45 protein-coding genes and 1 pseudogene (1 of these 46 only partly in view) are annotated in these 57,478 nt (G+C 70.5%); 20 read left to right on the top strand and 26 right to left on the bottom strand.

Features of this window, described 5'->3' with window-relative positions:
* The 5 genes from AB1578_00405 to AB1578_00385 form a co-directional block, all read left to right on the top strand.
* Positions 1-571, top strand: part of the annotated coding region (locus tag AB1578_00405) for an NAD(P)/FAD-dependent oxidoreductase (protein MEW6486361.1) (this coding region is incomplete at its 5' end). 335 nt of the annotated region lie to the left of the window's left edge; 571 of its 906 annotated nt are in view.
* Complete coding sequence (locus AB1578_00400) at positions 568-1,761, top strand: FAD-dependent oxidoreductase (GenBank protein MEW6486360.1); 1,194 nt, start codon at positions 568-570, stop codon at positions 1,759-1,761. The genes AB1578_00405 and AB1578_00400, both read left to right, overlap by 4 nt.
* Positions 1,758-3,236, top strand: a complete 1,479-nt coding sequence (locus AB1578_00395; protein ID MEW6486359.1) for a deoxyribodipyrimidine photolyase — start codon at positions 1,758-1,760, stop codon at positions 3,234-3,236. Before AB1578_00400 ends, AB1578_00395 begins: the two co-directional genes overlap by 4 nt.
* Positions 3,237-3,303: 67 nt before the next feature.
* Positions 3,304-3,543, top strand: a complete 240-nt coding sequence (locus AB1578_00390; protein MEW6486358.1) for a ribbon-helix-helix protein, CopG family — start codon at positions 3,304-3,306, stop codon at positions 3,541-3,543.
* Positions 3,540-3,953 carry a pilus assembly protein gene (locus AB1578_00385; GenBank protein ID MEW6486357.1) on the top strand — a complete coding sequence of 138 codons (414 nt, stop codon included), beginning with the start codon at positions 3,540-3,542 and terminating at the stop codon, positions 3,951-3,953. Before AB1578_00390 ends, AB1578_00385 begins: the two co-directional genes overlap by 4 nt.
* 117 nt (positions 3,954-4,070) lie before the next feature.
* Here the strand turns inward: AB1578_00385 and AB1578_00380 are convergent, their stop codons facing one another.
* The 6 genes from AB1578_00380 to AB1578_00355 form a co-directional block, all read right to left on the bottom strand.
* Complete coding sequence (locus AB1578_00380) at positions 4,071-7,559, bottom strand: type VI secretion protein IcmF/TssM N-terminal domain-containing protein (protein ID MEW6486356.1); 3,489 nt, start codon at positions 7,557-7,559, stop codon at positions 4,071-4,073.
* A 5-nt stretch (positions 7,560-7,564) separates the two neighbouring features.
* Positions 7,565-8,266, bottom strand: coding sequence for a DotU family type IV/VI secretion system protein (locus AB1578_00375; GenBank protein MEW6486355.1), 702 nt, complete (start codon positions 8,264-8,266; stop codon positions 7,565-7,567).
* On the bottom strand, positions 8,256-9,644 hold the full coding sequence (gene tssK / locus AB1578_00370; GenBank protein ID MEW6486354.1) for a type VI secretion system baseplate subunit TssK: 1,389 nt from the start codon (positions 9,642-9,644) through the stop codon (positions 8,256-8,258). Before tssK ends, AB1578_00375 begins: the two co-directional genes overlap by 11 nt.
* A 61-nt stretch (positions 9,645-9,705) precedes the next feature.
* Complete coding sequence (gene tssJ / locus AB1578_00365; GenBank protein MEW6486353.1) at positions 9,706-10,290, bottom strand: type VI secretion system lipoprotein TssJ; 585 nt, start codon at positions 10,288-10,290, stop codon at positions 9,706-9,708.
* Positions 10,291-10,299: 9 nt separating this feature from the next.
* Positions 10,300-11,022 carry a hypothetical protein gene (locus AB1578_00360; GenBank protein MEW6486352.1) on the bottom strand — a complete coding sequence of 241 codons (723 nt, stop codon included), beginning with the start codon at positions 11,020-11,022 and terminating at the stop codon, positions 10,300-10,302.
* 6 nt (positions 11,023-11,028) lie between these two features.
* Positions 11,029-13,524: a hypothetical protein gene (locus AB1578_00355; GenBank protein MEW6486351.1), complete on the bottom strand. Its 2,496-nt coding sequence runs from the start codon at positions 13,522-13,524 to the stop codon at positions 11,029-11,031.
* Positions 13,525-13,864: 340 nt separating this feature from the next.
* On the opposite strand from AB1578_00355, the gene AB1578_00350 reads away from it, so the two are divergent.
* Both AB1578_00350 and AB1578_00345 read left to right on the top strand, forming a co-directional pair.
* The gene (locus AB1578_00350) at positions 13,865-14,827 is read left to right on the top strand and encodes a protein phosphatase 2C domain-containing protein (protein MEW6486350.1); all 963 of its coding nucleotides are present in this window, start codon (positions 13,865-13,867) and stop codon (positions 14,825-14,827) included.
* A pseudogene (locus AB1578_00345) lies at positions 14,749-15,717 on the top strand (FHA domain-containing protein). The gene AB1578_00350 and the pseudogene AB1578_00345 overlap by 79 nt, the downstream one beginning before the upstream one ends.
* Positions 15,718-16,173: 456 nt before the next feature.
* On the opposite strand, the gene AB1578_00340 reads toward AB1578_00345, so the two are convergent.
* From AB1578_00340 to AB1578_00320, 5 genes are all read right to left on the bottom strand, one after another.
* On the bottom strand, positions 16,174-17,760 hold the full coding sequence (locus AB1578_00340) for an MFS transporter (GenBank protein ID MEW6486349.1): 1,587 nt from the start codon (positions 17,758-17,760) through the stop codon (positions 16,174-16,176).
* Complete coding sequence (locus AB1578_00335; protein ID MEW6486348.1) at positions 17,757-18,179, bottom strand: TM2 domain-containing protein; 423 nt, start codon at positions 18,177-18,179, stop codon at positions 17,757-17,759. The genes AB1578_00340 and AB1578_00335 overlap by 4 nt, the downstream gene beginning before the upstream one ends.
* A 27-nt stretch (positions 18,180-18,206) precedes the next feature.
* Positions 18,207-19,040: an ATP-binding protein gene (locus AB1578_00330; GenBank protein ID MEW6486347.1), complete on the bottom strand. Its 834-nt coding sequence runs from the start codon at positions 19,038-19,040 to the stop codon at positions 18,207-18,209.
* 156 nt (positions 19,041-19,196) lie between these two features.
* Positions 19,197-19,997, bottom strand: coding sequence for a GAF domain-containing protein (locus AB1578_00325; GenBank protein MEW6486346.1), 801 nt, complete (start codon positions 19,995-19,997; stop codon positions 19,197-19,199).
* A gap of 164 nt (positions 19,998-20,161) precedes the next feature.
* On the bottom strand, positions 20,162-22,522 hold the full coding sequence (locus AB1578_00320) for a PAS domain S-box protein (GenBank protein ID MEW6486345.1): 2,361 nt from the start codon (positions 22,520-22,522) through the stop codon (positions 20,162-20,164).
* Between the two features lie 332 nt (positions 22,523-22,854).
* Here AB1578_00320 and AB1578_00315 point away from each other — a divergent pair, with 332 nt between their 5' ends.
* The 4 genes from AB1578_00315 to AB1578_00300 all read left to right on the top strand — a co-directional run bounded on the left by AB1578_00315 (position 22,855) and on the right by AB1578_00300 (position 28,311).
* Positions 22,855-23,499 carry a DUF2284 domain-containing protein gene (locus AB1578_00315; protein MEW6486344.1) on the top strand — a complete coding sequence of 215 codons (645 nt, stop codon included), beginning with the start codon at positions 22,855-22,857 and terminating at the stop codon, positions 23,497-23,499.
* A 79-nt stretch (positions 23,500-23,578) separates the two neighbouring features.
* The gene (locus AB1578_00310) at positions 23,579-23,872 is read left to right on the top strand and encodes a putative quinol monooxygenase (protein MEW6486343.1); all 294 of its coding nucleotides are present in this window, start codon (positions 23,579-23,581) and stop codon (positions 23,870-23,872) included.
* A 69-nt stretch (positions 23,873-23,941) separates the two neighbouring features.
* Positions 23,942-26,080, top strand: coding sequence for a molybdopterin-dependent oxidoreductase (locus AB1578_00305; GenBank protein ID MEW6486342.1), 2,139 nt, complete (start codon positions 23,942-23,944; stop codon positions 26,078-26,080).
* A gap of 125 nt (positions 26,081-26,205) precedes the next feature.
* Entirely contained in the window at positions 26,206-28,311 is a 2,106-nt protein-coding gene (locus AB1578_00300; GenBank protein ID MEW6486341.1) for an acetate--CoA ligase family protein, read from the top strand.
* 263 nt (positions 28,312-28,574) lie between these two features.
* On the opposite strand, the gene AB1578_00295 is transcribed toward AB1578_00300, so the two are convergent.
* Together AB1578_00295 and AB1578_00290 are read right to left on the bottom strand one after the other, a co-directional pair.
* Positions 28,575-30,593, bottom strand: coding sequence for a methyl-accepting chemotaxis protein (locus tag AB1578_00295; GenBank protein MEW6486340.1), 2,019 nt, complete (start codon positions 30,591-30,593; stop codon positions 28,575-28,577).
* 5 nt (positions 30,594-30,598) lie between these two features.
* Positions 30,599-30,967 (bottom strand): cytochrome C, encoded by a 369-nt coding sequence (locus AB1578_00290; GenBank protein ID MEW6486339.1) that lies wholly within the window; start codon positions 30,965-30,967, stop codon positions 30,599-30,601.
* Positions 30,968-31,387: 420 nt separating this feature from the next.
* Between AB1578_00290 and AB1578_00285 the strand changes: the two genes are divergently transcribed.
* The 3 genes from AB1578_00285 to glpK all read left to right on the top strand — a co-directional run bounded on the left by AB1578_00285 (position 31,388) and on the right by glpK (position 37,122).
* Positions 31,388-34,090, top strand: a complete 2,703-nt coding sequence (locus AB1578_00285) for a cytochrome c3 family protein (protein ID MEW6486338.1) — start codon at positions 31,388-31,390, stop codon at positions 34,088-34,090.
* 13 nt (positions 34,091-34,103) lie between these two features.
* Positions 34,104-35,339, top strand: a complete 1,236-nt coding sequence (locus AB1578_00280) for a hypothetical protein (GenBank protein MEW6486337.1) — start codon at positions 34,104-34,106, stop codon at positions 35,337-35,339.
* Positions 35,340-35,640: 301 nt separating this feature from the next.
* The gene (gene glpK, locus AB1578_00275) at positions 35,641-37,122 is read left to right on the top strand and encodes a glycerol kinase GlpK (protein MEW6486336.1); all 1,482 of its coding nucleotides are present in this window, start codon (positions 35,641-35,643) and stop codon (positions 37,120-37,122) included.
* Between the two features lie 34 nt (positions 37,123-37,156).
* Here glpK and AB1578_00270 read toward each other — a convergent pair whose 3' ends face one another.
* Both AB1578_00270 and rpsA read right to left on the bottom strand, forming a co-directional pair.
* Complete coding sequence (locus AB1578_00270) at positions 37,157-38,122, bottom strand: MBL fold metallo-hydrolase (GenBank protein ID MEW6486335.1); 966 nt, start codon at positions 38,120-38,122, stop codon at positions 37,157-37,159.
* 224 nt (positions 38,123-38,346) lie between these two features.
* Complete coding sequence (gene rpsA / locus AB1578_00265) at positions 38,347-39,885, bottom strand: 30S ribosomal protein S1 (protein ID MEW6486334.1); 1,539 nt, start codon at positions 39,883-39,885, stop codon at positions 38,347-38,349.
* A gap of 302 nt (positions 39,886-40,187) precedes the next feature.
* On the opposite strand from rpsA, the gene AB1578_00260 reads away from it, so the two are divergent.
* Entirely contained in the window at positions 40,188-40,817 is a 630-nt protein-coding gene (locus tag AB1578_00260; GenBank protein ID MEW6486333.1) for an L-threonylcarbamoyladenylate synthase, read from the top strand.
* A gap of 172 nt (positions 40,818-40,989) precedes the next feature.
* Here the strand turns inward: AB1578_00260 and AB1578_00255 are convergent, their stop codons facing one another.
* Positions 40,990-41,463: a hypothetical protein gene (locus AB1578_00255; protein MEW6486332.1), complete on the bottom strand. Its 474-nt coding sequence runs from the start codon at positions 41,461-41,463 to the stop codon at positions 40,990-40,992.
* A gap of 496 nt (positions 41,464-41,959) precedes the next feature.
* On the opposite strand from AB1578_00255, the gene AB1578_00250 reads away from it, so the two are divergent.
* The 3 genes from AB1578_00250 to AB1578_00240 are packed head-to-tail and all read left to right on the top strand — an operon-like array spanning position 41,960 to position 45,587.
* On the top strand, positions 41,960-42,769 hold the full coding sequence (locus tag AB1578_00250) for an EI24 domain-containing protein (GenBank protein ID MEW6486331.1): 810 nt from the start codon (positions 41,960-41,962) through the stop codon (positions 42,767-42,769).
* A gap of 1 nt (position 42,770) precedes the next feature.
* A complete protein-coding gene (locus tag AB1578_00245) occupies positions 42,771-44,645 on the top strand; it encodes a GNAT family N-acetyltransferase (GenBank protein ID MEW6486330.1) in 1,875 nt (624 codons plus the stop codon).
* 15 nt (positions 44,646-44,660) lie between these two features.
* Positions 44,661-45,587, top strand: a complete 927-nt coding sequence (locus tag AB1578_00240; GenBank protein ID MEW6486329.1) for a rhomboid family intramembrane serine protease — start codon at positions 44,661-44,663, stop codon at positions 45,585-45,587.
* A gap of 33 nt (positions 45,588-45,620) precedes the next feature.
* Here AB1578_00240 and AB1578_00235 read toward each other — a convergent pair whose 3' ends face one another.
* Complete coding sequence (locus tag AB1578_00235; GenBank protein MEW6486328.1) at positions 45,621-46,184, bottom strand: hypothetical protein; 564 nt, start codon at positions 46,182-46,184, stop codon at positions 45,621-45,623.
* A gap of 346 nt (positions 46,185-46,530) precedes the next feature.
* On the opposite strand from AB1578_00235, the gene AB1578_00230 reads away from it, so the two are divergent.
* The gene (locus AB1578_00230; protein ID MEW6486327.1) at positions 46,531-47,559 is read left to right on the top strand and encodes a hypothetical protein; all 1,029 of its coding nucleotides are present in this window, start codon (positions 46,531-46,533) and stop codon (positions 47,557-47,559) included.
* A gap of 105 nt (positions 47,560-47,664) precedes the next feature.
* Positions 47,665-47,895 (top strand): hypothetical protein, encoded by a 231-nt coding sequence (locus AB1578_00225; GenBank protein ID MEW6486326.1) that lies wholly within the window; start codon positions 47,665-47,667, stop codon positions 47,893-47,895.
* Between the two features lie 129 nt (positions 47,896-48,024).
* On the opposite strand, the gene AB1578_00220 is transcribed toward AB1578_00225, so the two are convergent.
* The 9 genes from AB1578_00220 to hisB form a co-directional block, all read right to left on the bottom strand.
* On the bottom strand, positions 48,025-50,364 hold the full coding sequence (locus tag AB1578_00220; GenBank protein MEW6486325.1) for an FAD-dependent oxidoreductase: 2,340 nt from the start codon (positions 50,362-50,364) through the stop codon (positions 48,025-48,027).
* A 75-nt stretch (positions 50,365-50,439) separates the two neighbouring features.
* Positions 50,440-52,095: a glutamate synthase-related protein gene (locus AB1578_00215; protein MEW6486324.1), complete on the bottom strand. Its 1,656-nt coding sequence runs from the start codon at positions 52,093-52,095 to the stop codon at positions 50,440-50,442.
* The gene (locus AB1578_00210; protein MEW6486323.1) at positions 52,050-53,189 is read right to left on the bottom strand and encodes a glutamate synthase; all 1,140 of its coding nucleotides are present in this window, start codon (positions 53,187-53,189) and stop codon (positions 52,050-52,052) included. The genes AB1578_00215 and AB1578_00210 overlap by 46 nt, the downstream gene beginning before the upstream one ends.
* Positions 53,190-53,462: 273 nt before the next feature.
* Entirely contained in the window at positions 53,463-53,765 is a 303-nt protein-coding gene (locus tag AB1578_00205) for a cupin domain-containing protein (GenBank protein MEW6486322.1), read from the bottom strand.
* Between the two features lie 132 nt (positions 53,766-53,897).
* Positions 53,898-54,245 (bottom strand): phosphoribosyl-ATP diphosphatase, encoded by a 348-nt coding sequence (locus AB1578_00200; GenBank protein MEW6486321.1) that lies wholly within the window; start codon positions 54,243-54,245, stop codon positions 53,898-53,900.
* Positions 54,246-54,325: 80 nt separating this feature from the next.
* Complete coding sequence (gene hisF / locus AB1578_00195; protein ID MEW6486320.1) at positions 54,326-55,093, bottom strand: imidazole glycerol phosphate synthase subunit HisF; 768 nt, start codon at positions 55,091-55,093, stop codon at positions 54,326-54,328.
* A gap of 121 nt (positions 55,094-55,214) precedes the next feature.
* Positions 55,215-55,952, bottom strand: a complete 738-nt coding sequence (gene hisA / locus AB1578_00190; GenBank protein ID MEW6486319.1) for a 1-(5-phosphoribosyl)-5-[(5-phosphoribosylamino)methylideneamino]imidazole-4-carboxamide isomerase — start codon at positions 55,950-55,952, stop codon at positions 55,215-55,217.
* Positions 55,943-56,590, bottom strand: a complete 648-nt coding sequence (gene hisH, locus AB1578_00185; protein ID MEW6486318.1) for an imidazole glycerol phosphate synthase subunit HisH — start codon at positions 56,588-56,590, stop codon at positions 55,943-55,945. The genes hisA and hisH overlap by 10 nt, the downstream gene beginning before the upstream one ends.
* Before the next feature lie 163 nt (positions 56,591-56,753).
* Positions 56,754-57,341 carry an imidazoleglycerol-phosphate dehydratase HisB gene (gene hisB, locus AB1578_00180; GenBank protein ID MEW6486317.1) on the bottom strand — a complete coding sequence of 196 codons (588 nt, stop codon included), beginning with the start codon at positions 57,339-57,341 and terminating at the stop codon, positions 56,754-56,756.
* Positions 57,342-57,478: the final 137 nt, after the last annotated feature.

Below are 57,478 nucleotides of genomic sequence, written 5' to 3'. Positions count from 1 at the left end.
CTGGGCGCTCTCCGAGCCCATCCCCTGGGCGGCAACCGAGTGCCGGCGGGCCGCCACGGTCCACCTGGGGGGCACCCTCGAGGAGATCGCCGCCTCCGAGCGCGCCCCCTGGCGAGGCCGGATCTCGGAGCGCCCCTACGTCATCCTCGTCCAGCCCACCCTGTTTGACCCGACCCGGGCCCCCGCGGGCCGGCACACCGCCTGGGCCTACTGCCACGTCCCCAGCGATTGGGCCCGGGACGAGACGCACCGGATCGAGGCCCAGGTGGAGCGCTTCGCCCCGGGGTTCCGGGAATGCGTGCTCGCCCGCAGCGCCCTGGGCCCCCGGGAGATGGAGGCCTACAACCCCAACTACGTGGGGGGCGACATCGGGGGGGGCGTCCAGGACCTGCGGCAGACCTTCGCCCGCCCCGCGCCGTCGCTCCACCCCTACCGGGCCGGGGTGCCGGGCTGGTACCTGTGCTCGGCCTCGACCCCGCCGGGGGGTGGGGTGCACGGGATGTGCGGGTACCACGCGGCCCGGGCGTCCCTGGCAGACCTGGGGGGGCGAGCAAAGGGGCAAGGGACATGACCGAAGGTCCGCTCCTCGTCCTGGGCGGAGGGTACGCCGGCCTCGCCGCCCTGCGGGCGCTGGCCCGCCTTCCCGGCCGCCGGCACCGCCGGGTGGTCCTGCTGGACGCCTCGGCCCACCACACCATCAAGACCCGCTTCCACGAGCGGGCCGTCATGGGAAGCCGGGAGTTCCTGGTGCGGCTGCCCCTGGCCCCCCTGGCGGCGGCCTCGGGGGCGGAGTACGTGCAGGAGGAGATCCGCGCGCTCGACCTGGAGCGCCGGGTCGTCGTCGGGAACTCCGGCGAGCACCTCTACGACCGGCTCCTCCTGGCCCTGGGGGGCCGGACCACGTACCTGGGGGTAGAGGGGGCCGACCGCTACACCGAGTCCCTCCAGACCTACGAGGCCGCCGACCGTTGCGCCCGTAGGATCGCCGCCCTCGGCCTGGGCCGAAAGGGAGTGCGCCGTCGGGCCGTGGTGTGCGGGGCCGGTATCGAGGGCCTCGAAGTGGCGGCCATGCTCCGGCAGCTCGCCCCCCGGGAGACCTGCGAGATCTCCGTGGTCGAGCAGAGCCCCGAGGTCATGGCCCGCTCCCAATGCCGGGAGAGGGAGCGCCGCTACGTGGCCCGGTACCTGGCGGACCGGGGGGTCGCCCTCCTCCTGGGCGCAGGGGTCGCCCGGGTGGAGGAGGGCGCGGTGGTCCTGGAGGACGGCCGGCGCCTGGAGGCGGACCTCACGGTCTGGTGCAGCGGGGTGCGCCGGGTGGAGCTCGAGGGCCTGGAAGCCGAAGGTCCTTTCACGGTCAACCGATACCTTCAGAGCTCCCGCTACCCCGAGGTCTTCGCGGCAGGCGACTTCGCCACCGTGGACAGCCGGGACTCCTTCGCCAACCTGGGGAGCGCCCAGCGGGCCGTCTACCACGGGGCCCTGGCCGCCGAGAACCTGTGGCGCTACGAGACCCTGCGCCCCCTGCGCCCCTCCCGCTACCGCCCCATCGGGGAGATGATCGGCTTCGGCGACTTCGACGGGGTCGGCGTGCTCTACGGCTTCGGCCTGCACGGGGCGGCCGCGGCGGCGGCCAAGAAGGCCAACGAACTCAAGTACCTGGCGGAGCTCTACCGGGACCTCCCCCGGGCCCTGGCCCGCCGCCTCTTCGGCGGGAGCAGCGGGGAAAGCCCTGGGGGGAACGCCGGGGGAAGCGTCCCGTGAGCTCGGGAGCCGTAGGCGCCGTCCCGGCGCACCGGGTGCGGGCGGCCAACCGGCAGGGCATCCGGCGGCAGGGGGAGTACGTCCTCTACTGGATGACCGCCTTTCGCCGGGCGTCGTGGAACTTCGCCCTCCAGCAGGCCGGCGAGCGCGCCCGGGAGCTCGGAAGGCCGCTCCTCGTCCTCGAGGCCCTGCGGTGCGCCTATCCCCACGCCAGCGACCGGCTCCACCGGTTCGTCCTCGACGGGATGGGGGACAACCGGGAGCGTTTCCGCGAGGCCGGCATCGCCTACCGCCCCTACGCCGAGCCCTTCCCAGGCGAGGGCACGAGGCTCCTGGCCGCCCTGGCCGAGCGGGCATGCCTGGTGGTGGCCGACGACTCCCCGGCCTTCTTCCTCCCCCGCATGGTGGCCGCCGCCGCAGCCCGGCTCCCGGTCCTCGTGGAGGCCGTGGACGCCAACGGCCTCCTCCCCCTGGGGGCTGCCGACCGGCCCTTCGGCCGGGCCGTGGACTTTCGCCGGTTCCTCCAGCGCACCCTGCGGGAGCACCTCGCCCTGCCCGTCCCGAACCCCCTGGGGGACCTCCCCGGCCGGGCCGAGGTCCCGGAAGACGTGCAGAAGCGCTGGCCCGAAGCCCCCCCCTCCCTCCTGCGCCCCGGCGCGAGTCTGGCCGCCTTCCCCATCGACCACCGGGTCGCCCCCGCCCCATGCACCGGCGGGGAGCGGGCAGGCCGCGAGCGGCTTCGGGAGTTCATCGCCGCGCGCCTCCCCCGCTACGCCGAGGACCGAAACCACCCCGACCGGGACGCCACGAGCGGGCTCTCCCCCTACCTCCACTTCGGCCACCTCTGCCCCCACCAGGTCTTCGCGGCGGTCATGGAGCACGAGGGCTGGTCCGAGGACCTCCTGGGCCCCAAGGCCACGGGCAAGCGCACCGGCTGGTGGGGCGTGGGGGAGTCCGCCGAGGCGTTCCTGGACCAGCTCGTGGTCTGGCGCGAGCTCGGCTTCAACGGCTGCGCCCGGGGCGCGGCCTGGGACCGCTACGAGAGCCTTCCCCCCTGGGCCCGGGCCGCCCTGGAGCGCCACGCCGCCGACCGGCGCCCGTACCGGTATTCCCGGGACGAGCTCGAGGCCGCCGCCACCCACGACCCCCTGTGGAACGCCGCCCAGACCCAGCTCCTGCGGGAGGGCCGGATCCACACCTACCTGCGCATGCTCTGGGGCAAGAAGATCCTGGAGTGGACCCCGAGCCCCCGGGAGGCCTGGGACACCCTGCTGCACCTCAACGACCGCTACGCCCTGGACGGCCGCGACCCCAACTCGCTCACCGGCATCGCCTGGTGCCTGGGCCGCTACGACCGCCCCTGGCCCCCCGACCGCCCCGTCTTCGGCACCGTACGCACCATGAGCTCGGAGAACACCGCCCGCAAGGTGGAGGTCAAGGAGTACCGCGAGAGGTATGCCCCGCCGTCGGGCTAAGGGGCTTGCCGCCCAGGCGGCCGTGCGGTATTATCCAGAACGCAAACCAGTAATACAGGAGTTCCCGATGAAGACCCTGTCCCTCAAGATTCCAGACGACCTCGACGCGAAACTCGATACTGCCGTGTCTCGGCGGGGCGGCACCAAGTCGGCCCTGACCCGGCAGGCGCTGGAGGCGTTCTTGCGCGAAGGGGAGCGCGCGGCCCAGGGATCGGTGCTGGACCTGGCAGCGGATCTGGCGGGCAGTCTCGAAGGCCCTCCGGACCTGTCCTGCAACGAAGACCACCTGGAAGGCTACGGACGGTGAACGCCCCGACGATACTGGACACCGGCCCCCTTGTGGCCTTCCTCAACCGCCGCGACGTGCACCACGGGTGGGCGCGGACCCGACTGGCCGAGCTCCGTCCCCCTCTTCTCACCTGTGAGGCCGTGCTTTCCGAGGCCTGTTTCCTGCTCCGGGGGCTGCCCTCCGGCCCGGACGCCGCGCTGGAACTGGTGGCCCGGGGAATCGTGGAGCTCTCATACCGCCTCGCGGGCGAAGTGCCTCGGCTTCGCGATCTCATGGCGCGGTACGCGGACCAGCCCATGTCCCTCGCAGATGCCTGCCTGGTGCGGATGGCCGAGCTCAATCCGGCAAGCGCCGTGCTGACCACGGACGGCCACTTCCGCGTATACCGCAAGAAGGGCCGCCTGGCCATTCCCATCATCGCCCCCTGAGGCCGCCCCCCGGGGGGCCGGTCGATCGTCGAGGAGAGAACTGCGACGACCCCGGGGAGCTTCTTGTCAAACGCCGCTCCCCCGTCCGGGAGAGAGAAAGTTGGGGAGAAGCGGTCCCTACTCGAAGAGGGCGGCGGGCACGGCGTTGGGATCGTAGACGGCCAGGCGCAGGGCTTCGGCGTGGCCCTTGAAGGTGTAGCCCACGGTGAGGTTTCGCACCTGGTAGCCGGCCAGGGGGCGGCTCTGCTCCGGGGGAAACTCCTCGGCGCGGAAGGTTCTCGTGCCGGCCTGGAAGTCCTTGAGGAAGGCGATAAAGCCGTCGTGGCCCGAGTACCGCTTGAGCAGGACGGCGTCGCCCACGGCGATCTCCAGCACCGTGTCGGAGCACTCCCCGGGGGTCCAGGAAAAGGTCTTCTCGATGGGGTAGTTGAGGTTGACGAGCTCCTGGTTCTCGGCGGCGCACTGGAGCACCAGGCGGGTGCGGTGGGGCTGCACGGTGGCGCCGGGGTTGGCCGAGGTGGGCACGGCGGCGATCTGCACCCGGTAGCTGCGCTCGAAGGCCTTGCCGCCGAGCTTGCCCAGGTTCGACACCCCCAGGAAGCCCCCGGAGAAGGTCAGCGAGTCGTTGTGCAGGCGTTTGGGCACGAAGCCCCGCCGGGGGTCCTTGGCGACAAAGGTGTCCACATACTGGCTCTGGAAGGCCCACACCTTGCCGCCCTCCCCCAGGAGGGCGCCCACCTGCTCCCAGCCGGTGAAGGTCTTCGCCTCGGCCAGGACCTCGGCCTCCCACCGCTGCTGCAGGTGGACCTGGGCCTCGTCGAGCATGACCCCCCAGACCTGGGACGTCGGCTCGGCCAGGAGCTGCCAGAACACCGCCTCCCGGGGCCTGCCCTGGGACAGCAGCGAGGAGAGCCGGGCCTGGGCCCAGGCGTTTCGCGAGACGGGCTGCTGGGGCTCGCCCACCCGGGTCTCGGCCTCCACATAGGCCTCCCGCGCCGCCTGGTAGGCGGCGGCGGGGGCCTGGACCGCGGCGGCCATCTGCCGCAGGCTCTCCTGGTACGCCGCCACCAAGGCCACGCCCCGGGTGTCCTGCTCCACCACCCGGGCCTCGTCGGCCTGCCCGGAAAAGCGCGCCCGCAGGTCGGCCAGCACCTTGCCTCCCCGGCTCACCAGGCGCCCCATCACCCCCTCGGCCCCCTTGAGGGCCTTCTGGTACTCGGGGTTCCCCAGGCGCTCCCAGCGGTAGAGGAGCGAGACCCACTCGGGCACGTCGTCCAGGGTCTTGGCCAGGCCCACCGCGGGGGCGAGGCCCTCGGCGGCGTCGGCCATGACCCGCTGGTAGGGAGACTCGGGACCGGCCAGGCGGCCCGCGAGCTCGATCCTCTTCTGGCGCCCGGTCCAGCCTCCGGCCCCCTGCCTGAACTCCCGCAGGAAGCGCTCCCACTGGGCCAGGTACTGGGTGCGGTAGGAGGTCTCGAAGGCATTCAGCGCCGCCCCCAGCCCCTCGCCCCCGGCCACCGAACGGGAAATGGTGGAGATGAACCCGCTGATCTCCTGCCAGCCCGGGGGCGTGTAGGCCGGCTCGACCAGGACCGGTCTTCCTCCGCCGGCGGCTGGGGGAGGCTCGGCCCCCCAGTACACGGCCAGGGTGACGGGGCGCAGGGACTCTTGCAGGTTGGCCCACTCCACGAGCCAGGCAAACCCCACGGCCTTCTGGGCGAGGAGGTTTGCCAGGCGGGCCTGCTCGGCCTCCAGATCCTTGGCCGCTCCCCCCGGGTCGGTACGCCACGCCAGGTAGGCGCCGTAGCCACGCTCCACCGGCTCGGCCAGGGCGGGCGCCGCGGCGCCCCCGGGCAGCGCCAGGACCAGCCCGAAGTCGGGCTGCTCGGCGGCAGCCAGAGCCTCCTCGGAGCGCTCCCCCTCCGCGGCGAGCCGCAGGAGCTTGGTGCGCTTGGAGAGGTAGTCCACGTAGCGGGCCACCCGCGAGGGGTCCTTGCCGTCGCTCACGGCCAGGAGGCCCCGGTCGAGCTCCCGGTCCAGGGGGTCGAGGACGCCGGCCCGGTAGCGTTCCACGAACACCGCCGCGAGGCGGTCGGCCAGATCCTCCCCCTGGGTCAGTCCCAGGCGGGGGAGCACGCCGGCCCGCCCGCTCTCCCGGGCTTCCCGCACGGTGGCGCGCAGCTGGTCGGCCAGCTCCACGTTCGGCCCGAACTCCGCCCCCAGGTAGGGGCGGGGCGGGATCTCCCGGTCCACCTTGCGCACGGTGGAGAGGTTGCGGCCAAAGGAGAGGCTCAAGAGCACCCCCACGGCCACGCAGGCGAGCACCCACCCGGCCAGGGCGGCGTTCTGGGTGAGCCGCCGCCAGCTCAGCGCCCGGGAGGTAGGGGCCGCCAGCGCGCGGTCTCCGGGCAGCACGCGCCCGAAGAAGTCCTTGAGAAAGAGGCTTCGGCTCTCCCCGGCCAGGGGCAGGATCTCGTCCTGGAGCCCCAGGCGGGTGAGGCACGCCGAGGCGGGGGTGCCCGCCTGCCGGGCGCTGGTGAAGTAGAGCCCCCGAAAGAAGGGCGGCTCCCGGTAGGGGTTCTTCTCGAAGACCCCCTCGAGGAACCGCCCCAGAGGGGCCTTGAGCTCCAGGAACTCCTCGGGGAAGAGCACGGCCTGGGGGTGGACCTCGTCGGGGGGCACGTCGCCCAACAGCGTGAGGCGAAGCTGGCGCAGGTCCCGGTAGAGCCGGCCGAACACCTGCTCGGGGAAGGCTTCCTGGGGGCGCTCCAGGGCGCGGTCGTCGTTGAGGCCGCCCATGGCCCCGGCAAAGGCGTTCTCGGGCAGGTTCCCGAAGAACCTGGCCATGCCCCCTACGAGATCACACTGGGTGACGAGCACGTAGACCGGCGCCACCGCCCCCAGGGTGCGGGTGAGTTCGTCCAGGCGCTTGCCCAGGGCGGCCCCCTGGCGCCTGAGCTCGTCGTCGCCCCGGCTCAGGAGCGCCCCCGCAGGTACGGCCAGGAGCACGCCGTTGAGGGGCTCCTCCTTGCGGGTGCGCACGAGCAGCGAGCACAGTTCCGCCCACTCGGCCTCGTCCAGTGGATCGCGGGGAAAGGCATAGCGGCCCGGGGCGTCGAGGACGATGCCTTCCTCCAGGACCCTCCAGCCGAAGCTGCCCCCCGCCTGGGGCTCTTCCCGGGGAGGCTGCCCTCCGGACACCGCGAGCAGGCTGTTCTCGACGGCCGTGGTCTTGCCGGCGCCGTCCTCCCCCAGGAAGAGGTACCAGGGGAGGGCGTAGACGGGGTCGCCCCGTCCCTTTACCTTGGCGCGGCGAAGCTGGCCCACGAAGGTCTTCCACCGGGCGTCCAGGGCCTTTCGCCGCTCGGCCGCCTCCTTGCCCCGGGGGCCGGCGTCGGCAGCCGATGGAGCCTCGGGGAGGGCCGCCTTGCGCCGGGCGCGCAGAAGGCGCATGAGCACCACTCCCGCGGCCCCCAGCACCGCCACCGCCCCGAAGAGGAGGCCGGCCTGGACGGGCGTCCACCCCAAGACGTAGGCGGCCAGGGCGGCCGAGCCCCCCGCCAGGGTCACCCCGCCCACCAGCACTCCCTTGAGCAGCGCCTTCATGGCACTCACCCCTGCACCCGGGTCAGGAGATTTTCAACCACACCGTCGAGCACGAAGTGGTAGACGACGAAGAGGAGGACCAGGAAGACCGGAGGGGCCGCCGCCAGGGCGATCCGGGGCAGGGTCCAGAACCTCCCCGCGGGCCTGCGGCCCGCGCCCCCGAGACCGGTATCCCCGGAGCCCGGGAAGGCCGGCTCGGCGGCATAGGTGTTGAGCTCGCGGCTCGCGCCGAGGATCGATTTCAAGTTTGATTTTCGCAGCTGCTCCAGCAGGAACTCGTCGCCGTCGTCGTGGTAGCGCCCGCGGAACCCCAGGCTCAGGCACAGGTAGTAGACCTCGCGCACGCTCTTTTCGTCGGACCGCAGGCGGTTGAGCCGCTCGAAGAACTCCTCTCCCGCGTTGGTGGTGTTGTAGTAGCGCACCTGGAGGAGCGAGCGGGTCCACTGCTCCCGCTGGCCCCAGGGCATGTTGAGGATGGTCTCGTCCACCCAGGCGAGAACGGCAAACCGCGCGTCGTCGTAGTCGCGGGGGTCGATGCCGGCTGCGCGCATGCGGCGCGCGCTGTCGTCGATGAGCTGGTCGACGCGGGTCTTTACGGCGGCGAACTCGGGCTGCTTGCGCGCGCAGATCCAGCGCAGGAAGAAGACGTAGGCGAGCAGGTCGACGAAACAGCCCGCCACGTCGCCGGACGCTTCGCTACTTTTCATAGATCACCATCAGCTCGATCTCGATCTCCCCGGGGGGAGTCTCGAAGTAGATGGCCGCGTTGGCGTTTTCCTTCACGGCGTCCCAGGCGGGGCCGTGGCTCTCGACGGCGAAGTATAGGCTGCCCGGACGCCGGGGCAACTCGTTGGGGGGGGTGGGGAGCTCCTGGAGCGCCACCCCGGGCAGGGCCCGGGCGATGAGCAGCGGCAGGTACTCCCGGGAGCCGAGCTTGGCGATGGCCTGGAGGGTGCCGACCACCTGCTCCCGCTCCAGCTCGCTGCGCACGCACAGGTAGTAACGGTTGCGGCCCTGGAAGATCCGGTCGGGCACGTCGGCGGCGTAGTAGGTCCCGTCGAAGAGCAGCGGGGCCACGAAGTCGGGTCCGGCGGTGAGCTCCTCCAGGAGCCGGGCCACGACCCCGCACGCCTCGCCGAAGCACCGGCCGAGATCCGTGTGCCGGTAAGGGGGCAGGCCCTCGTCGCCGGGGGTGTCGGCGAGCGCCCCGAAGGCGTCGTAACGGCTCGAGAAGGTGGAGAGCTCGCCCACGAGCTGGCGCAGCAGGGCGTAGAACTCCCAGGGGGAGACCTCGCCGGTTTCCAGGTACTGGCGCACCCGGGGCACCCACCGGTTGAGCGCCGCCAGCGCGAGCAGGTACAGGAGATCCCGGGAGCCCAGGTCGGGGGCCTCCACGCCGCGGCCGTGCTTGTACTGGGCCAGCTCGTGGGCGTGGGCGGTGAGCTGCTCCCCCAGATCCCGGAGCTCGCGCACCAGGTGGGCCGACCCGGCCACGTGCACCAGGGGGGGCACCCACCCGGGCACCAGGCGCACGTCATTGCCGAAGCGCTGAACCTCGGCGATCTTGAGCAGGTGGTAGTCGGTGGCCTCGGCGGCCTCGTCCTCCACGAAGAGGCGCAGGCGGTACTCCAGATAGAGGATCGGCTGGCCCTCCCCCCGGGCGTAGAGGTCGCGGGTGGAGGTGTCGCCGTTGGAGGCCGCGTACCGGCGTTCCTCCCGCTCGCCCCCCTCCTCCTCGGCCACGTTGACCCCCTCGGGGGCGAGCTTGTGCAGGCCCACGTACATCGAGAGGGGCTTTCCCGAGGCGTCCCAAAGGCCTTCGAGGGACCGGGGCTTGAGGCGGGCGTTTCCCGGCAGGCGCACCAGGGCCCCGTCGGGGAAGAGAAGCTCGCCCGAGGCTACCTCGAACACCTGGCTCTTGAGGGCGGGCTCCGCCACCGCCAGCGTCCGCACCCCCCAGGGGTAGGGCCGGCCCGCGCCGGCCAGCGCCCAGAGCTTGGCGTCGTGGAAGTCGTCCTGCTGCTGAAAGTGCTGGGGGCGCAAGAAGACCCCCTCGTGCCAGTAGATCGGCCGGCCCTGGTTCATCGGGGGCTCCTCCCGGGGGCGGCGTCGGCACTCCCGTGCGAGGCGCGGGGACCGAAGGGGCTCACGGCCTGGCCTCCCCCGGGCCCACGAACCCGTCGCTCCCCAGCTCCAGGTCCACCGCGAGGGGCTCGGTCACGCACGCCTTCTCCTTCCCGAAGAGCGTCGTGAGCTTTTTCGTGGGCACCGTGTAGAGTCGGCTGAAGCTCTGGGCCTGCTGGTTGTAGAACCCGCCCACCACCCCCACGTAGCGGGTGCCCTGGACCCGGTCCATGACGAGTTCCTTGGTCTCCCCCGGCTGGACCACGATCTGCCGAGGGGAGAGCGCGCTCGCGTCGAAGCGCTTGCCCTCCAGGAGCCTGCCGATGCCGTCGGAGGACTCCAGGAGCTGGTTGAAGGAGTTGGGATCGGAGAGGGCATAGAAGACCAGCACCACCGTGTGGGGCTGGTTGTTGTAGAGGTTCAGGTCCGGGGACGCCGCGAGCCGAAACGAGAGGGCGTCCTTGGCGTACCCGTAGTCGCAGTCGACCCGCACGGCGGCGCCGCCCCCGCAGCCCGTCACCGCCATCCCCAGGACCAGGAGGGCCAGGGCGACCCATTGCCGCCCCCCCCCGACCTTTCGGCCTTCCCTCGTCTCGCGCGTCGTCATCTCGTCACCTCACGGCGTGGGATCGTGTCGTTTCAAGTGGTTCTTGAAGGTAGCGCGAAAATCCCGCACCAGCCGGCCCCGGCGGTGGTACTCCCGGAGCTGGGCGAACTTCTCGCACAGGGCATCGTACACCGAGGCCTTGTAGAACGCCGAGGGCTTGAGGCCCTTTTGGCCCACGTAGGCCTTGGCCGCGTCGGGGTCGAAGGCGTCCAGGAGGCGGTCCAGGAACTCCTGGGCGGTCTGTTCCAGCGCCCGATCGACCCCCGCCAGGCGGTCCTGGAGCTCCCCCACCCGCTCACCCAGCGGGGCCCCGGCCGGAGCCCGGGGCTTGGCCCGGGCAAGTTGCTCCTCCACCCGCGCCAGCTCCTCGGCGACCCGGGCGAAGGCTTCGGGGCCCTCCCGGTCCGGAGACCCGGCCTCCCCCAGCACCCGCCCCAGGAGCTCCCGCAGCACGCCCGGGGGTGCGAGGGGAGGCCCGCCGGCCCCCCGGTGCCCGGGGCGCGGGGCCCGGGGCCGTTCCCCGGCTCCGAGGACCTGGGCGGCCCCTTCCAGGAGCGCCCTGGCGCCGTCCCGACCGAGTCCCCGCAAGCGGTACGCGAGGCAGAGCTCCACCGCCCGGCGCCGCTCCCCCGCAGGCAGGCCGGCACTGCGCCGGTGCGCCGCGCGCAAAAAGCCGGCCAGGTCCCGGGCGGAATCGGGTTGGACGAAAGGGGCCTGCGCCGGGGCGTCCATGGGGCCCTACTTCTCCTTCGGCCGCGCCGCGGGCCGCAGGATGATCGTCTTCTCCAGGTCTTCGCCGGCTTCCTCGCCCGGCGCCTCTTCGTCCGGGGCCTCCTGGGGCGGCCGCACGCCCCTCCCCCCCAGGATCACCGTCGACTCCAGGTCCTCCCCTGCTCCAGCACCCGGGATCTCTGGTTTCCGGGGTGCGGCGGCCGCTCGGGGCGCAGGGGGCGCCTGGGCCGGAGCGCCCGGTTTGCGCAGGATCACCGTGGCATCCAGGTCCGGCGGCTCCGCCGCCGGGGGCTCGGGGGCCGCGGGCGGGACCTCCGGCACGGGCGCGGACGCAACCTCGGGTGCCGCAGCCGGTTCGGGCAGCGGCGGTGGTGGAGGTCCCCCGCCGCCCAGCGCGGCGTCGAGCCACGAAGGGTCGGCAATGAGCTCGCCCAGGATTTCCCGAAGCTCCCCTTCTCCCGGGGCGGGCCCCTGGAAGAGGGCCTCTTCCACCCTGGCTCGCAGGCCCTCGAGCTCCTCCAGGAGCGAGGCCAGCGACGCACCGCGAGGCGGCGCGACCAAACGAGAGCCCAGGGACAGGACGTCCTCCCACAGCTCCCGGGGCACGCCGTCCTCCGGGTCGAACCGTAGATCCTCGAGCACTTCGCGAAACACCTCGGCCCTGGTATCCGCCGCCTCGCCCCCGGGGCTGGAGGGGCCGCCCACAGCCTGGGCAAACCGCGCCGCCGCCTCGCGGCACCGCTCCAACACCCCCTCGCCGCCAGGGCCCGCGGCCGGGGTCGCCGAGAGCCCCCGCAACAGGAGCATCCCGAGGCTGTAGAGGTCGCACTCGGGGCCGAAGCCGCGCTCCACCGAGCAGGCTGCTTCCACCTGGGGAACCGACCGGAGCAGCTCCCACTGGGCCAGGTCTTCCGTGGAGGGGGCGAAAGGCTCGCAAGCGAGCCGCACCCCGTCGCGCACCCGAGCCTCCTGGAAGAACGAAAGGGAGAAGTCGCCCCCGAAGCCCTGGGCCCGCCCGAAGCCCACCCGAAGACGGTCCCCCGGTCCCCAATCCTCCAGCCCCCGGGTTGCCCCGGCCAGGAGCGCCCGGACCACCCGCGCGTCGGAGCCCCCCGACGGCTCCACCGAGAGCACGGTCAGCCTGCCGGGAAAGGGCCCCCCGGGCCCCCGGCGGGCGATGCCGGGGTGGGCGTACTCCGGATCCGGGTCGGGGGGCGGGCGGCAGGAAAATCGGTCGGGCTCGGCCCCGGCGGGAGCGTCCTCCCCATCGGCGCCGCCCGCGCACCGCGCCGCGTCCACCCCCCCCAGGCGCAGCTCGAAGCTCCAGTAGGCCGGCGCGTACGGGCCGCAGGCCCCCAGGCCCACCCAAGCGCCGTCGGGCCCCAGGTCCAGGTGGGGGCGGCCGAGGACCCGGTGAACCGCGTGGACGCCCCGGCACAGCTCTCGAAACGCGGAGAGCTTCAGCGCCAGCGCCTCCAGTGCCCGCCGCCCGGTCGCCTCGCCCGAAAGGAACAGGCGCCGGCCGGCGGTACCGTTTCCGGCGTCCCCGACGGGAGCTTCGGGCAGGGCCGCCAGCCGGTCGAACGCCCGCCGCTCGGCGAGCCCGGAGCGCAGTGCCTCCCACGACTGGCCCCCGAGGAGGTCGCAGAACTCCCCGTAGGTGAGGGGAAGGTACTCCAGGGCAAAGACCCGGAACCCGTGGAAGGAGAAGGGCACGAGCAGGCGAAACGCCTCCCCTTCGCCGGATCCGGCCGGGTAACAGCCGCCCGCGTGGGCACACCCGGGGCACGGGAAGGAGGGGTCGGAGCCGGCTGCCTCGCCCACGAGGCGCCCCCAGGCGCCCACCAGATCCCAGCGGTTCCCGGCCGGTCCCCCGTTGGTCCCCTCACCGCACCCGAAAAGCGCCGGCCCTGCCGCCGCCCCCGCCGCGCACGTCGGACAGTACACATAACGCCGCGCCGAGCCGGAGTAGGTGGCGAGCCCCGTCTCCGCCAGGAGGGCGTCGTCCCGGCAGTCTGCCAGGGGCCGCCCGCACCGGGGGCAGGGGGGTGTGAAGAAGAGGCGGCGGCGCTTGCAGAAGGTCAGGGGAGGCGAGGACGGCAACGCGGGCGGCTCCCCCGTGGACGCTCCCAAGGCAAGCGGGCGCAGCACCGGGGCGCCGGCCTCCTGGCCCAGGCGCAGGAGCTCCCGGTAGTGGCGCTCGAAGGCCTGGTCGCGGGCGGGGTTTGGCAAGGGTTCGGCGGCGGCGCAGGCGTCCCGCTCCAGAAAGAGGGCGACGGGGCGGTTGCCGGCGTTCCCCAGGCCCTCCACCGTCACCCGCCCGAGCACGATCGTCCCGAGTCCCTCCCGGCCGCCGATCCGGGCAAAGGGGTCCGGCAGCGCCTCGAACGCCGCACCCTGGGGGGACTCCCGCAGGCCCACGGACAGTCGCACCGGCGGGGGAAGCCCGAAGACGGCCGCCCCGAACTCCTCGGGGGCGAACGCCGCACCCTTTCGCTCCATGCTGTGGACCCCTCTCCTTGGTGGAAGGCGCGTTTGGTGGCATCCGGTCCCCCCAGGGGGTCCGGTCCTTTGACGGCCCCGGCCCCGGGGGGTAGGCTCCGCCAACATTTCGGGGCGGCGGTGATCCCAGGACGGGGACAATATACGCCGGAAGCCGCCTGTCAAGAACCCCGACTTCCTGGGGGCACCGCTTCGAGACCCCCGTGTTCGCTGTGAGTTTGCCCATGACCTTCGGTCACCCCGGGGGATGAAAGACGGCCCGTTCACCCTCATTCCAGGCCCCTCTCCCATCGAGGGATAGGGGAGTCAAGGAGAGGGGTCTTCTCTATAGGCGCACGCGATGCCCCAGCCCTGCGACGCCGCGTTCCATACCGCGACCGGTCCGCGCCGGAACAACCAGGACGCGGCCCGTGTCGACGCCCGGCTGGGGTACGCCCTGGTGGCCGACGGGATGGGGGGCGCGGCGGGGGGCGAAGTGGCGAGCCGGGAAGCCGTGGAGACGGCCGGTGAGCTCCTGGCCCGCGGCCTCGGAGAAGCCGGCTCCCCCGAAGCCGAGGAGGCCCTCCTGGTTCGGCTCTTCGAGGAGGCCAACCGCCGCATCTACGCCCGGGCCCAGACCACCTCGGACCTGCTGGGGATGGGCACCACGATGGTCCTGGTGCTGGTCCGCGGCGGCCGTTTCTGGTCGGTCAACGTGGGCGATTCCCGGGCCTACCTGCTGCGCGGCCGGACCCTGGCCCAACTGAGCCGGGACCACTCCCTCGTCCAGGCTCGGGTCGAGGCGGGGCTCATCACCCCCGAGGAAGCCCCCCTGCAACCGGACCGCAACGTGCTGACCCAGGCGGTGGGCACGATGCCGGAGGTGGAGCCCGAGGTGGTGCGGGGACAAGCGCGCCCGGGCGACGTCTTCGTCCTCACCTCCGACGGCGTGCACGGGGTGCTCTCCCCCGGCCAGATCCTGAAGGCCGCGGCAGGGCCCGACCCCGAGGCCGCCGCCGTGGGGTTGGTGGAGGCAGCGCTGGCCGCCGGCACCAGGGACAACGCCACCGCCGCAGTCCTCCAGGTGACCGGGGAACCCGCGGCCCCGGCCCCGTTCGCCGCCGAGTCGGGCAGACCGGCGGACTCTCCGGCCCGGACCGAGCCGGCCGAAGGAGAGACCTCCCTGGAGAGCATCCTGCGCGGGCCCATCATTCCCCCGGCGACCCCTGCCCGACGGGGCACCTGGTGGTGGCTGGCGGGCCTCGCGGCGCTCGCCGGCGCCGTGGGAGCGGTCCTCTGGGCGGCATTCCAGTTCGGGCCGTAACGCGGCCGGGGAAACGCCGGGGGCCAACCCGCGAGGCGCCGGATCGCGGGATCATCCGAGAGGGAGGAGCCCACGCCGTGTGGCGGCTTCGCGCAGCCGGGGCGATCGAACGAGACCCCCAACTCCTGCCCGAGGGGGAGCACCTCTTGGGTCGTGCGCCGGAGTGCGGCGTCCACCTGGACAACCCCCGCATCTCGCGGCGCCACGCCCGCCTGCGGGTCTGCGCGGAGGGAGTTCGGGTGTGGGACCTGGGGAGCCGAAACGGGGTCTTCCTCAACGGGCACCGGATCTCCGAAGCAGACGCGCGGGCGGGCGACCGGCTCGGCTTCGGCCCCCTGGAGCTCACCCTGGAATGGGAAGGGGAGAGTCCGTCCGTGGGCGTCCCCCAGGCCGGGGAGCTCCCTTCCCAGATCCTGGAGCGGGGACGCCTCGCCGCCGCCCCGCCCCCGGATACCCGCCGCCTCCAGGTGCTCTACGCGGTCATCGAGACCCTGGTGGGAAACCTGCGCCTGGAAGAGATCCTCCCTTCGGTCCTGGGCACCCTCCGGGACCTCTTCGCCTACGACCGCTGCGCCGTGGCCGGGCGGGACCCCTACGGGAAGCTCGTCACCTGGGCGAGCCACCCGCCGGGGGCGACCCCGCTGAGCCGCAGTGTCGCCGACCGGGTGTTGGAGACCGCCGAGGCCCTGCTCTGCGACGACGTACAGGGGCAGACCCCCTTCTCGCTCAGCGAGAGCATCATCGGGCTCAACATCCGCTCGGTGCTGTGCGCACCCCTGGTCTCCCGGGGTCAGGTGCGCGGCGTCATCTACCTGGACCGCAGCGTGGCTGCCGCCTACACCCTGGAGGACCTGGCGCTGCTCCATACCGTGAGCCACCTGGTGGCCATCGCCCTGGAGAACGCCCGCCTCTACGCGGACCTGCAGGTTCGGTTCCAGCACAGCACCGAGCGCCTGCGCGAAGTGCAGGGTCGGCTCATCGAGTCGGAGCGGGTCGCAGCCCTGGGAAGGCTTACCCAGGCCCTGGCCCACGAGGTGCGAAACCCCGTGGCGGTCATCGGCGGCATGAGCCGCCGGCTCCTCAAGGCCTGCGGCGACCCGGCCGTGGAGCACGACGCGTCCGCCATCGTGCAGGAGGCCGAACGCCTGGAGTGCGCGGTGCGCAAGGTGGAGGAAGTGATCGCCCTGCCCGTGGCGGCGTTTCGCCTGGCGCCCCTGGAGGACACCGTCGCAGGGGCCCTGGGGGAGCTCGCCCCCCTTCTCGCCGCGCAAGGGGTGGCGTCGGCAGTTTCCTCCCGCCTCGGGAAGCGGACGGTCCCCCACGACCCGGCCCTGACCGGGGCCGCCCTACGGGCGGTCCTGGAGAAGGCTGCCGCCGCTTCGGCCCCCGGCGCCGCCCTGCGCGTCGCGCTGGAGGAGGCGCCGGGGGGCTGGGCGGTGCGGGTGGGAAGCGCCGGCTCCGGCGTCGAGGCGGGCGAGCGCCGGGACTTCTTCGACCCCTTCTTCCGCACCCACCCCTGGGCCGACGACCTGGGCCTCACCCTGGCCGCCGCCGCCCTGGCGCGCCAGGGCGGCGCCCTGCACCTGGGAACCGAACCGGACCGGGGCCCGGACTTCGCACTCCTTCTCTCCGCCAGCGCCCCCCAGGAGGTGGGGTGAAGGGTGAAGGGGCCCCCGCCGGCGGGCAACGGCGTACCACGCCAGCCCCGCGACCTGGCACGCCAGCAGCGCGCCGAACCCGACCCGGTACCCCTGCGGAGCGTACCCGTCCCCGGGGCCCACAGGCCAGAGACCCACCACCGCTCCCAGGCCCCACTGGGCGGCAAACGCCGCCACGAATACCAGGAGATTGAGCGCCGTATTCACCCGGCCCGCCAGGTGGGCGGGGAAGACCTGGGTGAGGGCGGCGTAGGACACCACCCCCGCCGTGCCCAGGAACCCGTACGCGGCCCAGAAGAATCCGGGCGCCCCCCCGAGCCCCCCCAGCAGGAACGCCTGCAAGACCATGAACGCCGCCATGCCCCCGGCGGCAAAAGTCCCCGTGGGGATGCCCCGGCGTCCGGCCCGCTCGGCCCCCGCCCCGAGCGCGAGATAACCCGCCGTCATCCCCGCCGCGGTGCCGAGCAGTACCACCGATGCCGGCCCCCGCTCCAGCCCCGCCACGTCCCGCAGCCACGGGCCCGCCCACAGCCCCTGCACCGCCAGGTACGTGGCCTGGGATGCCACCGCCAGGGGCGCGAGTCCCCAGAAGCGCGGGCTCCCGAACACCTCCACCAGCCCCCGCAGCTGCGCTCTGAGCCCCACCCCCGCCGCCGCCACGGGCCGGCGGGGCACCAGGAGGAGCAGGGCCGCCGCAGCCACCGTGAGCACCGACACCGCCTGGAACACCCCCCGCCAGTCCGTGAACCGCAGCGCCGCCTCCACGGGGGCCGTCGCCGCCAGGGCGCCCAGGCCCCCCGCGGCGAGCTGGACGCCGTTGACCAGCGCGAGCTTCTCCCGGGGAAACCACTGCACGAAGGCCCGGAAAGCCGCCATCAGGCAGGCCGAGACCCCCAGGCCGATGAGGGCCCGGCCGGCGGCGAGCCCCGCCGGGGTCCGGGCGAGCGAGAAGACCAGGCCCCCGGCCGCAGCCACCAGCAGCAGGCACGCCTCCACCTTGCGCGGCTCGAATCGGTCCAGCAGCACCCCAAGGGGCAGTTGCAGGGCCGCGAAGGCCAGGAGGTAGGCCGCGGTCAGGAGCCCCAGATCCCCCGCGGTGAGCCCCAGCTCCGCCGCGAGCTCCGGCCCGATGACCGCGTTGACAACCCGAAAGAGGTACGACAGGAAATACCCGAAGGCAAACGGGGCCACCACCCGCAGGGCCGTCGCCGCCGGCAGGCGCACCGGGCCCGGCCCGGTCGCGCCCCTTGCTGATCCCGGCTCCTGCTCCCTCACCTGCCGGGCTCCGGGCGGGGCCCGGCTGGCCCGCTGCGGGCGTTCACCACGGTGATCTGGTCGTTCAGGGTGAGGAAATCATACACCCAGCCCAGGCCCAGGAGGCCGCCCGTGAGGAGCCACAGGATCCCGGTGCCCCACTTGCCCAGGTACATCCGGTGCACGCCCAGGGGCCCCAGGAACGTCAGGAGGATCCACGCGACGTTGTAGTCCACGGGACCCGGCCGAAAGCGCAGATCCGCCTCCCGGTCCATGGAGGGGATGAGGAAGAGGTCCACCAGCCACCCCACCCCCAGGAGCCCCAGGGTGAGGAACCAGATCACCCCCGAGACGGGCTTCCCGTAGTAGAAGCGGTGGGCCCCGGTAAACCCGAAGAGCCACACGATGTAGCCGATGGACTTGCGATGCGTGTCGGGCAAAGGTGCCTCCCCGCCGGCGAAACCTGGCTATACGGTAAAGAAGAACGTCGCCCCCTCGCCTGGCACCGACTCGGCCCACACCTGCCCTCCGTGACGGTGGATGATGCGCTGTACCGTGGCCAGGCCGATGCCGGTGCCTGGAAACTCAGCTTCCCCGTGAAGCCGCTGGAACGCCCCGAAGAGCTTGCCGGCGTAAGCCGCGTCGAATCCGACCCCGTTGTCCCGCACGAAGTAGACCGGTCGGTCCGCAGCCCAGGGCGCCTCCCCTTCCGAGCCCTCCAGGCTGTCGAACTCGATGGCCGCGCCGGAGCGCTTCGAGGTAAATTTCCAAGCGTTCCCCAGGAGGTTCTCCAGAGCGATGCGCAGCAGGGCCGGGTCGACCTCGGCCACGAGCCCAGTAGCGATCCGAACGCTCACCACCCGCGAAGGCTCCGCGGCGCGCAACCCCTCGACGACCTCCTGCGCGATGCGGCTCAAGTCCACGGGAACCCGGTGCATTTCCTGCTGCGTCAGACGAGAGAGCCGCAAGAGGGCATCGATCAGCTGCCCCATGCGCAGGGTGGCTCCTCGAATCCGGCGCAGATAGTCCCGACCAAGGTCGTCGAGCCGCTCGGCGTAATCCTCCTCGAGAGCGCGACCAAAATCATGGATCCTTTCCAGGGGGGCACGCAGGTCGTGGGAGACAGAGTAGGCAAACGCCTCGAGTTCCCGATTGGTCGCCTCGACCTGGAGCGTGCGTTCGATCACCTGCCGCTGCAGTTCGGACACGGACCGGGCGTATGCTTCCAGTTGCCGAGTGCTGGATTCCACGAGGTCCGCGGTCCCCTCCATGGCGCTCTGGTCCCGCTCCTCCAAGCCCATGCGGAGCTCTTTCTCCGCCCGCCTGCGCGCCGCCATCGCTCGCCGGAGCGCAACACCGAGCGCAACCGCCGTCAACCCCCACACAGTCCCCAACACGATGGTCAGCGCGTCCACGGCCTCTGCTTCTTCCCTCTTCCCCTGACGCCAGGGTACGACTCACCCCCTTGGGGAAAGCGGCTCGGGACCGGGCGGCGGGGACTTTGCTCGCCTGTGGAGACGGGTACCGCCCATCACCGCAAAGGTGCCGGCCGGTTCCGGCGCACCGGGCAAGCAAATCGGTCGCGTCTCCAGCGGCGCCAGCCCGGCTTCGCCTTCCTCGGCGGCCGGACCCGCCTTCCTTGGGCTGCCCGTGGCGATGCGGTGCCCCAGTCGGTCGAACAGCACGATGCGATCCGGCGGCACGTCGGGGGCGAGGGAAGAGCGCCGCTGGAGCAACTGGACCCGCTCGAGCTCCACTTGTGCCCGGATCTGCGCGGAGATATGCGACGCGAGAGAGTACACCAGATCGGTCGCCTTGTCCCGAAACTGGGCCTGCGTGGTCGTGAAGTCCACGACACCCAGAACCTCCTGGGTGAAGGGGTCGAGCACCGGAGCCCCGGCGCAGGTCCAGCGGTGCCACCCCGCGGAGAAATGCTCCGAAGAAAAGACGTGCACCGGCGTCCGGCGGGCCAGCGCGGTTCCGATCCCGTTTGTGCCGGCCAAAGCCTCACCCCACTGGCCGCCCTCGACGAGATTGCTCTCGCCAGCCGCCTCGAGTCGAACCGACGCATCACCGGTCACGCACAATATGGTTCCCTCGGCGTCGGCGAAGATCAGGATCCCGGAAATCCCGGACAGGGTCCTGCGAACCCGCTCGAACGAGCGCCGGGCGATCCCAATCAGGAACTCCTTCTCCTCGGCGAGCCTGCCGAAGGCCTCGGCGGACAGGAGCGGCGCCTTCGCCAGGAGAGGATCCACCCCTAGACTCTGGACCCGCGCCCACTCCTGGATCAGCATCTGATGATAGGGGTCGCGAAGGTCCTCCTCTCTCAACCGGCGAACATGGAACCTCTCCCAGAGTTTCTCCGTCCGCCGCCGGTCCTTGGCGTGGGTCAGATACAGGTTTCGCACAGTCGTGGGGATCATGTCGGATGAGACCTCGCATCCCCCGGCGGCTCGGGAGACGGCCGCCGCGGACGTTGTATCTCCCCAGCGGCCCTCTCCCGATCCAGGGCGCGCCGGACGGCCTCGCCGATTTGTCGCAGGGTCGCGGGCTTGTGGAGGATCTCGACCGGAGCCAGTGCCTCCAGCTCATTACGGGCAGTTCGGACGAGGCCGCTGGACAGAACAACCGGAAGGTCGGGTCGAATGTTTCGGAGCTCTCGGGCAAGCGCCACCCCGGTCATCTTCGGCATGATGTCATCGGTGACGACGAGGTCGAACGCGTCAGGGTCTGCGCGGAACCGTTCCAGTGCCTCCAGGCTGCCGGTCGCGGTGGCCACCCGGTACCCGAGCGCTTGGAGCGCCTTGCGGCCGATTTCGACGATATCCGGTTCGTCGTCGACGTAGAGGATGCGCTCGTTTCCCGTGGGCGCGGCCGTTCCCGTCTCCGCTTTCTCGGGCTCGCGAGGCGCGATCTTCGGCAGGTAGACGTGAAACGAGGTACCGTGTCCGGGTTCGCTGTACACCCGAACCGCCCCCCCAAAGCTCGTGACGATGCCGTGAACGGCCGCCAGGCCCAACCCCGTACCCCCGCGCCCACCTCGGGTCGTGAAGAAGGGCTCGAAGATGCGCTCCATGAGCTCTTTGGTCATGCCGCATCCCGTGTCGGTCACGCTAAGCCGCAGATACGGGCCCTCCCGCAGCTCTGGGTGGTGGGCGAGAAATTCGGCGTCCGGGTTCACCTGCGCGAGCGTCACCTCGAGCACACCGGGGTTGCCCTCCATCGCCTGCGCTGCATTCGTGCACAGGTTGACGAGCACCTGATGGATGCGGGTGGGGTCCCCAAGCACGAAGTCTTCGGGCGTCGCGATGTGGTGCCGGAACTCGATGGTCTTGGGAAGGGACCCTCGGAGGAGTTCCAGGGTCTCGGCGATCATCGGGCCCAGCCGAAGGGGGCGCCTGGGCTGCTCCGCCTCTCGGCTGAAGGCCAGGATCCTGTCGATCAGGTCCCGAGCCCGGTCCGAGGCAGACAAGACCCGAGCCAGGTTCTCCCTGCCTTCGCTCCCCTCCGGGAGGTCGTCGAACGTCAGCTGTGTGAATCCGATGATCGGCATGAGGAGGTTCTTGAAGTCGTGGGCGATGCCTCCGGCCAGGGTGCCCAGGGCGTCGAGCTTCTGCGCCTGCCGAAACTGCCGCTCCATGCGCAGCTGTTCGGTCACGTCGCGCCGCACCGCGACGAAGTTTACGAGCCGCGCCGCCCCGTCCCGCACCGGAGACAGCGTGCAATCCTCCTCGAAGACACTTCCGTCCTTTCGCTTCCCGACGAGGTGGCCGGTCCACCCCCGTCCGGTCTCCAAGCACGCCGCCAAGGCTCTCAGTACTGCCTCGTCCGTGGCTTCCTGGTTCAGGAACACGAGACTGCGCCCCTGCACCTCCTGCAAGCCGTATCCGGTTACCGCCTCGAACGCTGGATTCGCGTACTCGATCTCGCCTCGCGTCCCGGCGATGACGATGGCCTCGGCCGCCTGTTCCACGGCGGTGGCCAGTCGGCTGCGCTCCCGCTCGGATTGCTGGAGCTGCGTGAGGTCGGCGGCCACGCCCCGCAGCCCCACGGCACGGCCGCCCCTCAGGATCGCGTTGGAATGGATGAGCACCGGGAAGATCGTGCCATCCTTGCGAAGAGCCGAGTAGGCGTTGGCAGCAACCCTGCGCCCCGCCAGGATCGCCTCCATATTCGCCCGCGCCCTCGGTCGGTCCTCGGGGCAAAGGAGATGGAGGACCGGGAGGCCGTCGCGGATCTCCTGGAGGCTGAACCCGAAAAGTTCCAGGCCCGTCCGGTTGATGAAGGTCAGGACGCCTTCCTCTCCCGCTTCGAACACCGTCTCCGGCAGCAAATCGGCCAGCTCCCGAAATCTCTCTTCGCTCGCCCGAAGCTCCTCGGCCGCTTGTCGCCGCTCCCGGCGCATCTGGGCTTCCCGAAGTTCCCGACCCACCGCCGGCGCGAGCCGGGCCAGGTTGCGCTTCATCACGAAGTCGTGGGCGCCGGCCCTCAACGCCTGCACCGCCGTCTCTTCCCCGATCACCCGAGACACCATCAGGAAGGGAAGGTCCAGCCCCTTTCCCTGGAGCAAGGCAAGGGCCGCCGGCCCGCTGAACCGGGGCATGCTGTAGTCGGAGATGACGACGTCCCAGCGTTCTCGATCGAGCGCCGCTTCCATGTCCTGCGCCGTCTCGACGCGGCGAGAGGCACAGTCGTAACCGCCCCGTTTGAGCTCGCGCAGCACCAGCAGCGCGTCGTCTTCCGAGTCGTCTACCACCAGGACGCGAAGAGGAGTTCCCACGGCCGCTCCCCCAACCACCTCGAGAGTACGTAAGGGACGAAGGCAGCATAGGCCCAGGCTCCATGGGGCACAAGCCGCTCGCCGACCGCGATTCGCGATCGGGATTTTCAAGGGGGGGGTCTAGGCCCAGTTCCCATGACGGCGTCCTGCTGGGGCCTCCCGGGGGGGGGCCGCACACGCAGTGCCTTGCCTGCGCGCAGCCGGGAAAGCCCCCACGTCACCGAGAGGCGGCACCCGCCGCTCCTTGCCCCCTCCATGACCTCGCTGTAAAAAGGGGGAAGTTTGGGCGAGGCCATCGGAGAAACAGCGACCGGGCGGAAGGGAGAGGCGCGATGAAGGGGATCGGGAAGATTCGGCTGGACCGCAGTGCGGACGAGGTGGACCGGGATCTGGAGCGGTACGTGGAGAAGGCTTTGGAGCTGGGGGCTTCCCGGGCGAAGCAGGTGTCGTGCAGCGAGATTCCGGTGGACGAGCGGGTGACCCTGAAGTGCCAGATTCCACGGTGCTTTGGCTACGGGGTGTGCGCCCACTGCCCGCCCAATACCCTGAAGCCCTCGGAGCTCGCCTCCCAGCTTCGCGCCTACCGCCGGGCGGTGTTCTTCGTCAAGGACGTGCCGTCCGAGGTGATCGTGCGCAACAAGGCCACCATCCAGGAGCGCATCGACGTCTACCGCGAGCTCTACGAGATCGTGAACCAGATCGAGTCCCTGGCCTTCTACGACGGCCACTACCTGGCCTTCGGCCTCGCCGCCGGCTCCTGCCGCCACTCCTACTGCTCCCAGGCAAAGGACTGCGCCGCCCTCCAAGGGGAGCGCTGCCGGTTTTCGCTCAAGTCCAGACCGTCCATGGAAGCGGTGGGCGTGGACGTGTTTCGCATGGCCGCTGCGGCCGGCTGGGACATCTACCCCATCGGGAGCGATGCCCGGCCCGAAGACGTGCCCAAGGGGACCCTTGCCGGGCTCGTGGTCGTCTGCTGACGCCGCTGCCTCTCCTGCAGCCTGCGGGGGCGGCAGGGGATCACCGATCCATCCACCGTCGAGACGGGAGGTCCACGCCATGCTCGCCGTGATTGCCAAGCTGCCGGTCCAGGAAGGGAAGGTCGACGACGCCATCGCGGTGCTCCGCGAATTGATGGCGCACGTGGCTCGCGAGGAGGGCACCCTCCTGTACACGATGAACCGGGCCAAAGCGGATCCCAATACGATCGTGATGATCGAACGGTACCAAGACAAAGCGGCGTTGGCCGCCCACTCTTCGTCGCCGCACTTCCAGGCGCTCTTTCCAAAGATCCAGGGCCTCCTGGCCGGCCCGGCCGAGATCTCGGTCTTCCAGGAGCTCTACAGCACCTGATCCCGGCTGCCCACCCGCCGCCCGACTCGCCGCAGGCCGTTTCGCGTGGCCTGCCGGAGGAGGAATCCCATGACCTCGACCGATGCCCTAGACGACGTCCGGCGCGTGCGCACCGCGTGCTCCTACGACTGCGGGGGGCGGTGCCTGCTCGAGGTGGAGGCGTCGGGCGACCGTGTCCGGCACATCGGCACCGATCCGGCCCCGGACTCGCGCGTCCGGGCCTGCGGGCGGGGGCTCGCCCAGGGGGAGGTGGTGCGCGCCCCCGATCGGCTCACCGCTCCGCTGCGGCGGGTGGGGGAGCGGGGGAGCGGAGACTTCGCGCCCGTCTCCTGGGACGAGGCGCTGGCCACGGTGGCGGGAGAGCTCGCCCGGGTGCGGGACCGCTACGGCCCCGCGTCGGTGGTCCTGCTGGACTCCTACGGCTCCCTGGGAGCTCTCCACAACACCTCCAACACGGCCCGCCGGTTCTTCTCCCTGTTCGGGGGCGCCACCACCCGGTGGGGCAACACCTCGCTGGAGGGGGCCATCTTCGCCTCCCGGGCCACCTTCGGCGCAGCCCTCACCGGTTCGACCCGCGACACGCTCCTCTCCTCGCGGCTCGTCTTCCTGTGGGGCTGGAACCCCGTGGTCACGCGGTTCGGGCCCGACACCGTGGGCTACCTGGAGAAGGCCCGGGAGCAGGGGGCGAAGATCGTCTGCGTGGACCCCCGGCAAAGCCCCTCGGCCGCCGCCCTGGCCGACGAGTGGGTTCCCATCCGGCCGGGCACCGACGCGGCGATGCTCATCGCCATGGCCCACGTGACGATCGCCGAGGACCTGCACGACCTGGCGTTCCTAGAGGCGCACACCACCGGCTTCGAGCGCTTTGCCGAGTACGTCCTGGGCCGCCCGGACGGGGTGCCCAAGACGCCCCAGTGGGCCGAGGTCGTCACGGGCGTGCCGGCCGAGACCATCGAGCGACTCGCGCGGCTCTATGCCACGGTCCGCCCCGCCGCCCTCTGCACCGGGTGGGCACCGGGGCGCAGCGCCTTCGGCGAGCAGTTTCACCGGGCCGCCCAGGTGCTGTGCGCCATGACCGGCAACCTCGGGGTCGAGGGCGGGTGGGTCGCAGGCGGCACGGGCATCCTGCCCCTGGGCTCCCTGGCCAAGTCCCTGCCCGTGCCCAAGGCCGCGGGCCCCCAGCTCCACGGCACCGAGCTCTACGACGCGCTGGTTCGGGGCAAGGAGGGCGGGTACCCGGTCGACCCGAAGCTCCTCTACGTGGTCGGGTGCAACTTTCTCAACCAGCTCCTCGACGTGAGGCGGGGGGCACAGGCGCTCCAGACGCCGGAGTTCGTGGTCGTCCACGAGCTCTTTCTGACCCCAACGGCCCGCCACGCCGACCTTGTGCTGCCGGTCACCCACTTCCTGGAGCGCGACGACGTGGGGCAGCCCTGGGCCGGCGGTCCCTACGTCATCGGCATGGAGAAGGCGCTGGAGCCGCTGCCCGAGACCCGGTCGGACCTGGAGATCTTCACCGAGCTCGCCGCGCGGATGGGCATCGCGGAATACAACGACAAGGCGGATGAGGAGTGGCTGCGGGAGATGGTCGCCGCGACCCCCGGCCTTCCCGACTTCGAGACCCTCAAGCGCCAGGGCGTCCACCGCCTGGATCCCGACCGGCCCTGGGTCGCCTTTCGCGAGCAGATCGAGGACCCCACCCGCCATCGGTTTCGGACTCCATCGGGGAAGATCGAGATCCACAGCCAGAAGCTCGCCGAGCTCGACGACCCCCTGGTCCCCCCCATCCCCACCTATCTGACGGGTTGGGAGGGCCCGGGTCACGCACTCGCGGCCCGCTACCCCCTCCAACTCGTGAGCCCCCACTCCCGGGGCCGGATCAACTCCCAGGGCGACAACATCCCCCGCATGAAGGCCCTGGCCGACGACGCGCTCTGGCTCCACCCCGACGACGCCGCGGCGCGCGACATTGCCGACGGCGACCGGGTCCGGGTGGTGAGCGACCGGGGAGAGCTCTCGGCGCTCGCCAAGGTCACGGACCGCATCATGCCCGGCGTCGTGAGCCTGGACGCCGGCGCCTGGTACCGGCCCGACGCAGCCGGAGTCGACCGCGGAGGCTCGGTCAACGTGCTCACCGGCGGCCGCCGCTCGCCGGGAGGGGCCTTCCCCGGAAGCACCTGTCTCGTGGAGGTCCGCAGGGAGGCTTGAGAGCCGCAGGAAGGACCTTCGGGCACCAAGGCGCGGGAAAGGGGGCCGTCGCGGCGCAGCCGCACGCACACGGCACCCGGGCCCCTCAGAAATCCAGACCTCGAACCCTCGACGGGAGGCTCCGCATGAAAGCGACGGTAGAGACCATTGCCGCGGCCCTGGCGGCCAACCACGCGACGTTGTCGGAGTACGAGAGCAAGCGCATCCTGGAGGCCTACGACATCCCGACCGCTCGGGAGGCCCTCGTGGACGAGCTCGCGGAAGTCGAAGCCGCAGCGGAGCGGTTCGGTTATCCGGTGGTCCTGAAGGTGTGTTCCCCCGCGGTGTCCCACAAGACCGAGGGGGGGCTCATGGAGCTGAACATCGCAGATCGGGCGGGCCTCCAGCGTGCCCACCACCGCCTCGCACCCCGCGCGAAGGAGCTGGGCGGCCGGCTCCTGGTCCAGGAGATGGTGGCCGGTTCGCGGGAGCTGGTGGCCGGGCTGATCCGGGACCCCCAGCTGGGCCCGTGCGTGATGTTCGGCCTGGGGGGCATCTTCACCGAAGTGCTCCAAGACGTGTGCTTCCGCCCCGCGCCCCTGACCCGCGACGACGCCCTCGAGATGTGCCGGGAGATCCGAGGCCGCAAGATCCTGGAGGCCGTTCGCGGCATGGCACCCGTCGACCTGGAGGAGCTGGCCCGCTGCCTCACCGCCCTGGGCCGGATCGGCGTGGACCACCCCGAGATTCGGGAAATCGACGTCAACCCCCTCATCGTGCGCGGCGGCCGGCCGGTGGCGGTGGACGCCCTGGTGGTGCTGGAAGCCTCGTCGGCGACCCAGGAGCAGCCGCCCGCCCCCGCCACCGGGCTCAAGCCCTTCTTCGAGCCCGATAGCGTGGTGGTGGTCGGCGCATCCCAGACCCCCCACAAGGCCGGAAACGACGTCATCCGGAACATCCTGGCCAACGGCTATCGCGGGCGCCTCTACCTGGTGAACCCCAGGGGCGGCGAGATCCTGGGGCACACCGTCCATCCCTCGATTCACGACGTGCCCGACGGCGTGGATCTGGCCATCGTCATCCTGCCGGCGGGCGCGACCCCCCAGACCATCCGCGACTGTGCCGCCAAGGGCATCAAGGCCGTCGTCCTGGCGGCCAGCGGCTTTGCCGAGGTGGACGAGGAGGGCAGCGCGCTGCAAGAGGAGACGGTGCGCGCGATCCGGGAAACCGGCGTCCGGGTGCTGGGGCCCAACACCTCCGGCCACACCAGCACCCCCCACCACTTCACGTCCAGCTTCTTCCCGTTGGGGAAGATCGAGCGCGGGAACATCTCCTACCTGGCACAGACCGGCAACTTTGCCACCCACACCATGCGCTACATCCTCACGGGCGAGCATTTCGGCGTCGCCCGGGTGATCGGCCTGGGAAACAAGCTCGACGTGGAGGAGAGCGAGGTTCTGGAGTACTACGGGAACGACCCGGAGACCCGGGCCATCTTCGTGTACCTGGAGAGCTTCAAGCACCCCCGGCGGTTCCTGGAGGTGGCCGCGCGGGTCACCCGGCACAAGCCGGTGATCCTGCTCAAGGGCGGCGCCACCCAGGAGGGGGCCAAGGCGGCCGTGGCCCACACCGCCGCCCTCGCCTCCGACGATCGGGTGATCGACGGCGCCCTGCGGCAGGCTGGCGTCGTGCGCGTCCACCAGTACTCGCACCTCATCCTCGCGGCGAAGGCGCTGGCGGCGATGCCGCTCCCCCGCGGCGACCGGGTGAGCTTCATGGCGCCCTCCGGGGCCATGCTCGTGTGCATGACGGACTACTGCCGCCGCCACGTGGGCCTGCAAGTGCCGGCCGTGGAAGAGGAGACCCGCCGGAGGCTCCAGGAGATCAGCCCTCCCTACATCCGCATGCGCAATCCGGTGGACATCTGGCCCGCGGCGGCCGCCAGCGGCGTGGACTTCGCGTATCGGGAGGCAGCCGAGGCGGTCCTCAAGGACCCCAACATCGACGCCCTGGTGATGATCCTGATGCTCACGGACGAAACGGGTGTCCCGCCGCTGGACTTCATCGTCGACGTGGCGCGGCGATATCCCGACAAGCCCTTCTACGTGACCTTCAGCGCCCAGAAGAAGCACATGGACGCGGCCAAGGCCTTCCTCGAGCCGAAGGGGGTACCGACGTTCCCGCTGATCGAGGAGCCGTTCGAGGTGTTGAGCATTCTGGCCCGCTGCCGCCAAGCGATGGAAAGACCGTAGGCGCTGCGCCGGGGGCTTCAGGGTCTTGCAGACCCTTCAGTTGACCTACGCGGCTTGGTGCTACTTGGGGTCCCTTCGGGGCCGGGACGTGGAGAAGGACATCCGCTGGAAGCGGATGGCAGCGCCGTGTCCCAGCGTCCCGGTCGACGGCCCCGTTTCGGGGCGGGTGCTGGGGTTATGAGCAGAAGGAGGCGGGCGCGGGCGCCAAGAGAGAGTTCGGCCGAGCCCGCCCCGAGCGGCCGCCGGGGAGGGAGCCTGGGGTTCTAAGAGGGCGCAGAGCCCGAGCGGTGGAAGCGCTCCAGCAGGGCGTCGAGCCTCACGCTGGCTTCGGAGAGGTGGAGCACCTCCTCCGACGCCTGTCCGAGGTCGTTCTTGGTATTGACCAGCAGCTCTTCCACCCGGGCGATCAGGCGGGGCACCTCGGGGGCGGCCCGGCTCTGCTCCTCCATGGAGGTGGCGATCTCGAGGATGCGGGCGGTGGTGTTCTCGGTGGCGGCGCGGATGCGCCGCAGCGCTTCGGTGGCCTGCCCCGTGGTGTCGAGCCCCATTCGGGACCGCTCCCGTGCCGCGTCGACCCGCTCCGAGACCTCCTTGGAGACCTCCCGCACCTCCTTGACCAGGGTGAGGATCTGCCGGGTGGCCCGGGAACTCTGTTCGGCGAGTTTCTTGACCTCGGATGCCACCACGGCGAACCCTCGGCCGTGCTCCCCCGCCCTGGCCGCTTCGATGGCGGCATTCAGCGCCAGCAGGTTGGTGAGGTCCGCGATGTCCTCGATGCTCCCCGAGATCCCCCGGATGCCGTCCATGTGGCTGTTGAGTTTTTCCATGGCCCCAATCACCCCGTCGATGGCCTCGACCATCTCGGTGACCGCGTTGCGCGACTCGTCCATTCGGTGCTCGCCGTCCCCCGCCAGGTCCTTCGACTCGCAGGCCATCTGCTCCAGGTCATTGCAGGTGGCCGCCACATGCTCCACGGACGCGGCCATCTGCTGGCTCGCCGCCGCCGCGGAAGCCGTGGCTCCAGAGAGGTCCTTCTCCTGGGAGCCGAAGTTTTCGATGGCCGAGGTTACGGCCTGCACCGAGCGGCGCACCCCCTTCGAGGTGGTCTCCACCTCCCCGATGGCCGTGTCCAGCACCCCCACGGTTTCGTTGAAGGCCTCCGCCAAACGTGCCATCTCGGGATCGGAGGCCGCCGCCACCCGCACCGACAGGTCACCCTCTCCCATTCTCTGGATGCTGTGCCCCAGGTCCATCAGCGGCCGCGTCACCTGCTGCACCGCCCGCTGCAAGGCAAGCAGCAACATCGCCGAGATCGCGATGGAAACCGCTACCCCCACCCCGATGACCCGATTGCGGAACCGCGCCACCGGCGCCAGGGCCGCCGCGCGATCTTGTACCACGGCGATGCGCCATCCGGGGAAATCGGCAATCCGCTCGGGCCTCACCTCCGCGGCGACCCCGAAATACCGCCGGCCGTCGAGTTCGAATTCCCGAACTCCCCCCGGGCTGCCTGCGAGCCTGTCTGCGAAGGCGCCTGCCGCCTCCCGCCCCAGAGCAGCCGCGGGGCCGGTACCGATGACCTCTCCGGCACCGTCCAGCAGCAGGGGAAATCGGTTGACCCGTCCGTCCTCTCGACTCACCAGGTGGTCCAGGTACTGCCCGAACCAGGACCAGTCCAGGCCCGATATCCACAGGCCCACGGTGTCGTCCATGATGTCGAGCACCGGGTGGCTGAGGAGCAGTTCACGCCCCACCGGGGCGCCATCCCTGACCGCCTTCACCAGGGCCTCGGGCACCAGGGGTCCGGCCAGGGTCACCTGGGCGGACCCGAGGGCGGTCCGGAACCACTCCTGATCACCGAAGGAGGCCCGGGGCAGGGGGTGGGTTGCGATGGCCTCCCCGTCCCGGTCCACCTCGTTCATCGCGAACAGAGTGCCGTCGGGAAGCGCCAGCACCATGTGCGCGTAGATTCCCTTTTGCATGACGCTCTGCCTGGCGAACTCGACGAAGAATTTCGGGGCCTCGTTGTCCAGCGTCTGTGGTGCCACGTCGAGGCGCGCCCAGATGGAGAGGTCGCCGGCGCTGTCGTCAATCACCTCCACGATGCGCTGGGAGGCGCGCCGAGCGTCTTCCGCCAGTTGGGCCTCCACGGAGGTCAGGATCGCTTCCTCCCCCCGTCTCAGAGCGTAAATCCCGAGAGACAGGGAGGCCAGAAGCACTGCCGCGAGCCCCGCGACGAACAGCTTGGTTCGCATCCCCAGCGTGCGTTTCGCACGGCGCATGGCAATCACCTCTGGTCGATCATGTAGTACATGAGTTCGACGAGTTGCTTTGCCTCCGCCTTGTCGATGCCGGAGTTGGGCATGCGCATCATCTTCACGCCGTAGGCTTTGGCGGCCGCCTTGTCGAAGGGAGTGTTGGTCACGGTGGCGACCCCCGTGGCGATGGCGTCGACCGTGCGCTGGAAGTCGTGGCAGTCGGCCACGTTGCACCGGGCCTCCATTAACTTGTAGCTCGCCTGGTATTCGGGGGGAAACTGCGCCGGGTCGAACCGGCGGTCGGCTCCCTCTCCGATCACCTTCAGCCCCGCGTGGGCCGTAAGGGCGATCAGGCAAGCGGCACAAACGGCGGCAGCAATTCGGGTCGATCGTGTCATCTCTTACACCTCCTGCATCTGGTCAAGAAACTCGAACTCCTCCCCTGTCCCAAACCGCAAGGTCCACGACCTCTACCCCCCTCTTCGGACTAGAATTCGCCGACTTTAAGAAAATTCGACAACAACATCGAAGTTTTCTAGAAGAAATAGCCATTACACGGGTTACAAAACCATAACTCAAAAAACTTATATCGAATAACAATTCGAGATTCCCGAATTCTTTTGCTTTTTCTAAAGGCCCTTCCACGACTTGACGAAGGGATAGCAACGTGAGACCTCACCGCCGGGGGCGTATCTCCACGGCAACCCCAGCCAGAGGGAGGCAGATTCACCGGAAGCACCAAGAACAGGGCGATTGCGGGGCACCGCCCGCTCCGGGGGCGCCCCGACTCTCTTGCACTTGGATCAGGAGGAGTGAGGATGATGCGGAAGCAGTGGAACAGACGGATGGCGGGCAACTCGATCGTCTTCCTCGGCCTGGTGGCAGCCTGCGGCGGGGGCACCAGCGGAGGCACAGGCAGCGGCCCAGGCGCCGGCGAAGTGGACGTCTACGCCCGGACCGTTCAGCCGATTCTCAACGCGGCGTGCTCCTGCCACACCCCCGACAACCCGGTCGGGGGCTACCCGGTGGCCAAGACCCCCTACCTGAGCCTCTTCAGCCTGGGGCTGGTGACCCGGGGTAGCCCGGAGGACAGCCTGCTGCTGACCTCGATGCCGATCGGCCAGTGGAACCAGTACTTCACCGCCTCCCAGGTCGAGGTGCTCTCGCAGTGGATTCGCATGGGAGCGCCCCAATACGCAGCCGCCGACGACCTCGGCGGGGGAGGCGGCGCCGACTACGCCGGCGCCCGGTCCTGCTCCGTGTGCCATACCCGGATCACTCCCATCTGGCTGGGGGGCGCCCACGCCAACCTCGAGGCCAGGGACGACTCCCACCGGCCCCTGGATCTGGGGCTCAGCACCCACGGTTACCCGCCCTACGGCTACTATGGGCTGGGCACCGACCCCGACTGCACTCTGGTCTGCCACGACCCGTTGGGAGACGGCTTCGACCTGGCACCGAACTACACCGGCAACGTGCCCAGACCGGTGGTGGGCTGCGAAGCCTGCCACGGCCCGGGCGGCGACCACTTCGGTTCCGGACCCATCCCTTATGCCCGCCCCGGCGCGGCGCGCTGCGCACCGTGTCACAACGCCTCCTTCGATCACAACCGCTACTACCCGGAGGGCGACGAGATCTACGAAGACTACGCGGCCTCGCCCCATGCGCGGTCCATCAACGATCACACCTACGCGCAGGAGGGGTCCACCGCCGTGCGCGCCCTGTGCGCCAAGTGTCACACCGACGAAGGCGCCCGGGCGTTTCAGGCCATCGACGGCGGGTACGACGACCTGAGCGGGTCACCCACCTTCGCGGTCGCCCAGCCGGTGGCCGGTGCCACCCCCATCCAGTGCCGCACCTGTCACGACCCCCACGCGCCCGACGAACTGCTCGAACCCGCCCTCCTAGACGGCGACGGCAGGGTGGTGGAGTCGGCCGAGTACCGCACCTGCACCAACTGCCACCAGGTGACAGACAGCTACCACGGGGAGAACAGCCGGTACTCGTGGTCGGGGTACGCCGTAGGCTCCGGCGTGTTCTCCGGAGCCAGCATTATCTACGACACCCACTTCGACGACGGCAGCCAACCTGCGGGGGCCCGGGACCCCACCACCATCGAAGGCTACGTCCTCGACCCAGCCAGCGAGCGGGTCTGCCGCGACTGCCACAACGTCCACGCCTGCGACACCACCATCAACCAACAATGGGCCCGTTCCGGCCACGGCGGCCGCATTCTGGAGGCGAAGGAAGCGGCGGCCGCGGACCCGGCTCAAGCCGATACCGCCGCCATCCTCACCGCCGGGGTGACCGGTGACTACGGCGCCGCCTGGGCCAACTACGACTTCAAAGACGCGAGCCGCCGTTCCTGCCAGTACTGCCACACATCGACAGGATTTCGGAACTTCGTCTCCGCTCCGGAGACTTACGATCCCGCAGACAACGACTTCGTGGCCAGCGGAAGCCAGCGGGAACTGCTGTACTGCTGGGCCTGCCATCCGGACAGCGCCGGCGGCGTCCACGACCCCGGCGCCCTGTCGATCGCCTACCCCGGCACCTCCGCCGCCACCGGCTATCCGGACCTGGGTCCATCCAACGTGTGCGTCGCCTGCCACGCCGGCAGGGAGACCGGCCGGCGCATCGCCCAACTCGACCCCGGCGGCCTGGCCGACCTGGGTTTCATCAGCCCCCACTACATGGCCGCCACCGGCATCCTGTTCCGGACCACCGGCTACCAGTTCGCGGACGACGAGGGCAACCCCCTCTCCTACGCAGACGTCCCCTATTTTGCGCACGCCGCGGTGGGATCCACAGTTCTGGACGCCGAGACCGGGGCAACCGTGGAAGCCAGGCCCGGCACCGGAACCTCCGGTCCTTGCGTGGGCTGCCACATGACCCTGCCCCCGAAGGGCGAAGCGGAGGCAGCGGCGAACGCCGGAGCCGGCGAGGAACCGGCCGGGCAGCCGGTCGCCAATCACCTGCTTCTGGCCTACTCCTCCGAGGCGGGGAGGGCGCACGAGGAGCCGCCGGTGTGCGCCACGTGCCACGCGAATCACGGCGGCATGACCGCGGCCCTCGCCAAAGAAGAGAAGGCACACTACCGGGACGCCCTCGCGGCCCTGGCGGGCCAGGCTGCCCAGCGAGGCTTCCATCTCATCGCCAGCTACCCGTACCTGGTCGACGCTGAGGGCGCACCCGTCAGGAACTGGTACACCGATACCAACGGCAACGGCTACTCGGCCATCGACGCGAACGGCGACGGCAAGCTCGACGCTCCCGACCCGGACGACGCCTGGACCGGAATCCACAATCTGGGGGCATGCTTCAACCTGAGTCTGCTCAAGGGAGAACCCGGCGCTTTTGCCCACAACCGGATCTACGCCAAGCGTCTGATCTACGACTCCATCGACTGGCTCGACGATCACGCCCTCAACGGCTCCGTGGACCAGACCCTGGCGGCCCTGGGCGACGACACCGCCTATAAGGCCGGCGCGCGCGCATACCTCGGCCCCGAGCGTCCCTAGGATGAGGATGACCATGAACGGCATAACGCAGGAACCCCCCGTCGCGATTTCATCCTCCGCCCCGGCCGGGTACGTTCCCCTGGCCGCCGCCTGCCTGGCGCTGGCCCTGCTGTGGTCGGCGGCCGTACCTCCCGAGGCCGGCGCCATCGCCGCCTGGACCCGGGAGTACAACACCGAGTGCACCACCTGCCACACTCCGTTTCCCCACCGCAACGAGTTCGGGGAGGCCTTTCGCCGAAACGGTTACGTGTGGCCGGGCAGGACCCCGGCGGACAAGCCGGTCAACGCGCCGGAGGGATACTGGCTCAGCGGCATCCCCACGACCCTGCCCCTGAGCGTCTCCGCCCGCTTCCGCTTCGACTACGACCCGGAACTGGAAGACGACAAGGTGACCTCGGCCACCGACCTTCAACTCCACGCCGGGGGCAGCATCCGCAACAAGATCGGGTTCTTCGCCCATGACCTCACCGGCAGCGCCGAGGCCTTCGCCGTATACCGGCACCTGCAAGGCACCCCGATCAACCTGCGCTTCGGGCGCCTCATTCCCCAGACCACCCTGTGGAGGGAGAACCAGGGCTTCACCGCGTCGCTGCAGGCACCCCTGGCGTTTTCCGTAGCCGGCGGAGGAGGCCCCCTCACCGCCCCCCGGGACGCCGTGGAGCTCAATGCCGTCCTCGCCAAGCGCCTGTTCCTGGCCGCCGGCGTCGGGGACCGAAGGGGACAGGACACCATGGAGTTTTTCGGCCACTTGAGCTGCAAGATCGGCGGCGCCGACTTCCTCGGCAACCAACCGGACGTGGATTTCGACGTGGACAGCCTCTGGGACTTTCTCTCCCTCACCCTGTCCACGTATGGCTACGGCGGACGCATCGAACAGAACACCTACGACACCGACTTTTATCGCATCGGTGCGGAAGCCGAAGTGCTCTACCGCGCCTGGACTGTCCTGTTCAGCGGGGTGTTCGGGCACGACGACGACGTGGACGGCAACGGACTGGAGGTGGATTCGGTGGTGTGGATGGGAGAGGTGAACTATTTCTTCGCTCCCAACTACTCCGTGACCCTGCGCTACGAGAACGAGGACGTGGGCAACGCCCCGGACGGAATCGTGAAGCGGGTCATCGGAAACGTCGCCTACATCCCCTTCGAGACCGTGATCCTTCGCTTCGAGGGCCGCTACGTCCGCAGCCAGTCCGACGACGACCCCACCAACGTGGGAGGGCTGTTCCAGACCATCATTCACTTCTGACGGCTCCGCGACACCGCCGGAGAGGACTGCTGTTCGCGGGGTCACTGCGCGAGCGGCCGCAGAGGAGGCTGTGGCCGAACTCGGCGACCCAATGCTTGCTGCCGGGCTGGCCGTGGCGGAGGGGTTCGCTGGTTCTGAGAGTCCCGAGCGCTCCCCGCGCGCGGTGGCATCAGGGGCGAGAGAGGGAAACGGGATCGCGGGGAACGCTCGAAGGGAGGGCGAGCCGCGGGCCCGTGCCGGGGCTCCCGAATTCGGGTAAGCTCTGACGAAGCCCCCGTCCCCCACCCGCCGGAGAGCCGCCATGTCTGCCTTCCTCTCCCTGGATCAGGGAACCACGAGCAGCCGGGCCATCGTCTTCCACGACGACGGGAGCCCTGTGGCGTCGGCCCAGTGGGAGTTTCCCCAGCACTTTCCCGAGCCGGGGTGGGTGGAGCACGACCCGGAAGATCTGTGGCAGACCCAGCTCGCCACGGCCCGGGAAGCCCTGGAGCGCGCCCGGGCCTTGGGAGAGGTGGCAGCGGTGGGGATCACGAACCAGCGGGAGACCACCCTGGTGTGGGACCGGCGCACGGGGGAACCCCTGCACCGCGCCATCGTGTGGCAGGACCGGCGCACCGCGCCCCATACGGGGCGGCTCAAGGCGGAGGGGTGGGAGCCCCGGGTGCAGGAGAAGACGGGGCTGGTGCTCGACCCGTACTTCTCGGGGAGCAAGCTGGCGTGGCTGCTGGATCGGGTGCCGGGGCTCCGCCGGCGGGCCGAGGGCGGAGAGGTGTGCTTCGGCACGGTGGACACCTGGCTCCTCTTCCGCCTCACCGGGGGCCGGGTCCACGCCACCGACGTGACCAACGCGAGCCGCACGCTGCTGTTCGACATCCGGGGGCTGGACTGGGACGAGGAACTCCTGGAGCTCTTCCACGTCCCCCGGGAGGTGCTCCCGGAAGTGCGGGCCTCGGCGGGGTTCTTCGGGGAGACGGACCGGGAGGTCTTCGGCCGGTCGGTTCCGGTCACCGGCATCGCCGGCGACCAGCAGGCGGCCCTCTTCGGACAGGCGTGCCTCGCCCCGGGAGCGGCGAAGAACACCTACGGCACGGGGGCCTTCGTGGTGATGAACACCGGCGAGCGTCCGGTGCTCGGCCACGGGGTTCTCACCACGCTCGCCTGGCAGTTGGGGGGCAGGCCTCCCGTGTACGCCCTGGAGGGGTCGATCTTCATCGCCGGGGCGGCCGTGCAGTGGCTGCGGGACGGGCTGGGGCTCATCGGCACGGCCCCCGAGGTGGAGGCCCTGGCCCGCAGCGTCCCCGACGCCGGAGGCGTCTACTTCGTGCCGGCGCTGACGGGCCTCGGGGCCCCCCACTGGGACCCCCAGGCCCGGGGGCTGATCGTGGGCCTCACCCGGGGCACCACCCGGGCCCACCTGGCACGGGCGGCGCTGGAGGCCATGGCCTACCAGACCCGCGACGCCCTGGCCGCCATGGAGCAGGCGAGCGGCGTGGAGCTCCGGGACCTGCGGGCCGACGGCGGCGCCGCGGCCAACGACCTCCTCCTCCAGCTCCAGGCCGACGCCCTGGGCAAGGCGGTCCTGCGGCCCCGGGTCATCGAAACGACGGCGCTCGGCGCCTTCTACCTGGCCGCCGTGGGGGCGGGCCTCCTGGCGCCGGAGGCCATCCCCGAGCGCTGGGCCCTGGACCGGCGCTTCGAGCCCGAGGCCGAGCCCCTGGTGCGCGATCGCCTCTACGAGGGATGGCGGCGCGCGGTGGAGCGGGCCCGGAGCTGGGCGGTCTGAGGGGAGGTCGGAGGCCAGCGGTCCGAGGTACGAGTCAGCGATCGGGGCGCGAGGGGCCAACCACCCACTCCCCGGCCTGCCCCTCGAAGACCACCTCGCCGCGCTGGGCCAGGAGGTCCAGGTGCCCCACCACTTCGCTCACGGCCAGGGACGCCTGGGCGGGCTCGAGGCCGGGGAAGAGGCGGCCGGCGATCTGCCAGGGGCGGGTGTGGCCCTCCGCCACCAGGCGCCGGATCTGGGCCGCCCGCACGTCGTGGAGGGCGAGGCGGCGCCCGACCAGGTCGCGGGGGTCCCCCAGGGGCTCCCCGTGGCCGGGGAAGACCGCGGCCGGCGCGAGCCCGGCCACGCGGGCCAGGGTCTCGCGGTAGCGTAGGAAGGTGCGCTCCCGAAACGCGCCGGCGGCGGGCTCGAGGATGGCGTTGGAGGAGATGCGGGGCAGCAGAGTGTCGCCCGAAAAAAGGATCCGGTCTTTCGCCTCCCACAGGCACAGGGCGCCCCGGGCGTGCCCCGGGGTGTGGAGGACCAGCAGGCGCAGCCCCCCCACCTCCAGGGCATCCCCTTCGTCCAGGGGCTCCACGGCGTCGAGGGGCTCCGTGTAGGCGGGGAGCCCGGCCAGGGCGGCCGCCAGCTCGCCGAGCACCCCCTCGGGCGCCCCGGCCCGGCGGGAGGCCTCCACGAGGAAGCCGGAAATCCGCCCCCACACCCCGGGCAGGTCCCGCAGGCGGTCGTGGTCCGCCGGGTGGGCATACACCCGGCAGCCCGACGCGCTACGCACCCGCCGGGCGAGCCCCGCGTGGTCCTGGTGGGGGTGGGAGAGCACCAGGCGCTCCACGTCCTCCACCCGGAACCCCACGGCCGCCAACCCCGAACCAAGGGCCGCCCACGCCTGCTCCGTCCTCGGACCGCAGTCGAAGAGCGTCAGCGGCTCGGGCCCGAGCACGTACGCGTTGACCGGCCCCACGGGGAAGGGGGTGGGAATCGGGATGCGATGGAGGAGCATGGGCGGAGGTAACGGGTGACGGGTGACGGGGTTTTCTCCCATAGGTCCCATAGGTCCCATAGGTCCCATAGGTCCCATAGGTCCCATAGGTCCCATAGGTCCCATAGGTTTCAAGGAGGGGTACCAGGGAGAAGACCACGTGACGGGCAGGGAGCACGGCTATTAGCTATTGGCCAACTGCCAACCTGCAACCTGCCACGTGCAACGTCCCACCCCCACTCCCCTCACTTCTTCTTTGCGAGCCGTGCCTTGAAGAGGTCGCCGAGGGTGCCCATGGAGGCGTTGGGGTCGGGCTGGGTGGCGCGGTATTCCTGGGCTTCCTGGGCCTCGCGGCCGTCGGACACGGCCTTGCGGGAAAGGCGGATGCGGCGCCCGCCTTCCTCCACGTCCAGCACCATGACCTCGATGGGGTCCTCCGGGCGGAACATGCGGGAGTGATCGGTGCCTCGAGGGGTGCCCATCTCCACGTTGGGGACGAGGCCCGTGTGCCCCGAGGGCAGCCGGACGAAAAGGCCGAAGTCCACCACCTTCTCCACCGCCCCCCCGAGCACCGAGCCCGGAGAGGGAAGCCCGCCCAGGGTGGCCTGGTGGCGGTGCTCCAGGGAAAGAGAGATCTTGCGGGCCCCCGCGTCCACCCCCACCACGTCGGCTTCCACCGCCTCGCCGGGCTGGAGCACCTCTTTGGGGTGCTTCACCCGCCGGCCCGCGCCCAGGGCCGAGATGTGGATCAGGCCGTCGATGCCGGGCTCCAGGGTCACGAAGGCCCCGAAGTTGGTGAGCCGCGCCACGGTGCCCGTGACCCGTTGGCCCGAGCGGTACTTGGCGGCCACGTCGTCCCAGGGGTCGCCCGCCAGCGCCTTGAGGGAGAGGCTCACCCGGTCGCGCTCCCAGTCCACGTTGAGCACCTTCGCCGTCACCTGCTGGCCGGGGGAAACCACCTCTGCCGGCGACTCCACCCGCGTCCAGCTCATCTCCGAGATGGGAATCAGGGCGTCCACGCCCCCCAGGTCCACGAAGGCACCGAAGCTCTGCACCGAGCGCACGGTGCCGGTGACGACCTCGCCCGGCACCAGGCGGGCCTTGAGCGCCTCTCGGGCCTGGGCCCGGTCCTCCTCCAGCAGGGCCCGGCGCGAGACGATGATGTTGCGGCCCTTCTCCTTGAACTCGAGGATCTTGAAGGGGAACGTCTGGCCCGCGTACTCCTGTGCCTCCTTGGGCCAGCGCAAATCGATCTGGCTCAGGGGGCAGAACGCCCGAAGGCCCGCCAGCCGCACCTCGAAGCCGCCCTTGACCGGCTGCACCACCCGGCCCTCCACGGGGATGCCGCTGCGCCACGCTTCTTCCAGGTGGGCCAGGGAAGCCCCCCGGGCACTCACCTTGGTGGTGAGGAGGACCTCGCCGCCCTGGGTGGAGAGGACGAAGGCTTCGAGCTCGTCGCCTTCGGCCGGCAGCTTCACGGCCCCGGCCTCCCCTTCGGCTCCGGGAGCCGCCGCAAACTCGTCGGCCCGGATGCCGCCCTCCTGCTTGCCCCCGAGGCTCACGAAGACCCAATCGCCGGAAACCCGGGCGACGCGCACGGAGATCTTTTCCCCCTTCTTCCAGCGCACGGGGGTCTGCCCCCCGGCCGTGGCGAGCATCTGGGCGAAGTCCTGAGCGGTTTCTGCTTCAGGAGCCCCCTCGGCGACCGCAACGCGGGTTGCCTCCTGCTCGGGCGCGGGGGTTTGCTCGGAAGTTGCCGTCTCGGACCGCTTCGTCTCGTCCATCGCGATCATCCCTCCTGGGCGCGAAAAGTGGCGTGAGGATACACACGCCGGCCTTGGAGCCGCAAGGTCTACCGCGGCCCTGCGCGGGGCGCCTGGGCCCCCACCCGCCCGCGCCGGGGAGGCTCGGTCGCGGGAGCCGTGGGAGCAGCCCCGGGGAGAGCGGCCAGGCCCTCTGCTCGAACTGCCTGGTATCGTTGACAGATCTTGCCGTGGCCCGAGGTTCCGCAGGGCGTTGCGGGTTTGACACACCCCCTGCGCACGGATAGGCTGCCGCCCCGCTCCCCCGCCCAGGAGGTACCGCCATGGCCGTCACCCTCTCGGTCCACCCCACGACCCCCCAGGGGCGCCACATCACCCGGGCCATCGAGGTCCTGCGGGACGACGGGGTGGTGGTCTACCCCACCGACACGGTCTACGGGCTGGGGTGCGACATCACCAGCAAGCACGGGGTGGAGCGCATCGTGCGCATCAAGGGCCGGGACCCCAAGAAGCCCATGAGCTTCGTGTGTGCCGACCTCACCCATATCGCCCGCTACGCCCGGGTCTCCAACTTCGCGTACCGGATCCTCAAGCGGTTCCTTCCCGGGGCCTACACCTTCGTCCTCGAGGCGAGCCGCGAGGTGCCCAAGCTGCTCTTGACCAAGCAGAAGACCGTGGGCATCCGCGTGCCCGACCACCCGGTGGCCCTGGCCCTGGTGCGGGAGCTCGACAACCCGGTGCTCTCCACCAGCGCCAACCGGGCCGGCGGAGACCCCCTCAACGATCCCGCGGAGATCCAGAAGATCCTGGGCAAGGAAGTGGACGTGATCCTCGACTGCGGCATCCTGCCCCGGGTGCCGTCCACGGTGGTCTCCCTGGTGGGGGACGAGATCCGGGTGCTCCGGGAGGGAGCGGGGGACGCGTCGTTCTTCCTCGAAGGGCAGGTGGAGTAGGACCGGGCTCGGGGGCGAACGGCGGCGGTGCGGCTTGGATGCGGAGGAGCCTTGTCCCGGCCAGGGCCGCTCCTGCGGAAAAGCAACGCCTCCGCGGCGTGGGGCCCCCCAAGTTCACCGCCAGGTTCTGGGGCGGGGTCCGGGAGCCCTCGCGTGAACCCCTGGGGCACCCTCAATACCCTTCGTGGCAGTCGGCGCACAGGGGGGTCCAGTCCACCCCCGTGTCTTGGATGACGACCAGGCGGACCATCTTGTAGTCGGCCGGACGCTGGCGGTCGTGGTAATGGCAGGTGTTGCAGGTGATGCGCCCCCCGAAGACCGGCAGGGTGCGGGGCCGCTGGGCCGCGGGCACCTTTGCCACCGGGAGGTCGCTGGGGTGGGTGATGCCGATGCCCGGCTCCAGCGCCCGATCCTGGTGTTCCTGCCCCACCCGGCAGCACTCCTCCTTCCGGTGGCACACGAGGCACACCCCGTCCACGGTCTCGGTGAGGAGATGATACTGCCCGTCCCGCACGGGCTGGGTGCCGATGGCGGGGGTGTGACAGCTGCTGCACCGCCGGGGATCCTTCTCGTCGTGGGGGTCGATCAGGGCCTGGGCCGGGAGGGCGGCGAGGACGAGCACTGCCGTGCAGAGGACGCGTCTCATGGGAATCTCCTGGGTTTCGCCGGGGCAGGGCCGCACGGGATACATACCCGAGTCCTCCTTGCCGTCAAGCCTGATTTCGACGGCCCGGGTTTGCGACCGGGGGTGTTGGTGCCCGCCGCGGCCCGCAGCGCCGGAACATGGCCCCCCGCCGACTCCAGCGAAGTGCCGGCGAACGAAGAGCCGTTTCCCTGCTGGCCGCAGGCATGCTCAGAACCCGCGGGCAAGCCATCGGCATCGAAATCGGGATCGGTATCGAAATCGGGATCGGCCCCGACCTCGATTTGGACCTGGAGCGGCCGAGCGGACAAGCCGCACGACTCCGACGCACCCAGGATCCACCACCTAATCTCGGGGCGGGGTCCGAAAGTCCCGGAGCGCAGGGGCTCCCGATCCCGCTCCCCGCCCGGGCGGTGGATCCAGGTCGTGCCGGTGCGTTGCGCGCTCTTTCGCGAGGCGGTATCGTGGGCCGTCGCGCTGCACCGCAACAGGAGGAGCCATGCCCCCCCCGAGCCCGCCCATCGGCGCCGCCGCGAGCTTTCGCTACCCCTACCGGGGTCTGCGGTTCCTCTTCGCCCACCCTCGGCTCCTCCCCTACGTGGGGGTTCCTTTCGCGATCAACACCATCCTGTACGCCGGGCTCATCTGGTTCGCGGGATCGCGCTTCGGCACCTGGGTCACCGCCCTGATCCCCCAGGGGGAGGCCTGGTACTGGAGCGTGGCTTTCTACGCCCTCTGGATCCTCTTTGCCGCCGTGCTGTTCCTCTTCGTCGCCTTCACCTTCACCCTGCTCGGCAGCCTTCTCCTGGAGCCTTTCAACGACCTCCTCTCGGAGCACGTCGAGAGGGTCTACACCGGGGAGCGCAGGGACGAGCCCTTTCGGCTGGGCGTCTTCTGGGCGGACGCGGGGCGCTCCTTCGTCACGGGACTGCGCCGGGCTGCCCTCTGGGGCCCGGGGGCCTTCGTGCTCTGGGCGGGAAGCTTCTTCTTCTGGCCCCTGACCCCCCTCCTGGCCCTGTACACGGCCTTTTTCCTCGGGTGGGCCTACGTGGACTACACCATGGACCGGTGGCGCTTCGGGTTTGCCGCCAAGCGCCGGACCGCCTGGCACAACCTCTCGGCGTTCCTGGGCTTCGGCACCGGGGCGTCGCTCCTGCTCCTGATCCCCCTGCTCAACTTCCTCGCGATCCCCGTGTGCGTGGCCGGGGGGACCCTGCTTGCCTGCGACCTGCGCGCCGGCGGGCGGCTGCCGGGGCTGGCGGGGAGCGGGGACGCCGGCGCGGGATATCCGGCGGAAGGGGGGCGCTAGGATGGCACCGGCCGCGGACCTCTCCTGGGTGGATCTGGACTGGAAGACCCGCTACGCCTCCCGGGTTGCCGAGCGGGAGGCCGCCCTCTCCCGCATCCAGCGGGGCGCTAAGATCTTCGTGGGCTCGGCCTGCGGGGAGCCCCAGTACCTGGTGGAGGGCCTGGCGAACAAGTCGGCCATCCTCGCCGACTCGGAGATCCTCCACATCCTCACCCTGGGCATCGCGCCCTACACCGACGAGAAGCTCGCCAAGGTGTTCCGCCACAACGCCTTCTTCATCGGCGACAATACCCGCCGGGCCGTGGCCGAGGGGCGGGCCGACTACACCCCCGTGTACCTCTCGGAGCTGCCCCAGCTCTTTCGCAGCCGCAGGACCCGGGTGGACGCGGCCCTCATCCAGGTGGGCCCCCCGGACCGCCACGGTTTCGTGAGCCTGGGGGTGAGCGTGGACGTGACCAAGGCGGCGGTGGAGTCCGCCAAGCTCGTGATCGCCGAGGTCAACCCCGAGATGCCCCGCACCCTGGGGGACTCCTTCCTCCCGGTGGACCGGATCGACTACCTGGTGGAGCACGCTTCCCCGGTCATCGAATACCTGCCCCCCACCCCCGACGAGGTGGCGATCCGCATCGGCCGCAACATCTCCCGGCTCGTGAGAGACGGCGCCACCATCCAGATCGGCATCGGCTCCATCCCCAACGCCGCCGTCCACGCCCTCAAGGACAAGCGCGACCTGGGGGTGCACACCGAGATGTTCTCCGACTGGCTCCTGGAGCTCGTCCAGGCCGGCGCCATCACCAACCGTAGAAAGACCCTGCACCGGGGCAAGGTGATCGCCTCGTTCTGCATGGGGACCCGGGCGCTCTACGACTTCATCGACAACAACCCGATGGTGGAGCTCCACCCCAGCGAGTACACCAACGATCCCTTCGTGATCGGCCAAAACGACAACATGGTCTCGATCAACACCGCCCTCGAGATCGATCTGACGGGGCAGGTCTGCTCCGACTCCATCGGCCACCAGTTCTACAGCGGCATCGGGGGGCAGGTGGACTTCATCCGGGGAGCGGCCCGAAGCCAGGGGGGCAAGCCCATCATCGCCCTGCCCTCCACGGCCCGGGGCGACGCCGTCACCCGGATCGTGCCCCAGCTCTCCCCCGGCGCCGGGGTGGTCACCACCCGGGCTTCCGCCCGCTACGTGGTGACCGAGTGGGGGTACACCGATCTGCACGGCAAGACCATCCGGGAGCGGGCCATGGCGCTCATCAACATCGCCCACCCCAAGTTCCGCAAGGAGCTCCTGGAGGCCGCCAAGCGCCTCCACTACGTCTACCCGGACCAGATCATCCCCACCTCGCTCGACCTCTACCCCGAAAAGTACGAGGAGCACGCGGTGCTGGCCGGCCAGGAGGTGTTCGTGCGCCCCGTGCGGGCCACCGACGAGCCCATGCTCAAGGATCTCTTCTACAGCCTCTCGGACGAGTCCATCTATCGGCGCTACTTCAACGTAATCAAGTACATGCCCCACGAGCGGCTCCAGGAGGAGCTGGACCTGGACTACCAGACCCGCATGGCGATTGCCGCCACGGTGGAGCACGGGGGGGTGGAGGAGATGGTGGGCCTGGCCCAGTACGTGCTCGACGAGGCCACCAACACCGCGGAGGCGGCCTTTCTGGTGCGGGACGCCTGGCAGGGCAAGGGGCTCGGCTACCACCTGGTGCGCACCATCGTCCGAATCGCCCAGGACAAGGGCATCAAGGGCATCACCGCCGAGGTCATGCCCGAGAACCGCGCCATGCTGCACCTGTTCTACAAGCTGGGGTTCACGGTGGAGAGCCGTTTCGAGGAGGGCGCCTACCACCTGGAGTTCCGAATCTAAGAAATCTGATTTTCCATGCGGATGCATCCCGAGACCGAGGGCTGGGAGGAGGCGGTACCCTTTCCCGACGATCCGGAAGCCGCCCGGCGCCGAGCCCGCATCTGGTCCCTGGTGCTCGAGGCCCGGGGGGTGCCCCACCGGTTCGACTCCCGCAGCGGGCGCACGGCGCTCCTGGTGCCCGCTGCCCTTCGGCCGCGCGCGGAAGAGGAACTGCTCCGCTACGAGGCGGAAAATCGCGGCTGGCCGCCCCGCCCGCCCCCCGAGCCCCCCACGGTCCGCAACGACGTGCGCACCTGGGCGGTGCTGGTGGCCCTGGGGCTCTTCCACGACCTCACCTTCCAGGCACCGGGGCGGGTCTTCGGCATCGCCGTGGAGTGGCACCGGCTAGGAGCCCTGGACGCCTCCCGCGTGCTCGGGGGCGAGGTGTGGCGCCTGGTCACCGCGCTCACGCTGCACGCCGACGGCCTGCACCTGGCAGGCAACCTGGTCCTCGGCGGGCTGCTCCTCGTCCACGTGAACCGGCAGCTGGGGCTGGGCCTGGGGCTCGCCCTGGTGCTGGCCGCGGGAACCCTCGGGAACCTCACCAACGCGCTGGCCCGGGCCCCCTCCCACCTGAGCATCGGCAGCTCCACGGCGGTCTTCGGCGCCCTGGGCGTCCTGGTCGGGCGCGCGGCCTGGGCGGCGGCGCGCCGCGACTGGCGCCGTTGGGTACTCCCCCTGGGGGCGGGCGGCGGGCTCCTCGCACTCACCGGGGTCGGGGGAGAGCGAACGGACTACCTGGCACACCTCTTCGGCTTCGGTTGGGGGGTGGCGGCGGGATCGCTCACCCGCTGGCCGTGGCCCCTGCGGCGCGTGCCGAGGTGGAAGGCCTCGGCGGGCCTGGGGCTCCTCTGCCTGGCCGTCGTGGTGGGGGCCTGGGCCCTGGCCCTGGGGAAAGGCTAGGAGCCCGTGGCCCGCACAGGGCCGCGGCTGCACCTACGGGAGGCGCAGGGCGTCCTTGCGCTCGCCCGAGACCTGCCAGGGCTCCAGGATGAGCCCGTGGGAGGCGTCGGGCCGCAGGGCGGGGCGCGGGCGCGATGCCGGCTCGACCCCGTCTTCCCACCCCACGTGGCGGGTGAGGTGGAGGAACCCTCCCAGGGCGAGCAGCAGGGCCGCCGCGCTCGTGATGATGGCCACGGGATAAGGCAGGTTGCCCGCAAGCTCCTGCTGGCTGTACTTGATCACCATGATGAGCCCTTCCAGCACAAGGGCGATGCACACCGTGCTCACGAACCGAGACACGGTGCGGCGCAGCACCACGAGGATGTCGTCCCGGTCGTCGGGTCCCGCGTATTCCTTCTGGACGCCGAGGCCCAGCTCGAAGGTCGCCAGGGCGATGACCCCCATGTTGAGGGCCTTGAGGATCCCTTCGGCGAGAGTCTTGTCCGAGAAGAAGCTCTGGGCGAAGTGCTGGAGGGCGATCCCCCCCAGGGCCACCGAGAGGCCGAAGAAGGTGAGGGAGAAGACGAGCGCCATCAGGCGCCGAAAGCCGACGGGCATGGGGGACCTCCTGGGAAACCGTGCGTTGCGGATGCCCCCCCCGGCCGAGTCCCGCGTGACACGAGCAACCGCCGTGCCGTCCCGCCCCCCGGGCTGAAAAACCACGGCCCACGCGACGCCCGCCCCAGGAGAGAGGAGCCTTGCCGTCTCCCACCGGCGACAGGCGAGGGAGCGCGGGTGGCGAAAACCCCTTCCCGGCGCCCAGCCCGTCCGTCTCCGGACGGCGACACCGGGGCTCCGGCGCCCCCCTCGCCGCTATTCAGCCCTCGTGCTCGCGGTTTGCGAAGGGTCCCTCGTCCGGTTAGAGTGCACGCCACTCGTACCCACGGCCAGGAGGTGGAACTCGATGGATACCCTGCAATTCATTGCCCGGCGCAAGGAGACGGTGCTCCTGGACCCCAAGGACGGGAGTCCCAGGAAGATCCCCAGCGAGATCCGGATCGACCCCCTCACGGGCCGGACGGCGCGGATCTGCCACTTCATGAAGCTCCAGTGGCAGAAGCCCGATTTCGACAAGCTCGTGGCGGGCACCGAGTCCTGGTGCCCGTTTTGCCCCGAGCGGGTGCTGGCGGTGACGCCGTCCTTCCCCCCGGAGGTCCTGCCCGAAGGCCGCCTCCAGGCCGACGACATGGTGCTCTTTCCCAACCTCGCCCCCTACGACGCCGTGAGCGCCGTGGCCACCCTGGGGAGCCGTCACTTCACCCCCATGACCGAGCTCGGCGCCGAGCGGATCGCCCGGGCCTTCGGCCTGGCGCTCGCCTTCTTTCGCGGCCTCCACGCCCGGCGGCACCCCGAGTCGGTGTACCACCTGATCAACTGGAACCACATGCCCCCCGCCGGGAGCTCGCTGATCCACTCCCACCTCCAGGTCTTCGCGAGCTCCGACGCCCCGAATCTGATGCGCGCCGAGCTGGAAGCTGCCGCCGCGTACCGGGCCCGCGCGGGCTCGAACTACTGGGACGACCTGGTGCGGGCCGAGCAGGCCGACGGCCGGCGCTACCTGGGGGGCATCGGCCGCACCCAGTGGCTCGTCTCCTTCGCGCCCATGGGCGTCGCGGGAGACGTGGTGGCCGTGGTGGAGGGCGCCCGGGCGACCTTGGACCTCACGGAGCAGGACCTCGCCGACCTGGGGACCGGCCTGGCGCGAGTCATGAAGGCCTACGACGCCCTGGGGATCTACAGCTTCAACGCGAACCTCTTCACCGGGGCCCCGGGCGACGAGCACGCCCGGGTACACCTGGTGTTTTCTCCCCGAACCTTCTTCAATCAGGCCCTGGGGGCCACCGACGTGGGCGCCCTGCGAAATCTCTACAACGAGACCCTGTGCATGGCCTTTCCCGAGGAGATCGCCGACCTGCTCCGCCCCGGGTTCTGAACTTCCTCCGTGGGGGTTCCGACTTGCTCTTCTCCCCCGCAGTGGCAAGAGTACTTCCAAGCAGCGAAGCGGGCCCCGGCCCCCCCCGGCAAAGGAGATGACGACATGTCAAACGTCTACAAGTGCGAGAGCTGTGGAGCGGTGACGACGGAAAAGGGTCACCTGTGCAAGCCCCAGAAGGTGACCGACAAGTGCCAGTACTGCGGCGACACCGCCGAGACCGCCCGGCACGTGTGCAAGCCCATGCGGCAGAACCTGGAGTACGTGTGCGGCGCCTGCGGCCGTCCGGCCGAGCAGGCAGACCTCCTGTGCAAGCCACAGAAGATGAAGGGCTAGCACCCCAGATGCACGAGAGCCCCCGGAAGGGGGCTCTCGTGCATCTGGGGTGCGGGTTGCCCGTTGCGGGTTGCCCGTTGGAGCTGCCGGGCAGCCCGTCACGCCTCACGTTTCACGCTTCACGCTCCGTCACGCCTCGTACATCGCCCAGATGCCGCAGGGGCACACGCCGGCGCAGAAGCCGCAGCCGATGCACCGGTCGGGGTCCACGGCGTACTCGTACTCCCCGCCCCCCAGCTCCACGCGCGAGATCGCGCCCCAGTAGCAGGTGGCCTCGCACAGGTGGCAGTCGCGGCAGCTTGCGCAGGAGAGGCACTTGCCCCCCTCCCCGGCGCAGGTGCGGGAGAGGTCGCCCTGGCGGGAGCGCTCGTAGTACTGAAACTTGATCCGCTCGTAGGGGATGATCCGCTTGGTCTCCTCGTCGTACTCGGTCTTGGAGAGCAGGGAGTGGACATACCGGGCCACCTGCAAGCCGGCGCCGATGGCGTTGGTGATGAGGCCAGGCTTGGCCACGTCGCCGATGGCGAAGACCTTGGGGTCGGTGGTGCGGCCGACGGAATCGACCCGCACGAACCCCCGCTCCAGGTCGACCCCGGCGGGCCCCGCGGGGAGGTAGCCGAGCTCGGGGGTCTCCCCGATGGAGATGATGACCGTATCGGCGGGCAGGGAGGTGCCGTCCTTGAAGCGGATGGTTCGGGCCTCCCGGTCGTAGAGGTCGGTAAATTTGGGGTAGAGGATCTCCGTCCCCCGGGCCGCGGCCATCTTCTGCTCCTTGCCGAAGGAAGCGGGCTTCTGGATGTCCACCGCGGTCACCCGGGCGGCGCCGCAGTTGAAGGCCTCCACGCAGATGTCCATGCCCACGTTGCCCGCCCCGATCACCACCACGCTCTGGCCCGCGAGGTCCATGGGGTTGCGGGCGTTGAGCTCCTTCAAGAAGACGATGCCCGGGATCACGTGCTCGTAGCCGGGGAAGGGGATCGTCCGCGGGGAGTGGCAGCCGGTGGCGAGCAGCACCACGTCGTGGCCGCGGTGGATCTCCCGGTAGACCTCCCGGGTCACCTCCACGCCCGTGTGGACGTCGACCCCCAGGGAGGCGAAGCGGTCGATCTCCTTTTGCAGGATCTCCGCCGGGAGGCGCTCCTCGGGGATGCAGTAGTAGATCTTCCCCCCCAGGCGCTCCTCCCGCTCGTACAGGCTCACCCGGTACCCCTGGAGGGCGAGCTGGTAGGCGGCGGACATGCCCCCGGGGCCGCCGCCGAGCACCGCAATCTTCTCCGGCCGGGCCGCCGCGGGACGGGGGGCGGGCCGCTCCAGGCTCAGGCGCCCCAGGAACGAGACGTCCACCGGGTCCTTGAGGAACTGCTGCCGGGAGCAGTAGTCCATGCAGAGGTTCGGGCAGACGTAGCCGCACACGGTGCCGGGGAAGGGGGAATACTGCAGGACCAGGTCCAGGGCCTCCTCCTCCCGGCCCTCCCGGATGAGGCGGGTGCGCTGGTGGGTGGGGATGCCCGTGGGGCAGTACCCCGCACAGGGGGGCGCGTACTGGTCGTTCTCCCACCGGGGAACCTGGCGGCGCCCCTCACCCTGGGCCACGAAGGGCAGGATGGTGGTCTCGGTCTCCAAGTAGTCGGCGAAGATCCCGCCGCCCCCCACGCCCTTCTCCCACACGTTCTTCCGGAAGGCTACCATGGCGGGGCGCCCGGCGCGGGCGCGCTGCTCGCGCTCCTCGGGGCTGAGCGCCACGATTTTTCGCCAATCCTCCCGGCTGCGGGTCAGCGACTGGTAGAAGCTCAGCCGGTCGACGGCCTTGAGGAACGGCTTCATGTGCTTCGTGAGCCATTCCCAGTCGGCGTCGGTCACTGCACCGACGCGCACGTCCTCTTCCACCACCCCCTGGACCGGCCCCCGGAAGTAGATGGTGCCCCCCACCATGCCGGCGCAGGGCCGGTAGCCCAGGATGCTGTCGGGGTTTCGCGGGTTGACGCCGCACACCACGGCCACGCCCCCGGCCTTGAACTCCGCAAACGAGTCGCCCACGTCCCGGAAGTACCAGGACTGGATGGGCTCGAACCGGGGGTTGAACTTGGTCAGCGTGTCGCAGCGGGCGCCGCCGCTGCCCTGGACGTAGAGCCTGCCCTGGGCGCCGGCGTTGTGGGCGCCGTTGCCCACGTCGCCCAGCACCGTGACGGTGGCGCCGGTGTTGAGCCAGCCCACGTCGTCGGAAGCCGAGCCCTCCACCACGATCTCCGTGCCCGCCATGCCCATGCCGCCCACCCGCTGCCCCGGGGCCCCGGTGATGCGCACCTTCACCGACTCGGCCTGGGGCCAGATGCGGCCGCCGATGCCGTGCTGGCCGTCGGCCGAGACCTTGAGGCGGCGCTTGCCGCTGCGCACGGCCTCCTGGATCTGCTCGTCGAGCTCCTTGGTGGAGACCCGGCGGCCCTTAACCCTTCCTTTGATCTCGATCATGAAAGAGCTCCTGTTGGCTCCTGGTGTTCGTGCGGCCGGCGGGGCGTCCGACGGGTCAGACGCGCCCGACCCCCGCTAGCACGCGTACCCGATCTGGAGGCGCTGGGCCACCGCGGGGTCGTCCACGCTCAGGCCGTCGGACATCCCGATGGGGAGCTCGGTGGAGCGGCCCATGGGGGCGAAGATCTTCTTGAGCTCCCGGTCGGCCGCCACGAAGGTGTCCACCACCCGCTGAGCCACGTTGTCGGGATCGAGCCGCCGGTAGAGCTTGGGGTCCTGGGTGGTGATGCCCCGGGGGCACTTGCCCGTGTTGCAGATATTGCAGCGGTTTCGCTCGTCCCCCAGGCAGCCGGCGGCCGCCTGCATCACGTACTTGGCGCAGTCGGCTCCCGAGGCGCCCAGCATGATCAGCGCCGCGGCGTTGGCGACCAGGTTGCCGTGCTTGCCCACGCCCCCGGCCGCAAAGAGCGGCAGCTCGTTTTGCTTGCCGAGCTTCACGAGCGTCAGGTAGCACTCCCGCAGGTTCGAGGCGATGGGGTGGCCCATCTTGTCGAGGCTCACGTTGTAGGCGGCCCCCGTGCCTCCGTCCTCCCCGTCGATGGTCAGGGCCGCCGCAAAGGGGTTGCGGGCCAGGTTGTTCAGCACCGCGAGCGCCGTCTTGGTGCCGGAGATCTTGGGGTACACGGGCACCCGGAAACCAAACGCCAGGGACATGGAGGTGATCATCTTCGCCACGGCTTCTTCGATGGAGTACTTGGTCTGGTGGGTGGGCGGCGACGCCAGGTCGACGAATTCCGGCACCCCCCGGATGCGGGCGATGAGCTTCAAGACCTTGCTGGCCATGAGGAGCCCGCCGTCGCCGGGCTTCGCCCCCTGGCCGTACTTGATCTCGATGGCGGCGGGGTCGCACTGCATGTCGGGCACGGCCCGCAGGATCTCGTCCCACCCGAAGTAGCCCGAGGCAATCTGGAGTATGAAGTACTTGAGGAACGGGCTCTTGAGGAGCCTGGGGGGCATGCCGCCCTCGCCCGTGCACATCACCACGGGGAGCTTCTCCACCTCGTTGAGATACGCCACACCCTGGGCGAGCCCCTCCCACATGTGGGGGGAGAGGGCGCCCACCGACATGCCGCCGATGCGGATGGGGAAGATCTCCCGCACGGGGGGGATGAAGGGCGTGCCGTCCGGGACGAGGTCGTTGCCCTCGATCCGAAGGGGCAGGGCCTCGGGGGGCAGATTCCGGCCGAGATAGGTGCGCACCCGAAACTCGTGCCGGCCCGCGTCCAGCGCCGGGTCGGTGAGCATCGAGATGCGGGTGAACTTGAGCCGGTCCAGGGTGGAGGTGCCCGGGTCGTTGCGGCGTCCGCCCCGCTTGTAGGGCTCGCCCCCCTGGGTCACGTGCCACGCGAACTTGTTGGCCGGGTTGAACTCGGGCGCGATGGCGTCGTTGGGGCACACGAGCCGGCAGGTAGCGCAGCCGATGCACCGGCGCTTCACGTCGGTGACCTGGCGCACGCCCGACACCACCTTGCGCACCGTGGTGGGCAAGGGGGCGGGTCCCGTGGACTCCACCACCCGCTTCTCGAAGACCCCGGGCTCGATGGCCTTCACAGGGCACACCGAGGTGCACCGGCCGCACCGGGTGCAGTGGGGGTCGTCCCAGCGGACGATGTAGGGAAGGTCGTTTAGGCTAAGCTGATGGTTGACGTCGAGCCGTCCCGCTGATTCCATACCTCGATCTCCTCCGCCCCGGGGCGCACGCTCACCAGGTCGTATTTCATCGGGAACACGTCTTTGTCCACGTCGCGGCCGGGCACCGCCGAGGCCAGCCCGCACACCTCGGACATGAGTCCCACCTTGCCGCGCACCCCCCCCACCACCCCGGGCCGCAGCTTCTTGGCATCCTGCACCATGAACACGGTGCCGTCCCCGTCGCAGCCGATGACGCAGTTGGGGCCGTCGATGGTGAGCATCCGCAGGCTGCGCTTCATGAGCCGCAGGGCGTCGCGGTCCTTGCGCCGCTCCATCTCCTCGTCCTTGAGGGGGGTGAGCACGTCCTTGTAATACTTGAGGGGGTACCCGAGCCTGCGCCGGGTGTAGTGCAGGATGTGGGCGAACACCTCGCTGTCGGAGTTGTAGCCCATGTAGGCGGGGTTGCCCCGGCTGGTCAGGTACTCGCGGATGGGGACGAACGCCGTGTTCTCGCCGTTGGTCATGGTGAACATCCCCTGGAGGAAGAAGGGGTGGCATGCGTAGAGGTTGATGGCGTAGTTGGTGTTCTGGCGCCCCTGGGCGAAGACGATCTTGGCCGGGATGGGCTTTGAGTCGAGGCCGAAGAACTCGCCCACCTCCAGGGGGTCCCCCACCTCCTTCAGGGTCACCACGTCGGGCCAGAAGCTGAAGACGATGATGGAGTCGTCGGCCTCCCCCATCTTGCGAAGCTCCACCCGGGTGCGGGTTAGAAACTCGGCCTTCTCCTCCCAGGGCCTGTCCTTCATCCGGTCGGGGTAGTCGAAGGCCTTGACGATGTAGCGGTCCCGCCGCCGGATGCTCATCCCCGGCTTGAGGGTGATGGAGGGGTCCCACAAGAGCTTCGTGCGGAACCCCTGGGCTACCATGTAGTCGTCGAGCTCGAAGTAGCCCCGCTCGGAGGTGATGCCGGAGAGGATGGGGAACTCCTTGATCCCTTCGAACTCACCCCCCAGGTCCCGAAGCGTCAACCCCAGGCCCGAGCCGTCGTGGCCCTCCTTCATGGTCTCCAGGGCCTGGACCGCCTCCATGGGCGAGAAGTACTGCGACGAAACGAGGGCACACAGTCGGCACATACGGGGTCTCCTTGCCGGGGTCGCGGTGCAGGGGCGCAGGCCGGCCCCCGCCGACTTGTAGCAAGGAACGGGCCAAGGTTGATTTGGAGGGAGTTTCCGGGGGCTCTGCGGGAGGGCGTACCGGCCGGGGCCGCGGATTTGCTCAACAACTAGGCATGCCCGGACGCCGACCACCCCCGCCGGGGCGGAGATGCGACCGACCAAGGGGGAGGAACTGTCCAGACTTTAGGCAGCCGCCCGGCCCATCCGGGGAACCGGGCATCGTTCCGGGTGTCAGCCGGCGCTCACCGAGACGAAGACCAGGCGGGTATCCGCCCGCATGCCGTGGACCTCCCCGGCCGGGGCAAAGACCACGGTGCCCGCCTCCACCGGGACCTCCTCCCCATCCCGCAGGAACCACCCGCGCCCCTGTTCGACGACCCACACGTGGTCCCCCGCGTGGGCGTGGGGGTGGATGTCTTGCCCAGATTCCAGGCACCACAAGGTGACCCGGGCGTGGGCCCCGTCGGCCAGGGAAACCTTGGACGCCTTCTCCGGAGAAAAAGAAGCGGCTTGGGCGACGCGGGCGATGTTCATTTGAAGGACTCCGTGCGGGAGCTAGGTACGAGGTGCGGGGAGTACGGTGGACAGGATGACAGGATACATAGGATAGGGACCGGAAGAGGAAAGAGGGCGCCCTCTCCGATCCGCCCCATCCTGTCCATCCTGTCATCCTGTCGAGGGGTCTTCTTCTCGGTGGCCAGCACCTCCGCGGCTCGCCTTCTCGGCCACCCCCGAGGTGCCGAAGCGGCGCTCCAGCTCCCGGGCGACCCGGTCGGGCGGAATGCCGCGGGCGCCCAGGAGCACCAGGCAGTGGAAGGCAAGGTCGGCGAGCTCGTAGACCAGGGCGTCCTCGTCCCCGGACTTGGCGGCCAGGATCGTCTCCACCGCCTCCTCCCCCACCTTCTGGAGGATCTTGTCCTCCCCCTTGCCCAGGAGCCGGCACACGTAGGAGTCGGGCTGGGGGTTCGCCTTCCGGTCGAGGATGACGTGGTAGATGCGGTCGAGGATGGGCATGGGGTTGTCCGTTGTCTGTTGTGTTTTCGGACCGATCGGTCGGATCGGTCGGATCTCACCCGTCACCCTTCACCCGCCCGTCACAGCCTCACGGGCACGCCGCGGGCGGCCAGCAGGCGCTTGACGTCGGCGATGGTGAGCTCACGGAAGTGGAAGATGCTCGCGGCCAGGGCGGCGTCGGCCTTGCCGGCAGTGAGGGCCTCCCACATGTGCTCGGCGTTGCCGGCGCCCCCCGAGGCGATCACGGGGATCTCCACCGCTTCCGACACCGCCCGGGTGAGCGGGATGTCGAAGCCGTCCTTGGTGCCGTCGGCGTCCATGCTGGTGAGCAGGATTTCGCCCGCCCCCAGGGCTTCCATGCGCCGGGCCCACTCCAGGGCGTCGATGCCGGTGGGGCGCCGGCCCCCGTGGGTGTACACCTCCCACCCTTCCCCCGGGCCGGGGCCGCGCCTCTTGGCGTCGATGGCCACGACGATGCACTGGGAGCCGAAGCGGCGCGAGGCCTCCTCCACGAACTCGGGCCGGTGCACCGCGGCGGTGTTCACCGAGACCTTGTCGGCACCGGCCAAAAGGAGCCCCCGCACGTCGGCGATCTCCCGGACCCCGCCTCCCACGGTCAGCGGCATGAAGACCCGCTCGGCGGTGGCCCGCACCACGTCGAGGATGATGGCGCGCTCGTCGCTGGAAGCCGTGATGTCGAGGAAGGTAAGCTCGTCGGCCCCCTGCTCGTCGTAGATGCGGGCCACCTCCACCGGGTCGCCCGCGTCCCGGAGGTTGACGAAATTCGTGCCCTTGACCACGCGGCCGGCGTTCACGTCGAGGCAGGGGATGATGCGTTTGGCGAGCATGGGGGTGGCTCGTTGTGTGTTGCGGGTTGCTCGTTGGGGTGACGATCCGGCACGACCCGTTCCACGGCTCACGTTCCCCAACGTGCAACGTGCAACGTGCCACGCCCAACGCGCCCTCCCCTCATGGGCCCGCTGCTCTGCGCACCACCGCCAAAGCCTGGGCCAGATCCAGTGTTCCTTCGTAAAGCGCGCGTCCGGTGATGACGCCGACGACGCCGTCGGCTTCCAGGGGGAGGAGGCGTTCGATGTCGGCGAGGTCGGAGACGCCGCCGGAAGCGATGACGGGGGCTCCGGCGTGGCGGGCGAACTCCGCGGTGGCTTCCCGATTCACGCCGGTTTGCATGCCGTCGCGCTCGATGTCGGTGAAGACGAACCCGGCGGCGCCCTGGCCGGCGAGCGTCCGGGCCAGGTCCACGGCCCGGGTGCGGGAGACTTCGGCCCAGCCGCGCACCGCCACGCAGCCATCCCGGGCGTCGATGCCCACCAGGACCCTGCCCGGATGGGCCGTCGACACGCGGCCCACCAGCGCCGGCTCCTCCAGGGCGGCCGTGCCCAGGATCACGTAGTCGAGGCCCTCGGCGAAGAGCCGCTCCGCCGTGGCCTCGTCCCGAATGCCTCCCCCGAGCTCCAGCTCCACATCCACGGCCCGCCGCACGGCCCGCACGGCCGCCAGGTTCTCCGGGCGGCCCGCGAAGGCCCCGTCGAGATCCACCAGGTGGATGCGGCGCGCCCCGAGCTCCGCCCAGCGCCGGGCCACCGCCGCCGGGTCGTCGCCGTAGACCGTGTCGTCCTCCATCCGCCCCTGGCGCAGGCGCACGCAGCGCCCCCCCTTCAAGTCGATCGCGGGAATCACGAGCACGGCGCCGCTCCCTTCTGCGCCTTCTCCCAGAAGGCCCTCAGGATCGCGAGCCCCACCCGCTGGCTCTTCTCCGGGTGGAACTGGCAGGCGTACAGGTTGTCCCGGGCCACGCTGGAAGCGAACTCCAGCCCGTAGGCGGTGGTGGTGGCCACTACCCCCGGGTCCTCGGGCACCGGATAGTAGGAGTGGACGAAGTAGACGTAGTCCCCCTCGGCCACCCCGGCGAGCACGTCCACGTCGCGCCGCTTGTGGAGACGGTTCCAGCCCATGTGGGGCACCTTGAGGCGCTGGTCTGCGTCGCGCAGTTCGTGGGGGAAGCGCACCACCCGCCCCCGCAGGAGCCCGAACCCCTCGGTGCGCCCGTGCTCCTCGCTCTCGTCGAAGAGGAGCTGGTAGCCCACGCAAATGCCCAGAAACGGCACCCCGGCGAGGATGCGGTCCCGCACCGGCTGAGCCAGCCCGAAGCTCTCGAGCTTCCCCATGCAGTCCCGAAACGCCCCCTGGCCCGGGAGCACCAGGGCCCGGGCGTCGCGCACCCGCGCCGGATCCCGCGTCACCACGGCCTCGGCCCCCAGGGACTCGAAGGCCTTCTGCACGCTGCGCAGGTTGCCGGAGTCGTAATCGACGATGATCAGCATGGGTCCGTGGTCCGTGGTCTGTGGTCCGTTGTCCGTTGTCCGTTGTCCGTTGTCCGTTGTCCGTTGTCCGTTGTCCGTTGTGGTTTCGGACCGATCGGTCGGATCGGACCGATCCGACTCTTTACCCGTCACCCGTCACCCGTCACCCGTCACCCGCCGCGCTTCACAGGCTGCCCTTGGTGGAGGGCACGCCCTGGCGGCGGGGGTCGGGTTGGGTGGCGCGATCCAGGGCGCGGGCAAAGGCCTTGAAGACGGCCTCGATCACGTGGTGGGCGTTGCGGCCCGAGGTCACCCGCACGTGCACGGTGGCGCCGGCGGCGCGGGCGAAGGCCTCGAAGAACTCCCGGAAGAGCTCGATGTCCACCTCCCCCACCTTGCCCGGCGCCAGGCCGTCGTCGTAGGAGAGGTGGGTGCGGCCGGAGAGGTCGAGCACCACTTGGGCCAGGGCCTCGTCCATGGGCACGGTGGCCTCCCCGTACCGGGCGATGCCCCGCCGGTCCCCCAACGCCCGTGACACGGCCTCCCCCAGGGCGATGCCCACGTCCTCCACGGTGTGGTGGAAGTCCACGTGGACGTCCCCCCGGGCGGCGGCCCCCAAGTCGAAGAACCCGTGCACCGCCACGTGGGTGAGCATGTGGTCCAGGAACCCGACCCCCGTCTCGATCCGCGCCGACCCGGTGCCGTCGAGGTCCAGCTCCACCCGGATCTCGGTCTCCTTCGTCTTCCTCTCGACCTCGGCCTTGCGGGACATGGGAACTCTCCGGGTGACGGGTGATGGGCTACAGGGCCCGAGCCTGGTCTTCATGGGACCGATGGGACTTATGGGACCTATGGGTGGAAGGAAACCCCCGAAGGCGGGCACTTTCCACCCATCCGTCCCATGGGTCC

The organism is Thermodesulfobacteriota bacterium, from assembly GCA_040756475.1.
Lineage (GTDB): Bacteria > Desulfobacterota > Deferrisomatia > Deferrisomatales > JACRMM01 > JBFLZB01.
The sequence above is the reverse complement of the archived record's forward strand: the minus strand, read 5'-3'. Positions and strand labels throughout refer to the sequence as shown.

What these genes read in the sequence shown, in the direction of transcription:
- hisB (MEW6486317.1), bottom strand. Translation starts at nt 57,341, where the DNA reads ATGTCCCGCAAGGCCGAGGTCGAGAGGAAGACGAAGGAGACCGAGATC.
- AB1578_00200 (MEW6486321.1), bottom strand. Translation starts at nt 54,245, where the DNA reads ATGCCCATCCTCGACCGCATCTACCACGTCATCCTCGACCGGAAGGCG.
- AB1578_00300 (MEW6486341.1), top strand. Translation starts at nt 26,206, where the DNA reads ATGAAAGCGACGGTAGAGACCATTGCCGCGGCCCTGGCGGCCAACCAC.
- AB1578_00240 (MEW6486329.1), top strand. Translation starts at nt 44,661, where the DNA reads ATGCGGATGCATCCCGAGACCGAGGGCTGGGAGGAGGCGGTACCCTTT.
- tssK (MEW6486354.1), bottom strand. Translation starts at nt 9,644, where the DNA reads ATGAACCAGGGCCGGCCGATCTACTGGCACGAGGGGGTCTTCTTGCGC.
- hisH (MEW6486318.1), bottom strand. Translation starts at nt 56,590, where the DNA reads ATGCTGATCATCGTCGATTACGACTCCGGCAACCTGCGCAGCGTGCAG.
- AB1578_00375 (MEW6486355.1), bottom strand. Translation starts at nt 8,266, where the DNA reads ATGAAAAGTAGCGAAGCGTCCGGCGACGTGGCGGGCTGTTTCGTCGAC.
- AB1578_00245 (MEW6486330.1), top strand. Translation starts at nt 42,771, where the DNA reads ATGGCACCGGCCGCGGACCTCTCCTGGGTGGATCTGGACTGGAAGACC.
- AB1578_00310 (MEW6486343.1), top strand. Translation starts at nt 23,579, where the DNA reads ATGCTCGCCGTGATTGCCAAGCTGCCGGTCCAGGAAGGGAAGGTCGAC.
- AB1578_00235 (MEW6486328.1), bottom strand. Translation starts at nt 46,184, where the DNA reads ATGCCCGTCGGCTTTCGGCGCCTGATGGCGCTCGTCTTCTCCCTCACC.
- AB1578_00350 (MEW6486350.1), top strand. Translation starts at nt 13,865, where the DNA reads ATGCCCCAGCCCTGCGACGCCGCGTTCCATACCGCGACCGGTCCGCGC.
- AB1578_00205 (MEW6486322.1), bottom strand. Translation starts at nt 53,765, where the DNA reads ATGAACATCGCCCGCGTCGCCCAAGCCGCTTCTTTTTCTCCGGAGAAG.
- glpK (MEW6486336.1), top strand. Translation starts at nt 35,641, where the DNA reads ATGTCTGCCTTCCTCTCCCTGGATCAGGGAACCACGAGCAGCCGGGCC.
- AB1578_00355 (MEW6486351.1), bottom strand. Translation starts at nt 13,524, where the DNA reads ATGGAGCGAAAGGGTGCGGCGTTCGCCCCCGAGGAGTTCGGGGCGGCC.
- AB1578_00380 (MEW6486356.1), bottom strand. Translation starts at nt 7,559, where the DNA reads ATGAAGGCGCTGCTCAAGGGAGTGCTGGTGGGCGGGGTGACCCTGGCG.
- AB1578_00305 (MEW6486342.1), top strand. Translation starts at nt 23,942, where the DNA reads ATGACCTCGACCGATGCCCTAGACGACGTCCGGCGCGTGCGCACCGCG.
- AB1578_00400 (MEW6486360.1), top strand. Translation starts at nt 568, where the DNA reads ATGACCGAAGGTCCGCTCCTCGTCCTGGGCGGAGGGTACGCCGGCCTC.
- AB1578_00360 (MEW6486352.1), bottom strand. Translation starts at nt 11,022, where the DNA reads ATGGACGCCCCGGCGCAGGCCCCTTTCGTCCAACCCGATTCCGCCCGG.
- AB1578_00330 (MEW6486347.1), bottom strand. Translation starts at nt 19,040, where the DNA reads ATGGGCTTGGAGGAGCGGGACCAGAGCGCCATGGAGGGGACCGCGGAC.
- AB1578_00290 (MEW6486339.1), bottom strand. Translation starts at nt 30,967, where the DNA reads ATGACACGATCGACCCGAATTGCTGCCGCCGTTTGTGCCGCTTGCCTG.
- rpsA (MEW6486334.1), bottom strand. Translation starts at nt 39,885, where the DNA reads ATGGACGAGACGAAGCGGTCCGAGACGGCAACTTCCGAGCAAACCCCC.
- AB1578_00255 (MEW6486332.1), bottom strand. Translation starts at nt 41,463, where the DNA reads ATGAGACGCGTCCTCTGCACGGCAGTGCTCGTCCTCGCCGCCCTCCCG.
- AB1578_00230 (MEW6486327.1), top strand. Translation starts at nt 46,531, where the DNA reads ATGGATACCCTGCAATTCATTGCCCGGCGCAAGGAGACGGTGCTCCTG.
- hisF (MEW6486320.1), bottom strand. Translation starts at nt 55,093, where the DNA reads ATGCTCGCCAAACGCATCATCCCCTGCCTCGACGTGAACGCCGGCCGC.
- AB1578_00270 (MEW6486335.1), bottom strand. Translation starts at nt 38,122, where the DNA reads ATGCTCCTCCATCGCATCCCGATTCCCACCCCCTTCCCCGTGGGGCCG.
- AB1578_00250 (MEW6486331.1), top strand. Translation starts at nt 41,960, where the DNA reads ATGCCCCCCCCGAGCCCGCCCATCGGCGCCGCCGCGAGCTTTCGCTAC.
- AB1578_00295 (MEW6486340.1), bottom strand. Translation starts at nt 30,593, where the DNA reads ATGCGCCGTGCGAAACGCACGCTGGGGATGCGAACCAAGCTGTTCGTC.
- AB1578_00220 (MEW6486325.1), bottom strand. Translation starts at nt 50,364, where the DNA reads ATGATCGAGATCAAAGGAAGGGTTAAGGGCCGCCGGGTCTCCACCAAG.
- AB1578_00285 (MEW6486338.1), top strand. Translation starts at nt 31,388, where the DNA reads ATGATGCGGAAGCAGTGGAACAGACGGATGGCGGGCAACTCGATCGTC.
- AB1578_00210 (MEW6486323.1), bottom strand. Translation starts at nt 53,189, where the DNA reads ATGTGCCGACTGTGTGCCCTCGTTTCGTCGCAGTACTTCTCGCCCATG.
- tssJ (MEW6486353.1), bottom strand. Translation starts at nt 10,290, where the DNA reads ATGACGACGCGCGAGACGAGGGAAGGCCGAAAGGTCGGGGGGGGGCGG.
- AB1578_00260 (MEW6486333.1), top strand. Translation starts at nt 40,188, where the DNA reads ATGGCCGTCACCCTCTCGGTCCACCCCACGACCCCCCAGGGGCGCCAC.
- AB1578_00315 (MEW6486344.1), top strand. Translation starts at nt 22,855, where the DNA reads ATGAAGGGGATCGGGAAGATTCGGCTGGACCGCAGTGCGGACGAGGTG.
- AB1578_00280 (MEW6486337.1), top strand. Translation starts at nt 34,104, where the DNA reads ATGAACGGCATAACGCAGGAACCCCCCGTCGCGATTTCATCCTCCGCC.
- AB1578_00225 (MEW6486326.1), top strand. Translation starts at nt 47,665, where the DNA reads ATGTCAAACGTCTACAAGTGCGAGAGCTGTGGAGCGGTGACGACGGAA.
- AB1578_00215 (MEW6486324.1), bottom strand. Translation starts at nt 52,095, where the DNA reads ATGGAATCAGCGGGACGGCTCGACGTCAACCATCAGCTTAGCCTAAAC.
- AB1578_00390 (MEW6486358.1), top strand. Translation starts at nt 3,304, where the DNA reads ATGAAGACCCTGTCCCTCAAGATTCCAGACGACCTCGACGCGAAACTC.